48 protein-coding genes and 1 tRNA gene (1 of these 49 cut by a window edge) are annotated in these 56,890 nt (G+C 64.2%); 18 read left to right on the forward strand and 31 right to left on the reverse strand.

Going from position 1 to position 56,890, the window contains the following annotated elements; translation table 11 throughout:
- Window positions 1-824: tyrosine-type recombinase/integrase (locus tag AC0V2Y_RS20915; RefSeq protein ID WP_475418363.1), on the forward strand; the 824-nt coding region annotated here is incomplete at its 5' end.
- 94 nt (window positions 825-918) lie between these two features.
- On the opposite strand, the gene AC0V2Y_RS20920 is transcribed toward AC0V2Y_RS20915, so the two are convergent.
- The 7 genes from AC0V2Y_RS20920 to AC0V2Y_RS20950 form a co-directional block, all read right to left on the reverse strand.
- Window positions 919-1,005: transfer RNA gene (locus AC0V2Y_RS20920), tRNA-Leu, on the reverse strand.
- A 95-nt stretch (window positions 1,006-1,100) separates the two neighbouring features.
- On the reverse strand, window positions 1,101-3,386 hold the full coding sequence (locus AC0V2Y_RS20925) for a TonB-dependent receptor (protein ID WP_475414487.1): 2,286 nt from the start codon (window positions 3,384-3,386) through the stop codon (window positions 1,101-1,103).
- A gap of 434 nt (window positions 3,387-3,820) precedes the next feature.
- On the reverse strand, window positions 3,821-5,545 hold the full coding sequence (locus AC0V2Y_RS20930; RefSeq protein WP_475414427.1) for a methyl-accepting chemotaxis protein: 1,725 nt from the start codon (window positions 5,543-5,545) through the stop codon (window positions 3,821-3,823).
- A gap of 316 nt (window positions 5,546-5,861) precedes the next feature.
- Entirely contained in the window at window positions 5,862-6,257 is a 396-nt protein-coding gene (locus AC0V2Y_RS20935) for a nuclear transport factor 2 family protein (protein ID WP_475414428.1), read from the reverse strand.
- A gap of 5 nt (window positions 6,258-6,262) precedes the next feature.
- Complete coding sequence (locus AC0V2Y_RS20940) at window positions 6,263-6,475, reverse strand: hypothetical protein (RefSeq protein WP_010399127.1); 213 nt, start codon at window positions 6,473-6,475, stop codon at window positions 6,263-6,265.
- A gap of 85 nt (window positions 6,476-6,560) precedes the next feature.
- A complete protein-coding gene (locus AC0V2Y_RS20945) occupies window positions 6,561-7,064 on the reverse strand; it encodes a DUF2939 domain-containing protein (protein ID WP_475414429.1) in 504 nt (167 codons plus the stop codon).
- A 125-nt stretch (window positions 7,065-7,189) separates the two neighbouring features.
- Window positions 7,190-7,636 carry a DUF2939 domain-containing protein gene (locus tag AC0V2Y_RS20950; RefSeq protein ID WP_475414430.1) on the reverse strand — a complete coding sequence of 149 codons (447 nt, stop codon included), beginning with the start codon at window positions 7,634-7,636 and terminating at the stop codon, window positions 7,190-7,192.
- A 112-nt stretch (window positions 7,637-7,748) separates the two neighbouring features.
- Here AC0V2Y_RS20950 and AC0V2Y_RS20955 point away from each other — a divergent pair, with 112 nt between their 5' ends.
- Window positions 7,749-8,588: a hypothetical protein gene (locus AC0V2Y_RS20955; RefSeq protein WP_475414431.1), complete on the forward strand. Its 840-nt coding sequence runs from the start codon at window positions 7,749-7,751 to the stop codon at window positions 8,586-8,588.
- Between the two features lie 15 nt (window positions 8,589-8,603).
- On the forward strand, window positions 8,604-10,811 hold the full coding sequence (locus AC0V2Y_RS20960; RefSeq protein ID WP_475414432.1) for a penicillin acylase family protein: 2,208 nt from the start codon (window positions 8,604-8,606) through the stop codon (window positions 10,809-10,811).
- 102 nt (window positions 10,812-10,913) lie between these two features.
- On the opposite strand, the gene AC0V2Y_RS20965 is transcribed toward AC0V2Y_RS20960, so the two are convergent.
- Entirely contained in the window at window positions 10,914-12,095 is a 1,182-nt protein-coding gene (locus AC0V2Y_RS20965) for a trans-sulfuration enzyme family protein (RefSeq protein WP_475414433.1), read from the reverse strand.
- Window positions 12,092-13,483: a pyridoxal-phosphate dependent enzyme gene (locus tag AC0V2Y_RS20970; RefSeq protein WP_475414434.1), complete on the reverse strand. Its 1,392-nt coding sequence runs from the start codon at window positions 13,481-13,483 to the stop codon at window positions 12,092-12,094. Before AC0V2Y_RS20970 ends, AC0V2Y_RS20965 begins: the two co-directional genes overlap by 4 nt.
- A gap of 295 nt (window positions 13,484-13,778) precedes the next feature.
- Between AC0V2Y_RS20970 and AC0V2Y_RS20975 the strand changes: the two genes are divergently transcribed.
- Window positions 13,779-14,327 (forward strand): thymidine kinase, encoded by a 549-nt coding sequence (locus AC0V2Y_RS20975; protein WP_475414435.1) that lies wholly within the window; start codon window positions 13,779-13,781, stop codon window positions 14,325-14,327.
- 9 nt (window positions 14,328-14,336) lie between these two features.
- Here AC0V2Y_RS20975 and AC0V2Y_RS20980 read toward each other — a convergent pair whose 3' ends face one another.
- Both AC0V2Y_RS20980 and AC0V2Y_RS20985 read right to left on the reverse strand, forming a co-directional pair.
- Window positions 14,337-14,609, reverse strand: coding sequence for a putative signal transducing protein (locus AC0V2Y_RS20980; RefSeq protein WP_092709723.1), 273 nt, complete (start codon window positions 14,607-14,609; stop codon window positions 14,337-14,339).
- 63 nt (window positions 14,610-14,672) lie between these two features.
- Window positions 14,673-16,643 (reverse strand): methyl-accepting chemotaxis protein, encoded by a 1,971-nt coding sequence (locus AC0V2Y_RS20985; RefSeq protein ID WP_475414436.1) that lies wholly within the window; start codon window positions 16,641-16,643, stop codon window positions 14,673-14,675.
- Between the two features lie 522 nt (window positions 16,644-17,165).
- Between AC0V2Y_RS20985 and AC0V2Y_RS20990 the strand changes: the two genes are divergently transcribed.
- Window positions 17,166-19,433, forward strand: a complete 2,268-nt coding sequence (locus tag AC0V2Y_RS20990) for a carboxy terminal-processing peptidase (RefSeq protein ID WP_475414437.1) — start codon at window positions 17,166-17,168, stop codon at window positions 19,431-19,433.
- Window positions 19,434-19,632: 199 nt separating this feature from the next.
- Here AC0V2Y_RS20990 and AC0V2Y_RS20995 read toward each other — a convergent pair whose 3' ends face one another.
- A complete protein-coding gene (locus AC0V2Y_RS20995; RefSeq protein WP_475414438.1) occupies window positions 19,633-20,559 on the reverse strand; it encodes a LysR family transcriptional regulator in 927 nt (308 codons plus the stop codon).
- Between the two features lie 120 nt (window positions 20,560-20,679).
- Here AC0V2Y_RS20995 and AC0V2Y_RS21000 point away from each other — a divergent pair, with 120 nt between their 5' ends.
- Window positions 20,680-21,894 (forward strand): MFS transporter, encoded by a 1,215-nt coding sequence (locus AC0V2Y_RS21000; RefSeq protein ID WP_475414439.1) that lies wholly within the window; start codon window positions 20,680-20,682, stop codon window positions 21,892-21,894.
- A 163-nt stretch (window positions 21,895-22,057) separates the two neighbouring features.
- On the opposite strand, the gene AC0V2Y_RS21005 is transcribed toward AC0V2Y_RS21000, so the two are convergent.
- On the reverse strand, window positions 22,058-22,741 hold the full coding sequence (locus AC0V2Y_RS21005; protein ID WP_475414440.1) for a pentapeptide repeat-containing protein: 684 nt from the start codon (window positions 22,739-22,741) through the stop codon (window positions 22,058-22,060).
- Between the two features lie 310 nt (window positions 22,742-23,051).
- On the opposite strand from AC0V2Y_RS21005, the gene alaC reads away from it, so the two are divergent.
- The 4 genes from alaC to AC0V2Y_RS21025 all read left to right on the forward strand — a co-directional run bounded on the left by alaC (window position 23,052) and on the right by AC0V2Y_RS21025 (window position 29,501).
- Window positions 23,052-24,269 (forward strand): alanine transaminase, encoded by a 1,218-nt coding sequence (gene alaC, locus AC0V2Y_RS21010; protein WP_475414441.1) that lies wholly within the window; start codon window positions 23,052-23,054, stop codon window positions 24,267-24,269.
- Between the two features lie 362 nt (window positions 24,270-24,631).
- Complete coding sequence (metE, locus tag AC0V2Y_RS21015) at window positions 24,632-26,920, forward strand: 5-methyltetrahydropteroyltriglutamate--homocysteine S-methyltransferase (protein ID WP_475414442.1); 2,289 nt, start codon at window positions 24,632-24,634, stop codon at window positions 26,918-26,920.
- A 238-nt stretch (window positions 26,921-27,158) separates the two neighbouring features.
- Window positions 27,159-27,668 (forward strand): hypothetical protein, encoded by a 510-nt coding sequence (locus AC0V2Y_RS21020; protein WP_475414443.1) that lies wholly within the window; start codon window positions 27,159-27,161, stop codon window positions 27,666-27,668.
- A 243-nt stretch (window positions 27,669-27,911) separates the two neighbouring features.
- A complete protein-coding gene (locus tag AC0V2Y_RS21025; RefSeq protein WP_475414444.1) occupies window positions 27,912-29,501 on the forward strand; it encodes an aspartate:alanine exchanger family transporter in 1,590 nt (529 codons plus the stop codon).
- 12 nt (window positions 29,502-29,513) lie between these two features.
- On the opposite strand, the gene AC0V2Y_RS21030 is transcribed toward AC0V2Y_RS21025, so the two are convergent.
- Window positions 29,514-30,722 carry an MFS transporter gene (locus AC0V2Y_RS21030; protein WP_475414445.1) on the reverse strand — a complete coding sequence of 403 codons (1,209 nt, stop codon included), beginning with the start codon at window positions 30,720-30,722 and terminating at the stop codon, window positions 29,514-29,516.
- A gap of 226 nt (window positions 30,723-30,948) precedes the next feature.
- On the opposite strand from AC0V2Y_RS21030, the gene AC0V2Y_RS21035 reads away from it, so the two are divergent.
- From AC0V2Y_RS21035 to AC0V2Y_RS21065, 7 genes are all read left to right on the forward strand, one after another.
- Window positions 30,949-31,536 carry a TetR/AcrR family transcriptional regulator gene (locus AC0V2Y_RS21035; protein ID WP_475414446.1) on the forward strand — a complete coding sequence of 196 codons (588 nt, stop codon included), beginning with the start codon at window positions 30,949-30,951 and terminating at the stop codon, window positions 31,534-31,536.
- Between the two features lie 85 nt (window positions 31,537-31,621).
- Window positions 31,622-31,936: a hypothetical protein gene (locus AC0V2Y_RS21040; protein WP_475414447.1), complete on the forward strand. Its 315-nt coding sequence runs from the start codon at window positions 31,622-31,624 to the stop codon at window positions 31,934-31,936.
- 30 nt (window positions 31,937-31,966) lie between these two features.
- Window positions 31,967-32,317, forward strand: coding sequence for a VOC family protein (locus tag AC0V2Y_RS21045; RefSeq protein ID WP_475414448.1), 351 nt, complete (start codon window positions 31,967-31,969; stop codon window positions 32,315-32,317).
- Window positions 32,318-32,500: 183 nt separating this feature from the next.
- The gene (locus AC0V2Y_RS21050; RefSeq protein WP_475414449.1) at window positions 32,501-33,691 is read left to right on the forward strand and encodes an acyl-CoA dehydrogenase family protein; all 1,191 of its coding nucleotides are present in this window, start codon (window positions 32,501-32,503) and stop codon (window positions 33,689-33,691) included.
- 16 nt (window positions 33,692-33,707) lie between these two features.
- A complete protein-coding gene (locus tag AC0V2Y_RS21055) occupies window positions 33,708-34,853 on the forward strand; it encodes an acyl-CoA dehydrogenase family protein (protein ID WP_475414450.1) in 1,146 nt (381 codons plus the stop codon).
- Window positions 34,850-35,338: a MaoC family dehydratase gene (locus tag AC0V2Y_RS21060; RefSeq protein WP_475414451.1), complete on the forward strand. Its 489-nt coding sequence runs from the start codon at window positions 34,850-34,852 to the stop codon at window positions 35,336-35,338. Before AC0V2Y_RS21055 ends, AC0V2Y_RS21060 begins: the two co-directional genes overlap by 4 nt.
- A complete protein-coding gene (locus AC0V2Y_RS21065; RefSeq protein ID WP_475414452.1) occupies window positions 35,331-35,786 on the forward strand; it encodes a MaoC family dehydratase in 456 nt (151 codons plus the stop codon). Before AC0V2Y_RS21060 ends, AC0V2Y_RS21065 begins: the two co-directional genes overlap by 8 nt.
- An 86-nt stretch (window positions 35,787-35,872) precedes the next feature.
- On the opposite strand, the gene AC0V2Y_RS21070 is transcribed toward AC0V2Y_RS21065, so the two are convergent.
- From AC0V2Y_RS21070 to AC0V2Y_RS21150, 17 genes are all read right to left on the reverse strand, one after another.
- On the reverse strand, window positions 35,873-36,796 hold the full coding sequence (locus tag AC0V2Y_RS21070) for a diguanylate cyclase domain-containing protein (RefSeq protein ID WP_475414453.1): 924 nt from the start codon (window positions 36,794-36,796) through the stop codon (window positions 35,873-35,875).
- Window positions 36,793-41,244: a PAS domain-containing protein gene (locus tag AC0V2Y_RS21075; protein WP_475414454.1), complete on the reverse strand. Its 4,452-nt coding sequence runs from the start codon at window positions 41,242-41,244 to the stop codon at window positions 36,793-36,795. Before AC0V2Y_RS21075 ends, AC0V2Y_RS21070 begins: the two co-directional genes overlap by 4 nt.
- Window positions 41,245-41,506: 262 nt before the next feature.
- Window positions 41,507-41,872 (reverse strand): YgiW/YdeI family stress tolerance OB fold protein, encoded by a 366-nt coding sequence (locus AC0V2Y_RS21080; protein ID WP_475414455.1) that lies wholly within the window; start codon window positions 41,870-41,872, stop codon window positions 41,507-41,509.
- Between the two features lie 27 nt (window positions 41,873-41,899).
- Window positions 41,900-42,472 carry a prepilin-type N-terminal cleavage/methylation domain-containing protein gene (locus tag AC0V2Y_RS21085; protein ID WP_475414456.1) on the reverse strand — a complete coding sequence of 191 codons (573 nt, stop codon included), beginning with the start codon at window positions 42,470-42,472 and terminating at the stop codon, window positions 41,900-41,902.
- Between the two features lie 86 nt (window positions 42,473-42,558).
- On the reverse strand, window positions 42,559-43,278 hold the full coding sequence (locus tag AC0V2Y_RS21090; RefSeq protein WP_475414457.1) for a hypothetical protein: 720 nt from the start codon (window positions 43,276-43,278) through the stop codon (window positions 42,559-42,561).
- The gene (locus AC0V2Y_RS21095; RefSeq protein WP_475414458.1) at window positions 43,278-44,051 is read right to left on the reverse strand and encodes an ABC transporter permease subunit; all 774 of its coding nucleotides are present in this window, start codon (window positions 44,049-44,051) and stop codon (window positions 43,278-43,280) included. Before AC0V2Y_RS21095 ends, AC0V2Y_RS21090 begins: the two co-directional genes overlap by 1 nt.
- The gene (locus AC0V2Y_RS21100) at window positions 44,051-44,761 is read right to left on the reverse strand and encodes a type II secretion system protein (RefSeq protein ID WP_475414459.1); all 711 of its coding nucleotides are present in this window, start codon (window positions 44,759-44,761) and stop codon (window positions 44,051-44,053) included. The genes AC0V2Y_RS21095 and AC0V2Y_RS21100 overlap by 1 nt, the downstream gene beginning before the upstream one ends.
- On the reverse strand, window positions 44,758-45,480 hold the full coding sequence (locus AC0V2Y_RS21105; protein WP_475414460.1) for a hypothetical protein: 723 nt from the start codon (window positions 45,478-45,480) through the stop codon (window positions 44,758-44,760). The genes AC0V2Y_RS21100 and AC0V2Y_RS21105 overlap by 4 nt, the downstream gene beginning before the upstream one ends.
- The gene (locus tag AC0V2Y_RS21110; protein WP_475414461.1) at window positions 45,477-45,887 is read right to left on the reverse strand and encodes a hypothetical protein; all 411 of its coding nucleotides are present in this window, start codon (window positions 45,885-45,887) and stop codon (window positions 45,477-45,479) included. The genes AC0V2Y_RS21105 and AC0V2Y_RS21110 overlap by 4 nt, the downstream gene beginning before the upstream one ends.
- On the reverse strand, window positions 45,884-46,588 hold the full coding sequence (locus tag AC0V2Y_RS21115) for a hypothetical protein (protein ID WP_475414462.1): 705 nt from the start codon (window positions 46,586-46,588) through the stop codon (window positions 45,884-45,886). The genes AC0V2Y_RS21110 and AC0V2Y_RS21115 overlap by 4 nt, the downstream gene beginning before the upstream one ends.
- Window positions 46,585-48,138 carry a hypothetical protein gene (locus tag AC0V2Y_RS21120; protein WP_475414463.1) on the reverse strand — a complete coding sequence of 518 codons (1,554 nt, stop codon included), beginning with the start codon at window positions 48,136-48,138 and terminating at the stop codon, window positions 46,585-46,587. The genes AC0V2Y_RS21115 and AC0V2Y_RS21120 overlap by 4 nt, the downstream gene beginning before the upstream one ends.
- Before the next feature lie 21 nt (window positions 48,139-48,159).
- Window positions 48,160-49,365 carry a type II secretion system F family protein gene (locus AC0V2Y_RS21125; protein WP_475414464.1) on the reverse strand — a complete coding sequence of 402 codons (1,206 nt, stop codon included), beginning with the start codon at window positions 49,363-49,365 and terminating at the stop codon, window positions 48,160-48,162.
- A complete protein-coding gene (locus AC0V2Y_RS21130) occupies window positions 49,365-51,068 on the reverse strand; it encodes a GspE/PulE family protein (protein ID WP_475414465.1) in 1,704 nt (567 codons plus the stop codon). The genes AC0V2Y_RS21125 and AC0V2Y_RS21130 overlap by 1 nt, the downstream gene beginning before the upstream one ends.
- A gap of 7 nt (window positions 51,069-51,075) precedes the next feature.
- Window positions 51,076-52,512: a tetratricopeptide repeat protein gene (locus AC0V2Y_RS21135; RefSeq protein WP_475414466.1), complete on the reverse strand. Its 1,437-nt coding sequence runs from the start codon at window positions 52,510-52,512 to the stop codon at window positions 51,076-51,078.
- On the reverse strand, window positions 52,509-54,464 hold the full coding sequence (locus AC0V2Y_RS21140) for a secretin N-terminal domain-containing protein (protein ID WP_475414467.1): 1,956 nt from the start codon (window positions 54,462-54,464) through the stop codon (window positions 52,509-52,511). Before AC0V2Y_RS21140 ends, AC0V2Y_RS21135 begins: the two co-directional genes overlap by 4 nt.
- A gap of 107 nt (window positions 54,465-54,571) precedes the next feature.
- The gene (locus tag AC0V2Y_RS21145; protein ID WP_475414468.1) at window positions 54,572-55,951 is read right to left on the reverse strand and encodes an ExeA family protein; all 1,380 of its coding nucleotides are present in this window, start codon (window positions 55,949-55,951) and stop codon (window positions 54,572-54,574) included.
- Entirely contained in the window at window positions 55,948-56,676 is a 729-nt protein-coding gene (locus tag AC0V2Y_RS21150) for an ABC transporter ATP-binding protein (protein WP_475414469.1), read from the reverse strand. The genes AC0V2Y_RS21145 and AC0V2Y_RS21150 overlap by 4 nt, the downstream gene beginning before the upstream one ends.
- Window positions 56,677-56,884: 208 nt before the next feature.
- Between AC0V2Y_RS21150 and AC0V2Y_RS21155 the strand changes: the two genes are divergently transcribed.
- On the forward strand, window positions 56,885-56,890 hold the beginning of the coding sequence (locus tag AC0V2Y_RS21155; protein WP_475414470.1) for a GspE/PulE family protein. The gene runs 1,698 nt beyond the window's last position; 6 of the gene's 1,704 nt are visible here — the first part of the coding sequence; its start codon is at window positions 56,885-56,887; the stop codon falls past the right edge of the window.

Raw genomic sequence — 56,890 nt, forward strand, 5'->3', positions numbered from 1 at the left:
ACCTGTACCAGTTCTTCGATGATCGTCAAGAGCCGATGGATTCCATTCTGCCGGTAATGGTGCGCCAATACCTGACGTGGAGGTCGACCAGCATAGCCGAAGAGCAACGGAAAAAGAACGCCAGCTTGGCGGCGCGCGGCAAACCCGTGCCCGACTGGACCGGTAAGGAAGGGCAAGTTGCGGCCAATCGGGATAAGGCGCTGCTGTCGCATATCTGGAATTTTGCACGTGGCGCTGGCTTGACCAATCAAGCCAACCCGTGTGCCGGGATCAAGGGCTTCAAGGAGGAGGGGCGGGACGTGTACGTCGACAATGAAGTGTTTTCAGCCGTATATGCCGCGGCAGCGCCAGGCCTGCGAGACGCACTCGACCTGGCTTACCTTACTGGCCAGCGACCGGCCGACATGCTGAAGATCACGCGCGCCAATTTGAAAGATGGCGCAATCGAAATAAACCAGAATAAAACACGCAAAAAATTACGCATCGAGATCGTAGGTGAGCTGGCGGCGTTGTTAGAGCAGCTCGACAAGCGCCCGGTCGTCGGCATAGGACTGATCAATAACGACGATGGCCAGCAGATGACGAAATACATGCTGCGATATGCATTTGAAGCGGCGCGCGCGAAAGCGGCCGCCGACAATCCAGGAATAGCCAAGGACATTAAGAATTTTCAGTTCCGGGATTTGCGAGCCAAGGCCGGCACGGATACGGAGGAAATTAGCGGAATTGCAGCGGCACAAGCGCAGCTGGGGCACACCACAACGGCCATGACAGCCAGGTATGTGCGACATCGGCGAGGCAAGCTCGTCAAGCCTACAAAATAGCTACGGGAGACTTTTTGCGGAACAAAACCAGTTTTGCGGAACTGGTAGAGAGGATAAAAATAGTGGTCACTATCTCTGTAAAATGCATGTGCGCTGGTGCCCGGAGCCGGAGTCGAACCGGCACGCCCTTACAGGCGGGAGATTTTAAGTCTCCAGTGTCTACCAGTTTCACCATCCGGGCAGCGCGGCGAGATTCTAGCACAGGTGATGCTTGTTACGCCATCTTGTGCCTGAGCGAAGGGGCCGCAGACACAGCCAGGTATCCGCTACCCGCCATCAAAACGTCGCCTTGAACTGCACCCCATACGTGCGCGGTTCGTTGATGATGCCCGTCAGGTTGTCGAAATCGATCGCGCCCAGCGATTGGATCTGGTTGGTGATGTTGCGGCCGTACGCGGAGAGTTCGTATTTGTCCCATTTGTAGCCGACGCGCAAGCCGCCTTCGAGCAGTTCCTTGGCCTTGTATTCCTTCGCTTCATACAGGAAGAAGTTGTAGCTGGTGCGGTAGGCCCAGTCCGTGTAGGCATAGAACTCGCCATTGGCGAGGGGAATGCTGTACTTCAATGTGAAGTTGGTTTGCCATTCCGGTGCGCGCGGCAGCGGGTTGCCGTCGATGTAGGCCGTGCCCTTGAACGGACCCAGCGGATCGGTGACGGTACAGCCGCTGGCCGGGTTGTTTTGCGCATTGCCGCAACTTTGCACGAACAGCTTCTTGTCCTGGATTTCCGTGTGGTTGTAGCTGCCGCCCAGGGTCATGCTGAGCGAATCGCTGAGGTTCGCCTGGAAGTCGAGTTCCACGCCGCGGCCCGTGGCCTTGTCGGCGTTGATCAATTGGTTCATGTTGACGGCGCCGCTGCCGGCTGTCAGCTGCTTATCCTTCACGCGGTACTGGAACACGGCCAGGCTCAGGCGCGCGCGCTTGTCGAACAGGTCTTGCTTGATGCCCGCCTCGACGGATAGCGCTTTCTCGGCACCCGCAAACGAGGGGCGGTCGGCCAGGCCGTTCAGGCGGCCCTGCATCGACGGCGCGCGGTAGCCGGTGGCGATGCGCGCGTAGGCATTCGTTGCCGGCGTCAGCACATAGGTGCCGCTCAGGTCCCAGCTGACGTTGTGCGAGGTGTCGTGCAAGTCGAAGGGTCCGGCCGTGATCGCTTCCACGCGCTTGGCGGAGAAATCCTTCTTGTCTGTCGTGTAGCGCAGGCCGGCGCGCAGTTTCAGGGCGTCCGAGACCGTGTAGTTGAGCGAGCCGAAGGCCGCGTACGACTTCGAGCTCTGGTTTTGCGTGGCGTAGTTCGGGCTTTGCGGGTTGCCGGGCGCCAGGCTGTCAAAGCCGAAGCTGTCGATCTGGATATCTTCCTTGAAGTAGAACAGGCCGGCTATCCATTGCAGCGGGCCGCGGGCAGACGATTCGGCGCGGAATTCCTGCGAAATCTGCTTGTGGTTGGGGATCGCGTCGGCCGTTTCCACGACAAACGGAATAAACCCGGGACCCATCGGCGGCGCGTACACGGCGCCATAGCCGCCGTCGACGTCGGCGCGGCTGTAGAAATCGAGTTTTTCGTAGCCGGTGATCGAATGCAGGGTCACGCCGGGCAAGTCCCATTTCAGGCGCATGCTGGCGCCCTTGGTTTTCAGGTGCTGGCGGTTGATGCCGTCGGTCGGGTAGTTGTCGTAATCAAAGCCGTCGACCAGGTCGTTCGTGCCCTGTTTCAGGATGTTCGCGCGGAACAGGGTGGCCGTGCCGTCGAGGTTGCGCGCGTGCACGTTGAACAGGGCCGTGAAGTCGCGCGTGGGCTTGACCAGCACCTGCAGGCGGGCGGCGCTGTCTTCATAGCCTTCGAAGTCGCGCGTGCCGGTGGGCCGCGGGTTGTGCACGCGGTCGTCGCGGCGCTGCGTCTGGCCGGAAAAGCGCAGGGCGACCGTGTCGCTGACGGGCACGTTGAAGGCGCCTTCCAGGCTCTTCATGCCATCCTTGCCGAAGCCGCCGCTCAGGTAGCCTTCCGTCTTGAAGACGGGCTTGGCGGAATCGAACTTGATCACGCCGGCCGGCGAGTTACGGCCGAACAGGGTGCCTTGCGGGCCGCGCAGTACCTCGACCTGGTCGACGTCGAACACGGGAAAACCTTTCAGCATGGCGTTTTCCTGCACCACGTCGTCCATCACCAGGCCCACCGGCTGCGAGGCGTTCAGGTCGAAGTCGGTATTGCCCAGGCCGCGAATGTAGAAGCGGGGGAAGGTGCGGCCGTAATCCGATTCGACGGACACGCTGGGTGAGCGGCTGTTGAGGAAGCGGATGTCGGCGCCGCCGGCCGTCAGGGTGTCGAGCTTGTCGCCCTTCAGGGTGGCGATGGACATGGGCACGTCCTTGATGTTTTCCGCGCGCCGCTGCGCCGTCACGATCACCGTTTCCAGCTGGCCAGGACCGGCCTGCGCCGCCGGTGCGGCCGGCGCGTCGGAGGCGGGCGCCGGGACGCTGTCCTGGGCCTGCGCCTGCAGGGGAAAGGCGGCGGCGATCGCCAGGGCAATCAGGGTATGGCGTACGGTGCTGGCGTGCGGTGTCATCATGAAACGGCTCCTGTCGGTCGAGGTTGTGCGAAAGGTCCAGGCAGGCGCTAGTCCGCTAGACGAAAAATCATGCTAGCACGGGAAGTTTTAGTATTCATGCCATTTTCCAGCTGCCGCCATTCATATCTGTTTCGACTCAATACGCGAATAAAATCGTATTTGTCGTCAATATCCGGCGGGTGCATAGTGAGGTGCCGGCAGGCCTGTGCGGGAGCAAAAGAGGTGGGGCAGGACGCTGGGTTTTCCTGCGGCTGCGCAAAAAAACGTGCGCCGTTTTGGCGTAGTACCGGGATCCGGAGGCCAGAAATACAACAGTTGCCGCGGATTTTTTATGCGAGCGGTGTGTTGTTGCAACGCGACAGGGGAGGCCGGCTGCGGCTCTCCCCTGCGCGGTTGAAGCGGGGCATGCGTGGCTGCATGCCTCTATCTGCTTAAAACTCTTCCCAATCGCCGGCCGTCACGGCTTCCGCTTGCACCGCGCGCTGTTTCGCGGGCGCGGCCTGGCGCTTGGCGGGGCTGCTGGCGGGCGCCGGTACCAGGCGCAGCGGCTTGGCGCTGGCGCGTGCGGGGGCTGGCGCGTGCGCCGCCACATGGCTGTCGTGCGTCTTGAAGATGCTCACGGTTTGCACCAGGTGGCTGGCCTGGTCGCGCAGAGATTCGGCCGCCGCCGCCGCTTCTTCCACCAGCGAGGCGTTCTGCTGCGTGACGCTGTCCATCTGGGCCACCGCCTGATTAATCTGCTCGATGCCGGTGGACTGTTCCTGGCTGGCCATCGTGATGTCAGCGATGATGTTGCTGACGCGGGCGACGCTGGCGACCACTTCCGACATCGTCGTGCCCGCCTGCGCCGCCAGCCTGGCGCCCGCATCGACGCGGCTGACGGAGTCGTCGATCAGGGTCTTGATTTCCTTGGCCGCGCTGGCGCTGCGCTGCGCCAGGCCGCGCACTTCGGTCGCCACGACGGCGAAGCCGCGGCCCTGTTCGCCGGCACGCGCCGCTTCCACGGCGGCATTCAGGGCCAGGATATTGGTCTGGAAGGCGATGCCGTCGATGACGCTGATGATGTCGACAATCTTGCGCGACGATTCGCTGATCAGGTCCATGGTGCCCATCACTTGCCCCACCACGGCGCCGCCCTTGCTGGCGACGTCCGATGCCGTTGTGGCCAGCACATTGGCTTCGCGGGCGTTTTCCGCATTCTTGCGCACGGTGCTGGTGAGTTCTTCCATCGAGGAAGCAGTTTCTTCCAGTGAACTGGCTTGCTGTTCCGTGCGCAAGGACAGGTCGCTGTTGCCGGTGGAAATTTCCTCGGCGGCAAGGGCGACCGTGTCGGAATCCTGGCGCACGGAGGACACCACCGAGGTGAGCGACACCTGCATGCGCTGCAGCGCCGACAGCACGCTGGCGGTATCGTGCGGTGCAACGCTGAGTTTGCCGGTCAGGTCGCCGCCGGCCAGCAGGCTGACGGCGTCGCACAGCTGCTTCGGTTCGGCGCCCAGCGCCTTGAGCAGGCTGCGCGTGATGAGCCAGCCCGCCAGGGCCGCCAGCACGATGGACAGCAAGCTGGCGCCGATGAGGATATTGCGGTTGAGCAGGTACTGCGCATTGTCTTCCTGCAGGATGACGGCGGAACGCTGGTCCGTCAGGGCGAAATATTCATCGCTGGCGGCGACGAGGGCGGCCAGCAGCGGACGGCATTCCTCGTTCATCTTGGCGATGGCCTGCTCGGTTTTCTTTTGCAGCGCCAGGTCCACGATGGCCAGCGCCACGGGGGCATAGCGTTTCTCGATGCCGTCGATCTTGTTGATGACGCCGCGCACCTCGTCCGATACTTCCGGCTGCTGTGCCAGCTGCAGCAGATGCTGCATGTTCTTGACGACATCGGCGTGGGCCTGCAAGACGTGTTTGCGTTCGATCTCCAGGTCTTCCGGCTTGGTGACGAGCACCAGGTTCCTGGCCGCCACGGCACGCATGTCGATCGCGTCACGCACGCGGTGCGCCATATTGGCGCGGGCGGTGATGCCGTTGACATACTGGTCAAAACTGGCGTTGAAGTTGGAAAAGGTCCGCACGGACAGAACCGATATGCCGATGAGGAAAAAGACCAGCAGGCCGAAAGCCAGAGTCAGCTGGGTGCGAACGGTGAATTTATCCATGATGTCTCTCCCAAGATACGTGGTGACGATTAGAAAGGGGGCTTGCGTGGACAGGTGACAGGAGTTTGCCTGACAGCGGGCCGTGCCCTACGCAGTGCTTCTCTATCCAAAACACGGATTCGTGGTGTGAGGATCGTTTTACTTTAAAAACCGATTTCAATAATTTATTTGTTTTATTTATTAAAATCATTGTGGCACAGAAAATTCAGTAAATCAATCAGATTTTGCGTGCCAAAAAACAACTTTTCTGCACGGACGCTTGTTTCCGCGCCGCGCCGCAGGATGGGGCGCGGGAACAAGCGTCCGGGGGAGGGGATCAGCCGGGAATCGGCGTGCCCTGGTGAAAAAACATTTGCCAGCGGCTATCGCGCCATTTCCACAGCGAACTGCGCAAGCTGGCGCTGGCGGGCAGGGCGCCGCTGGCGTGGCGCTGTGAGCGGTAGGTAACCAAGGCAACATCGTCGGCCAGCAGGCGGGCCTGGAAATCGCAGATGCTGCGTGGGCAAAAGTCTTCCGCCGGCAAGTCCGCCAGGGTTGCCGCGCGCGTCCAGAGATTGCCCGAACTGCCGAACTCGACGAAGTCGTCGGCCAGCAGGGCCGCCAGCCTGGCCCTGTCGGCGCGCACCGCCTGGCTTTGCAGCGCCGCTTCCAGCGCCTGCAGCTGCGCCGCCAGGCTATCTTGCGCGCTGTCCTGCGCGTCGTCCATTGCCATGGCCGTCAGATGGGAAATGCGCCCGCGCCCGAGACGTTCAGGCAGGCGACCTTGTCGCTGGAAAAGTACTTGATTTGTCCCAGGCCGATGGCGTAGCAGCCGTCGCTGAGCGGGGAAATGGGGCCGGTGAGCTTTTCACCGCTGATCAGGGTCACCACCCACGGCGTGGTGGCCGGTTTGCCCGCGTGGGCCAGTGCGTGTTGTACCAGGTCCGACATGCTGCCTCCGATGGAAATCAAAACCCGATGATAGCAGTGTCCAGTGCCGGATAGCCGCTGGTTTGCCGATACGATGGCCGGCGTGTTACGCGTCGGCCAGCAGGTTCTTCGGCAGGGCAACCGACACCAGTTTCCAGCGCCACAGGCCGTCGCGCGTCAGGGTCAGTTCGCCGATATGGCTCTTGCTGTGGGCGCGCTGGACCACGACGCTGTTCCAGGAGGTGTAACGCAGTTTGTAGTCGGGCTTGGGGTTGCGTTTGCGGCCGCTGATGTCGCTGACCTTGGCGATCGGTTTTTCGTAGCGGTCATTGAGCTTCATTAAGGCGACGATGCCTTCGGGCATCAGCATGGTGTCGAGCAAGGGATCGATGACGTCGGGGCTGATGTCGTCGGCCACTTCCGGCGCCGAGAACAGGGTATGCAGCTGCTGCCCCAGGCTGCCGCGCAACTGGGCCAGGTCGATCTGCGCGGCCAGCGCCTGCGTATCCTCGTCCATGGTGGCCGTGCGGATCTTGTTCATCGTGAAATACGGGCTGCCATAGAAGACGCCGGCCAGCGCGACCAGTGCCATTACAGCGAGAAGCATCATTTTTTTCATCGTGCAATCTCTCGGATGCCTGGCGACCCGGTGCGCCTGAAGCGTTGGTATTCTACATAATATTTCCAAAAATCAATATAGCGGTTTAGGTAAGTGTTGTTTTAGATCAAGTTTCTTTAGAGTAATTCCGGCGGCAGGGTAATGTCCATCAGTTTCCAGTCCCAGATGCCGTGGCGGCGCAGCAGAAACTGGCTGGCGGCGGGGCCGGCGCCGGCGCGCCGCAGCACCACCTCATTCCACGAGCGGTACGCCATGCCGAAGTCGTGGCGCTTGCCGTCCGTCCCCTGCTTGCCGTGCAGGATCAATACCGTGATGCCGGGCGGCGAGACGATGGTATCGAGCATTTCCTTGAAATCGTCTGCGCTGGCCGTTTCGCCGGCCCCCCGCAGCTGGCGCGCCACGCTGGCGCGGATGGCGGGCAGGTCGGCCTGCTGCGCCAGGGTTTCCAGGCGCACGGATTTCGCCGCGATGCTGATGCGGTACATGGCGATGTAGGGGCTGACCCAGGTAAAGCCGACGGCGGCAACGGCAAAAATGATCGCGGTGGCGTACTTTCTTTTCATGGTCCGTGTTTTTGTATGAGCTGTGCCACCGTGATTTTACCCGGCCACGGGTGGCGGATGGTGTAGCATTCGTGCCGGCGCGGACCATCGCGCCGCAATATTGAGGACAACCATGAATATCACTATCAATCAGGTGCTGCAGTCGTATATCGACCCGCTCACCGCCAGCGAGTACGCGGCGCTCGAGCGCAGCCTGCTGGCCGAGGGCTGCCGCGACGCGCTGGTGCTGTGGAACGACGTGCTGATCGACGGGCATAACCGTTACGCCATCTGCCGCCAGCACGGCATCGAATTCAAGACCATCCAGAACACCAGCTTTACCTCGCTCGACGACGTCATGCTGTGGATGATCGACAATCACCTGGCGCGCCGCAGCGTGTCGGACTTCCAGCGCGGCGTGCTGGCCTTGCGCAAGAAGGAGATCGTCGCCGCGCGCAGCCCGGCGCCCGTCAACGCCCAAGACGCGCCGGAAGGCGAAAACGCGCCCAAGCCCCCCATGAGCACGCGCGAAGAGGTGGCCAAGGCGGCCAGATTGAGCAGCAACCAGATCAGCCAGATCGAGAAGATCCAGAAGGCGGCCTCGCCGGAACTGGTGGAAGCCGTCCGTTCGGGCACGATCTCCATCAATGCGGCGGCCACCGTGGCATCCTTGCCGCCGGAAGAGCAGGTGGCAGCCGTCGCCGGCGGCAAAAAATTATTACGCCAGGCGGCCAAGGAAATCCGCGAACAGCGCGCCGCCACGCGCACGCCGCGCGAGCCGAAGGCGCCGCACGTGTCGCAGGATACGCCCGAGACGGGCAACGAGCCGTGGGCGGAAAACGCGGCCCAGGCGCCGTCCGAAACGGAACGCCTGCGCGGCGAGATCGCCAGTTTGAAGCAGAAAGTGGCGCTGCTGCAGGCGGAAAATGTGGAACTCAACCAGCGTATCGCCACGCTGATCGACGCATCCTGACTATTGGAGTAGTTCATGCCAGCTCGCCGTGCCCTGTTCGCCGCCATCGCCTGCGGCGCCGTTGCCGTACCTCCCGTGTTGGCGGCGCCGGCCGTTTCCGCTGCCGACATGGCCCGCTGGCAGGCGCAGGCCGCCCATGTCAGCATCGCGCGCGACACGTGGGGCGTGCCCCACGTGACGGGCAAGAGCGATGCGGATGCCGTCTTCGGCTTGATGTATGCGCAGGCCGAGGACGATTTCCCCCGCGTGGAATTGAACTATATCAATGCCATGGGGCGGCTGGCGGAGGTGGAGGGCGAGCGGGAGCTGTACCGCGACCTGCGCATGAAGCTTTTTATCGATCCGCTTGAGCTGCAGGCGCAGTACCGTGCCAGCCCGCCGTGGCTGCGCAAGCTGATGGATGCCTTTGCCGATGGCCTGAATTTTTACCTGGCCACGCATCCGCACGTGAAACCGCGGCTGATCGCGCATTTCGAGCCGTGGATGGCCCTCAGTTTCAGCGAGGGCAGCATCGGCGGCGATATCGAATCGGTCAACCTGACGCAGCTCGAAGCGTTCTACGGCCAGCAGGCCAGGCCCGCCGCCGTAGCGCTGGCCAGCGTGGAGACCGGATTGGACCCCGAACCGAGCGGTTCGAACGGCTTCGCCATCGCGCCCGCGATTACCAAAAACGGCCATGCGCTGCTGATGATCAACCCGCATACCTCATTCTACTTCCGTCCCGAAGTGCAGATGACCAGCGGCGAAGGCCTGAACGCGTACGGTGCCGTCACCTGGGGCCAGTTCTTCGTCTACCAGGGTTTCAATGAGCGCCTGGGCTGGATGCATACCTCGGGCGGCGGCGACGTCATCGACGAATACCTGGAAAGCATCGTCGACCACGATGGCGCGTGGTACTACCGCTATGACGGCGGGCTGCGGCCCCTGAAAGCCGTGCCGATCACCTTGCCCTATAAACTGGCCGATGGCCGCATGGGATCGACAACCATCACCGTCTACTACAGCCACCATGGCCCCATCGTGCGCGCGCAGGATGGTAAATGGGTGGCCGTGCGTTTGATGCACTCGCCCTTGAAGGCGCTCATGCAGTCGTACACGCGCACCAAGGCGCGCGATTACGCGGCCTTCTACAAGACGATGGAACTGCGCACGAATTCGTCGAACAACACGGTGTACGCGGATGCGGACGGCAATATCGCCTACTTTCACGGCAATTTCATCCCCGTGCGCGACCCGCGCTTCAACTGGAAGCAGCCCGTCGACGGCAGCGATCCGGCCACGGAATGGAAAGGGCTCCACACGGTGGCGCAAACCATTACCCTGTTCAATCCGAAGAATGGCTGGATCCAGAATACGAACAACTGGCCGTATTCGGCGGCCGGCGCCAACAGCCCGCGCCGGCAGGATTATCCCGCCTACATGTCCGTGTATGGTGAAAACGCGCGCGGCCTGCATGCCGTCAAGGTCTTCCAGAACAAGACCGGTTTCACGCTCGACAGCCTGATCGCCGCGTCCTACGACAGCGAACTGACGGCGTTCGAGGCGCTGCTGCCACCGTTGTTCACGGCCTACGATGCGCTGCCGGCCGGCGCCGCGCAACAGCGGGCGCTGGCCGACAAGATCGCCTTGCTGCGGGCCTGGGACTGGCGCTATTCGCTGACATCCACGGCTACGTCCCTGGCCGTGTTCTGGGGCCAGGAACTGGCGGAATTGACGGGCAAGCAGGCGCGCGAGCAGGGCGTGCCCGTGGTCGACTTCATGGCGACGGACAAGGTGCATGGCGAACAGCGCCTGGCGGCGCTGGCGACGGCGGCGGACAAACTGCAGCGCGATTTCGGCCACTGGCAAACGCCGTGGGGCGAGATCAACCGCTTCCAGCGCCTGACGGGCGACGTGGTGCAGCCGTTCGACGATGCGCAAGCCAGCTTGCCCGTGCCTTACGCGTCGGGCAACTGGGGCGCGCTGGCCGCGTATGGACAGAGCAGCAAGAGCACGACCCGCAGGATATACGGCGAACGCGGCAACAGCTTTGTCGCGGCCGTGGAATTCGGTCCGCGCATCAGGGCGAAGAGCATCCTCGCGGGCGGCCAGAGCGGCGACCCGAAGTCGCCGCATTTCCAGGACCAGGCGGCCATGTATGCGCGGGGCGAGTTCAAGGAAGTGCTGTTTTATCCGGATCAGGTGGAACAGCACCTGGAGCGCCGGTACCGGCCGGGGGAGTAAGGTTTGTGGTATGTCGGATTACGCCCTTGCGGGCTAATCCGACCTACCGTCCTCAGTATGCCGTAGGTCGGATTAGCGCAGCGTAATCCGACACCTCTTCCCTCAAATCGCGTCGAGCGCCGTGCGCAAATCGTGGCGCAAATCCTCGATATCCTCGATCCCCACCGACAGGCGGATCAAGCCGTCGCCGATGCCCAGTTTTGCCCGCTGTTCGGCGGGAATGCTGGCATGCGTCATCAGGGCGGGATGCTCGATCAGGCTTTCCACGCCGCCCAGGCTTTCGGCCAGGGCGAACACTTCGCAGCGCTCCAGGAAGCGCCGCGCGCCTGCCAGGTCGGTGTCGAGGTCGATCGAGATGATGCCGCCGAAACCATCCATCTGGCGCTGCGCCAGCGCGTGCTGCGGGTGCGATGCCAGGCCCGGATAAAACACGGTTTTCACTTCCTTTTGCTGCTCCAGCCACTGCGCCAGGGCCAGGGCGCTTGCGCAATGGCGCTGCATGCGGATGGCCAGCGTTTTCACGCCGCGCAAGGCGAGGAAGCTGTCGAACGGCCCGGCAATTGCCCCCACCGAGTTTTGCAAAAAGCCCAGCTGCTCGCGCCATTCGGCCTGGCGTTCCTCCGCGCCGACGATGGCGATGCCGCCGATGATGTCCGAGTGGCCGTTCAAATACTTGGTGGTCGAGTGCACGACGATGTCGAAACCGTGTTCCAGGGGGCGCTGCACCAGCGGACTGGCAAAGGTATTGTCGGCCACGGCGATGATGCCCCGCTCGCGGCAGATGTCGGCGATCGCCCGCAAATCGGCCAGTTTCAGCATCGGGTTGGTCGGCGTCTCGACCCACACCATCTTCGTTTCCGGGCGCAGCGCGGCCAGCAGGTTTTCCGGATTCGTCAGGTCGACGTACGTGAATGCGTGGCCGGCGGAGCGGCGGCGCACGCGCTCAAACAGTCGATACGTGCCGCCGTACATGTCGTCGCCGGCGACGATGTGGCTGCCCGCGTCCAGCAATTCCAGCACGGACGAGATGGCGGCCAGGCCCGAGGCGAACGCGAACGCGGCGCTGCCGCCTTCCAGGTCGGCCACGCAGCGCTCGAGCGCCCAGCGCGTGGGATTGTGCGAGCGGCCGTAATCGAGGCCCTTGTGCACGCCGGGGCTGGCCTGCACGAAGGTGGAGGTGGCGTAAATGGGCGGCATGATGGCGCCCGTCGACGGGTCGGGCGACTGGCCGGCGTGGATGACGCGGGTGGCCAGATGGCTCTTGCGGGGGATGTCTTGGCTCAAGATAAAGTCCTGCGTAAGTGGTTGAGAAGGTCGAAGCGGGTGATCAGGCCATAGAAGCCGCTATCGTCGGCGACGACGGCCGTCAGGCCCCGGTCCAGCGTGGCGCGCAGGGCGGGCAAGCCGCTCGATGGCGCCAGGGTTTCGATCTGCGTCGTCATGGTGGCGCCCACCAGCGATGCGAAATGCGCGGCGTCGCCCGAGACGTGCAGCAGCAAGTCCGATTCGTCGAGAATGCCGACCAGTTTGCCGCCGTCGATGACGGGCAGCTGCGCCAGGTCGCTGGCGCGCATGCGGTTGAAAGCGGTCAGCAGGGTGTCGCCCGGCGCCACGCTGACGACGTCGCCTTCGTCGTAGCGGCGCCCGATCAGGTCGCGCAAGTCGCCCGAGCGCGCGCGCTGCAGCAAACCCTGGTCGCGCATCCAGCCATCGTTGTACACCTTCGACAGGTAGCGCGTGCCCGTATCGCAGACAAAGGTGACGACGCGCTTCGGCGTCGTCTGTTCGCGGCAGTATTTGAGGGCGGCGGACAGCAGGGTGCCCGTGGACGAACCGCCTAAAATACCTTCGGCGCGCAGCAGGGCGCGCGCGGAATCAAAACTTTCCTGGTCCGTGATGGTGTAGGCTTTCGTGACGCTGTCCATGTCGGCGATGGCCGGGATGAAATCTTCGCCGATGCCTTCGACGGCCCACGAGCCGCTCGTGTCGCTGACTTTGCCCGTGTCGATGTATTGCGTGAGGATGGAGCCTTGCGGGTCGGCCAGCACGAATTCGAGCTTAGGCTGCGCCTTGCGGAAGTAGCGCGTCAGGCCCGTCAAGGTGCCCGACGAGCCGACGCCGACGACGATGGCGTCGACGTCATGGCCAGTTTGCTCCCAGATTTCGGGAGCCGTCGTCGTTTCGTGGGCCAGCGGGTTGGCGGGATTGTTGAACTGGTCGGCGAAGAAGGCGCCCGGCAGTTCGCGCGCCAGGCGTGCCGCGTAATCCTGGTAGTACTCGGGATGGCCCTTGCCCACGTCCGAGCGCGTGGTGTGCACTTCGGCGCCCAGCGCCTTCAAATGCAGCACTTTTTCCGTCGACATCTTGTCGGGCACGACGAGAATCACGCGATAGCCCTTGATGCGGCCCACCAGGGCCAGGCCGATGCCGGTATTGCCGGCGGTGGCCTCGACGATGGTGCCGCCCGGCCGCAGGCGGCCGTCCGCTTCGGCCGCTTCGATGATGGACAGGCCGATGCGGTCCTTGATGGAACCGCCGGGATTTTGCGACTCCAGTTTCAGGAACAGCTGGCACGGTCCGGTGTCCAGTCTGGTCACTTCGACCAGCGGGGTGTTGCCGATCAGCTTGTATAGCGCCGGCGGCTGGGAGGGGGATGGCATTCGATCATTCATGGTGGCTCCTGTCAAAGAAACAGCCGCTCAGGATTGTGTCCCGAGCCGCCTTCCGTGCCGCGCAGTGTAGGCGGGTGGACGAGTGCGGCGAACGAATGTTTATATGTTTGCATATGCGCGCTGCGCATATCGGCGGCAAGGTGTGCGATGCGAGTATGCGCCGTTTTTTGCCCGCTTGCCGCGCCAATGGCATGCTTATTAAGCTGCCGCAAGCCCGCCATTGCGATTTATAATCACGCCTCGAAAAGGTACTGAACAGTATCTTTGAAAAACCAGACGAACAGGGCAGGCGGCAGTGGCAAAACTTTATTTCCGGTATTCCGCGATGAACGCGGGCAAGTCGACGGCCTTGTTGCAGGTCGCGCACAACTACGAAGAGCAGGGCCAGCAGGTGCGCCTGTACACGGCCGCCATCGACAGCCGCTACGGCGTGGGCCGGGTCACCTCGCGCCTGGGCCCGCAGCGCCAGGTTGATATCTTCCATGCGGACACGAATTTCCTCGACGATATTCCCCGGGTGGCCTGTTTGCTGGTGGATGAGGCGCAATTTCTCAGCACGGCCCAGGTGCAGCAGCTGCACCAGCTGGCGCAAGTGAAGGGCGTGCCCGTCATCTGCTACGGCTTGCGCACGGATTTCAAGGGCGAACCGTTCCCCGGCTCGGCCTACCTGCTGGCGCTGGCCGACGATATTGAAGAGTTAAAAAATATTTGTACTTGCGGCAAGAAGGCCACGATGAACATCCGCGTGGACGAGCAGGGCCGCCGCATCAAGGAAGGCGAGCAGATCAGCATAGGCGGCAACGAGAGTTACCGCCAGGCTTGCGGGCGCTGTTTCTACTCGTAAGTTAATTCCTTATTCGGCGACGGGCGCGCCCACGTCCGCATCGTCGGACAGCGCCAGGTCGCCCCGTTCGAAGGCGGCCAGGATGTCATTGGCGCGCGCCACGTCGTGTTCGCGCACCATGACGCGGGCGCCGCCGATGGCAGCTGCCAGCAGCATGTCGGCCTGCATGTGCTGGTCGTCCGTCAGCAGCACGTCGATGCCGGCGGCGGCCAGGCAGCCGCGGATGACGTGCGCATCCGTGGGGATCATCAGCCGGGCAATTAAAACATAGTCGTCGTGCATCGTGTCTCCTGGCAAGGTGGATTCGTCCCCATCTTAGCACCAGGCTGTTGTTTGTCGTTTGAATTACAGCTTGAACACGCCCACCACCTGGTTCAGCTCCTGCGCCTGCTCCTGCAAGGCGTCGGCGGCCGCGGCCGCCTCTTCCACCAGGGCCGCATTCTGCTGGGTCACCTGGTCCATCTGGGCGATGGCCTGGTTGACTTGCTCGATGCCGCTGCGCTGCTCGTCGCTCGCCTGCGCAATTTCCGCCACGATGGTGCTTACTTGACGCACGCTGGCCACCACGGTGTCCATGGTGGCGCTGGCCTGGCTCACCTGGGCGTGGCCCAGGTCCACCGTGCCGGCGGATGCCTGGATCAGGTCCTTGATGTCTTTCGCGGCGGCCGTCGAACGCTGCGCCAGGGTGCGCACCTCGGTGGCGACGACGGCGAAGCCCCGTCCCTGCTCGCCGGCCCTGGCCGCTTCCACGGCCGCGTTCAAGGCCAGGATATTCGTCTGGAAGGCGATGCCGTCGATGACGCCGATGATGTCGGCAATCTTGCCAGACGAGCTGCGGATGGCGTCCATGGTGCTGGCCACCTGCGCCACGGCCGCGCCGCCTTCGGCTGCCAGGCTGGACGAATCGTGCGCCAGCTTGCTCGCTTGCTGCGCATGATCGACGTTCTGCCGCACGGTGGAGCTCAGTTCCTCCATCGAGGCTGCCGTTTCTTCCAGCGAACTGGCTTGCTGCTCCGTGCGGCTCGATAAATCCAGGTTGCCGCTGGCGATTTCCCCGGAGGCCGTGGCGATCTGTCCGGCGCTGCCGCGTACCTTGCCGACCACTTGCGAGAGGTTGTCGCTGATGCGGTTCATGGCGCGCAGCAGGCGGCCGATTTCGTCCAGGCTGGTCGTATCGAGGTGCACCGTCAGGTCGCCGGCAGCGATTTGCGCGGCGGCCGTTTCGGCGGCGGCCAGCGGGCGCGAGACGAGGGTGCGCACCAGCCAGTACAGCAGCAGGGCGAACACGAGCAGGGCGATGAAGCCGGAAATGGCCAGCTGGTTGCGCAGCTGGCGCGCTTCCAAGGTGATTTCGTCCGTGAACGTGCCGCCCGCGATGATCCATTGCCAATCCTTGAATTGACGGTAATACAGCTGCTTTTCGCGCGCGCTGGCACTCGTTTCGCCGGGCGCCGTCCACGTGTAGCGCATGGCGCCGTTTTTTTGCGCCAGCATTTCCTGGATGAACAGGCGGCCGTCGCTGGCCTTGAACTCGAGCGCGCTCTTGCCTTCGCTGTTCGGGTGCAGCACCATGTGGCCGTAGTTGGCGCCGGGGGCCGTATCGAGGATGTAGATGTAGCCCGTCTGGCCGATCTTGACCTGGCGAATCTTGTCTTTCAGCATGGCCAGATTCTTGCTGATATCGAGGCCGATGAACAGCACGCCTACCACCTTGCCAGCCGCATCGCGCACGGGGTCGTACTGCGTGATGTATTGCTTGCCAAATAAGGTTGCCATGCCGACGAAACGCTGGCCCGCGCGCAGCGGCGCGTAGCTGGGGTGGTTGTGGTCGAGCTGGGTGCCGATGGCGCGTTCGCCGTCCTGTTTTTTCAGCGATGTGCTGATACGGACGAATTCATCGCCGTTGGCGGCAAAGATGGTGGCGATCACGCCCGTCTGCGCCGTGTAGCGGTCGACCACGGCCGTGTCGAGGTTGAGCACCTTGCCGCCATTGGCCAGGGCCGGCGTGGCCTTGCCGGCCACGGCCACCATGGCGCCCGTGTCGACCGTGAACGGGCCGGGAAACTCGGCCGCGAACAGGCGCGCAAAGCTGGCCGCTTCGTTGACCATGGCCGTATGGAAGACTTGCGTGGTCGTCATGACGCTGTTGAGCTCGCTGGTGACGGCCGCTTCGGCGCGCTGTTCCAGGGCATTTGAGGTGCGGATGCTGATCAAGGTCGTCAGGCTGGCGAGGATCAGGCTGACCAGGGCAAAGGTAAAAATGGTGATCTTGCCGCCGACACTACAGTGGCGGGGGGAGAAGGAAATTGTAGGCATAGTGTGAGTCTGGCAAAGGGTAATCAGCTCGGCCATTCCTGGTCATGACATGACACGCGGGGAGGGGATCTGGTGGGGAGTACTGTTGAAACGGAGGCGCGCCGGCTGTGGGAGCGGCGCGCAGGCAAGCTGTATTTCAGGGCGCGATGATAGCATGTCGCTTGCTATTTGTTACTAAGTGTTTCCCGCAGGAATCATTTTTTTCGCATAAAAACATCATCGAGATCAAGGATTGCCGCTTTCACCTATTGACTTTTTGTATTCCAATGGATCATGTTGATATTCATCGCTGCTGAATGATGCGATTTTTCTCACGAATGTTTCACTTTGTAATGAATGAGACGCAGCCTTTAATCCGCGTTTAAGCTTCCAGGAAGAAACTGATCTTCCATGGGAGACTGCCAGGCCGTATCCTGTAGAATAATATGCAGACCAGTCGCGTATTCCCCTTACTGTCTTGCTGGCTGGCGCATGAGTAGCTGCGCCGCCTGGAATTGATTTAACTAATTTTCGGAGAAGCCGATGAAGAAGCAAATGATGCTGGTCACCCTGGTGCTTGCCCTGTCAGCCCATGCTGGCGCAGCCCAGACGGACAAGAGCGCCGCTCCTCCGCTCACCATGAAGCCCCTGGCCCAGCAAACGCAGGCCGCCTTGTGGGCATCGCGCGTATTGACGCGCGTCCATTACAAGGCCATGCCGCTCGACGACGCCATGTCGGAGAAAATCTTCGACCGCTATTTCAAGTCCCTGGACGCGGAGAAACTGTTCTTCGTGCAAGCCGACATCGACCGTTTCGCTCCGCTGCGCACCAAGCTCGACGACGCCATCGTCAATGAAGACCTGACGGCGCCGTTCGCCATCTACAACCTGTACCAGCAGCGTTTCGACGAGCGCATGGCGTATGCGCGTGAATTGCTGAAAACCAAGTTCGACTTTACCGCTGACGAGAGCTACCAGATCGACCGCGAAAAGGCCGCCTGGCCGAAGAACGACGAGGAAGTGCGCGACCTGTGGCGCAAGCGCGTCAAGAACGACTGGCTGCGCCTGAAACTGGCGGGCAAGGAAGACAAGGCCATCCGCGAGACGCTGGACAAGCGCTATGAAAGCTACACGACCCGTTCGCGCAAGCTCAACAGCGAAGACGTGTTCCAGATCTTCATGAACGCCTACGCCATGTCGATCGAGCCGCACACCAATTACCTGGGCCCGCGCGCCTCGGACAACTTCGACATCGCCATGCGCCTGTCGCTCGAAGGCATCGGTGCCGTGCTGCAGACGCGCGACGAATACACGGTGGTGCGCGAAGTCGTGCCGGGTAGCCCGGCCGGCCTGTCGGGCAAGCTGAAAGTGGGCGACCGCATCGTCGGCGTGGGGCAGGGCGAAAGCGGCCCCATCACCGAAGTGCTGGGCATGCGCATCGACGACGTGGTGCAGCTGATCCGCGGCGCCAAGGATTCCGTCGTGCGCCTCGACATCCTGCCGGCCGACGCCGGTCCGGACGCCAAGCACGTGGTCTTGCCGCTGGTGCGCAAGAAAATCAGCATGGAAGAGCAGGCGGCGAAGAAATCGGTCATCGAAGTGCGCGACAACGGCGTCAAGCGCCGCATCGGCGTCATTTCCCTGCCGACGTTCTACCAGGACTTCGAAGCGCGCCGCCGTGGCGACAAGGACTTTAAAAGCGCCACGCGCGACGTCAGCCGTTTGCTGGCCGAGTTGAAGAAGGACAAGGTCGACAACGTCCTGATCGACTTGCGCAACAACGGCGGCGGTTCGCTGAACGAAGCCGTCGAACTGACGGGCCTGTTCATCGACAAGGGCCCGGTCGTGATGCAGCGCAATGCCGAAGGCAAGGTCGACGTGGAAAGCGACACCAACGCGGGCCTGGCCTGGGATGGTCCGATGGGCGTGCTGATCAACCGTGGTTCCGCTTCCGCGTCCGAGATTTTCGCCGCCGCCGTGCAAGATTACGGCCGTGGCGTCATCATCGGCGAAGGCAGCTTCGGCAAGGGCACCGTGCAAACCTTGTTCAACCTCGACCGTTTCGGCGGCAGCGAGAAAGCCCGCTTCGGCGAGCTGAAGATGACCATCGCCCAGTTCTTCCGCATCAACGGCGGCACCACGCAGTTGCGCGGCGTCACGCCCGACATCAAGTTGCCTGCCATGTCGGACACGGAAAACTTCGGCGAATCGAGCTATGACAATGCCTTGCCATGGGTGGCCATCAAGCCGGCACCGTACATGCCGACGGGCGACCTGAAGGATATCGTGCCGCTGCTGGACAAGAAACATGAAGCGCGCGTGGCCAAGGACAAGGATTTCCAGTACTTGCTCGATGACATAGCCCTGGTCGTCAAGCAGCGCAAGGAAAACCAGATTTCGCTCAATGAAACCGTGCGCCGCAAGGAGCGCGATGCCCAGGAGGCGCGCGCCAAGGCTCGTGAAAAACGCCTGATCGCGCAGATTTCGAATCCGGCCGACGACCTGGTGGTGATTCCCGATCCGAAAGACGTGCTGAAGGGCGCGAAGGCGGCCAACAAGACGGCCAAGCAGATCGCCGCCGTGAAGGGCGCCTTGCGCACCGACGATGGCTTGCAGGGCGACGAGCGCGCGCTGAGTGCCGAACTGGACGCCGAAACGGCCGCCAAGAGCGCCAAGGACGTGCTGCTGAACGAAGCGGCGCGCATCCTGGCCGACGAAGTGGCGCTGATCAAGGCCGATACCCGCATGGCGGCCAAGGTCTTGCCGTATGGCGCGGATGGCAAGGCGACGCCGGTGACGGCAGCGAAGTAAGGCTTTCATGCACTAGAAAACCGGTTCCTTGCGGAGCCGGTTTTTTTTCGCCCCGATCAGTTATCTGTTTGGCGTATTTCTATCATTCCAACAATCAATTGGATGGATATGCCGCGATGCAGCATAATGCACTTGTCTCCTCTATTCTCCTCCAAGAAAATAGATTCGGCCCGCTCTCGCAGCGGGCTTTTTTTTTGCCTCAGATTCTGTGCGTGCTCGCTTGTACGTCGGGTTGAGCGGCCAGCAGGGCCGTGAGCCAGCCGGCAAACGCCTGCAGCTTGGGCGTGGCCAGCCGCCCTTGCGGCGTCAGCAGCGACATGGGCATCGGCGTCGGCGGATAATCCAGCAGCACGGCCACCAGCGCGCCGCTGTCGAGGTGTTCGCGCACCTGGTACTGGGCCGCCTGCGCCAGTCCCAGCCCCTGCAAGGCGCAATCGACGCTGGCGTCGGCATCGTTGACGGCGATGGGGCCGGCCATCTGCACGCGCAGCACTTCCTTGCCTTGTTGAAAATCCCAGTCGAAAGCGCGGCCCGTGCGGCCCGAGTAATGCATGATGCCCTGGTGCGCGGCCAGGTCGGCCAGGGTGTGCGGCGTGCCGTGCCGCGCCAGGTAGGCGGGCGAGGCGCACGTGACGAAGCGCATCAGGCCGACCTGCTTGCCGATGAAGGCGGAATCCTGCAAGGTGCCCACGCGCAAGGCGCAATCGATGCCTTCCTGCGTCAGGTCGACCAGGCGGTCCGTCAGGCTCAGCTGCAATTGCACGTCCGGCCAGGCGGCGTGGAAGTGCGCGATATGCGGCACGACCAACCTGCGGCCCACCGTATTGGGCAGGTTGATGCGCAGCAAGCCGCGCGGTTTTGTCGCGTCGGGGCCGCGAAACGCCAGTTCCGCCGTATCGACGGCCTTCAGGATATCTATGCAATGGCGAAAGTACTCGGCCCCTTCCGGCGTCAGCGACAAACGGCGCGTGGTTCGCTGCAGCAATTGCGTGCCCAGGTAGGCTTCCAGCTTTTGCAGGGTGGCCGTCAGCGCGGCGCGCGGCAAATTCAAGGTTTCGGCCGCCTTGGAAAAACTGTTGGCTTCGACGATGCGCACGAAGGTCTGCATGGCCTTGATCTTGTCCATGGGATAGCTTCCATTCTCATTGTTCATTTTATGTGAAAAGTATAAGTGGATTATGCCCTAATTATCTTTGCCCCGGTTTTGCCTAGAATGGCGACATCCCTATCGAACCGAGGAAACAACATGAACAAGGCCTCATCTTCCGCTCCCCACGACATCGCACCGGCCATGGTGCTGCTGCTGGCCATCGCTTCCGGCCTGATCGTGGCCAATCTGTACTACGCGCAAACCCTCGTCGGGCCCATCAGCGCCTCGACGGGCTTGTCGGCCAAGGCGGCCGGGCTGATCGTCACCCTGACGCAAGTGGGCTATACCCTGGGCCTGCTGTTTGTCGTGCCGCTGGGCGACTTGCTGGAAAACCGGCGCCTGATCGTCACGGCCTTGCTGGTGACGGCCACGGCCCTGGTGGTGGCGGCCCTGAGTACGGGCGCCATCGTCTTCCTCGCCGCCGCGCTGGCCATCGGCCTCGGTTCCGTGGCGGCGCAAGTGATCGTGCCGTTTGCCGCCCACCTGTCGCAGGAAGCGACGCGGGGGCAGACGGTGGGCAAGGTCGTCAGCGGCTTGTTGCTGGGCATCATGCTGGCCCGTCCCGTGGCGTCATTGGTGGCCGCGCACGCCAGCTGGCACGTGGTGTTCGGCGGCGCCGCCGTGCTGATGCTGGCGCTGGCTGCCGTGCTGCGCCGTGCCTTGCCCGTGCGCCAGCCCGTGTCGAGCATGCGCTATCCTGCCCTGATGGCGTCGCTGTGGCATTTGCTGCTGGGCACGCCCGTGCTGCGCCGCCGCGCCGCCTATCACGCAGGCTTGTTTGGCGCCTTCAGCCTGTTCTGGACCGTCACGCCGCTGGTGCTGGCCAGCCCCGCGCTCGGCCTGTCGCAAACGGGCATCGCCATCTTTGCCCTGGTGGGCATGGCGGGCGCCGTCGCCTCGCCCATCGCGGGCCGCCTGGCGGACGCCGGCCACACCTTGCCGGCCACGGCCGCCGCGCTGGCGCTGGGCATCGCCGCGTTTGCCTTGCCCATGTTCGCCCCGGAATCGAAGCATGTGGCGCTGGGCTTGCTGGTGGTGGCGTCCATCGTGCTCGACATGGGCGTGGCGGCCAACCTGGTATTGGGCCAGCGCGCCATCTTCAGCCTGGGCGCGGAAGTGCGGGGCCGTTTGAACGGCCTGTATTTCGCGCTGTTCTTTGCCGGCGGTGCGGCTGGCTCGGCCATCGGTGCCTGGGTGTACGCCAGCTACGGCTGGCAGGCAACCTTGCTGGCCGGCATGGCGTTTCCGGGCCTCGCCCTGCTGGTGTGGCTGGGCGAATTTTTACCGCTGGCCACGCGCCGCACGGCTTGAAACCCTGATGGAGCCTCATTATCACGAATTGAAATTTCTATCATCATGAAGATAAAGTGGCGTGATATGCCGCGATGCCGCAAGATGCACTTGTCTCCTCTATCTCCTCCAAGGAAATAGATTCAGCCCGCTTCCATAGCGGGCTTTTTTTTGCCTGTGTTTTTTAAATGACCACCAGGTCCAGCGCCCGCATGAAGTTGGCCGCCTGCGCATGCGTGATGACGGCGCCTTTCAGCAGCGCTGCTTCGCTCAATTTGAAACCGTCGATATCGGCGCCGCGCAGGTCCGCGCCCTGGAACTTCGCCAGTTTGATGGTGGCATTGCGCAGGCTGCCACCTTCGAAGACGGCCTCGCGGAAGTCGCAGCCGGCCAGGTAGGCATCGGAAAAATCCAGCTGTTTGAGTATTGCCTTGCGGAACGAGAAGCCGCGCAGGTCGGCGCCCACCAGCAGGCTGTCTTCGAACGTCAAGCCCAGGTGGGCCGCTTCCTCGAACGAGGCGCCCGTCAGCTTGCAGCCCCGGTAGGTGAGCGAGGCCAGCTTGGCGCGCCGCCATTTCGTGTTGTTCAGGTCGCAGCCTTCGAAGCTGGCGTCGACGGCGTCGACGGATTCGAAGTCGGCGCTGCCCGCGCGGCAGCGGCGCCAGGTGCTGCGCGCAAGCTTGCTGGCAAACAAGTTGGTGTCGGCAAAGGTGCAGCGCTCGAAGGTGCAGCCCTGCAAGTCGAGGCGCGACAGGTCTTCACCGTCGAAGGCGCAATCGATGAAGTGGCGCATTGGCAGGGCCAGTTGCTGCTCCATGCCGGCGCGGTCCAGGGTCATGCCAGTTACTGCGGTGTCGTGTGTTGCCATCCGTTTTTTATTCCTCATCAAAGCAGGGGAGGGATGGCGCGGCGGGAAGATGCACGAACCAGAACACCTCCCCGGCTGGTGTAACAGCCAAGGGTCAGCGCCGTGGGTCCGCGTGGGCGGGAGCATGACTGGACGGTGCCAGGCACTTACCGGGTTACCAACCGGTGCGCTCATTTTCGATCTGGGCGTATTGTAGCGTGTCCGAATCGGCCTTGCCAGTTCTTGCGAAGCCGGGTTAGTATCGTTGCAGGTGCAGCCACTGCGCCAACGTCGCTCGGACGGATCCGGGCGCTTACGTACAGAGATAACCATGACCGACAGCCAAGCTCCGCGCAGCTTTTCGCGCATCAATCGCCTTCCCCCCTACGTTTTCAACATCACCGCCGAACTCAAGATGGCCGCGCGCCGCCGTGGCGAGGACATCATCGACATGTCGATGGGCAATCCCGATGGCGCCACCCCGGCCCACATCGTGGACAAGCTGGTCGAGACGGTGAAACGGCCCGACACGCACGGCTATTCCGCATCAAAAGGTATTCCGCGCCTGCGCCGCGCGATTGCGCACTGGTACAAGAAGCGCTACGAGGTCGACATCGACCCGGACAGCGAAGCCATCGTCACCATCGGCTCGAAAGAGGGTCTGGCGCATTTGATGCTGGCGACGCTCGACCGGGGCGACACGGTGCTGGTGCCGAACCCCAGCTACCCGATCCATATCTGGGGCGCCGTCATCGCGGGCGCCGATATCCGCTCCGTGCGCATGGGGCCGGGCGTGGATTTCTTTGCGGAACTGGAACGGGCCATCCGCGAAAGCTACCCGAAACCGAAGATGATGGTGCTGGGTTTTCCATCGAACCCCACGGCGCAATGCGTGGAACTGGAATTTTTTGAAAGAGTCGTGGCGCTGGCGAAACAGCACAATATCCTGGTGGTGCACGACCTGGCGTATGCCGACATCACCTTCGATGGCTGGAAGGCGCCGTCCATCATGCAGGTGCCGGGCGCGCGCGACGTCGCCGTGGAATTTTTCACCATGTCGAAAAGCTACAACATGGCGGGCTGGCGCATCGGTTTCATGGTCGGCAACGCGGAACTGGTGGCGGCCCTGGCGCGCATCAAGAGCTACCACGACTACGGCAGTTTTACCCCGGTGCAAGTGGCGGCCATTGCCGCGCTGGAAGGCGATCAGAGTTGCGTGACAGAAATCTGCGCGCAATACCAGCGCCGCCGCGACGTGCTGGTGAAAGGCTTGCATGAAGCGGGCTGGATGGTGGAAAAACCGAAGGCGTCGATGTATATCTGGGCGCATATCCCCGAGGCTTATCGTCACCTGGGCTCGCTGGAATTTGCCAAGCTGCTGTTGCAAAAGGCCAAGGTGAGCGTGTCGCCCGGCATCGGCTTCGGCGAGTACGGCGATGAATACGTGCGCTTCGCCCTGATCGAAAACGAGGCGAGGGTGCGGCAAGCCTTGCGTGGCATCAAGAATATGTTGCGTTCCGGCGACGGGAAAGCGGCAGCGGCAGCATAAAAGTTGCCGCATGGAATTCTTCGTTGCCCTTAATATCACCGCTGCGTATTTCTGACATCACGAATATAAAGTGGTTTTATATGCTGCAACGCGGCATCATTCATCTGTCTCCTCTATCTTCCTCCAAGGAAATAGATTCAGCCCGCTCCCGCAGCGGGCTTTTTTTTGCCTGTCGTTTTGGCCCTCGCTTTCCGGCCGGCACGCTCGGCGAACGGGGCGGCCGGCTTCGCGCAGCATGGCCCGATGGATTGTTCGGCTACGGTTTCGCATGAATATTAATAATGGATGCATGAAGTTTTACCATTATTTTTCATGGATGAAAGCCTCTATGATGTCTCCATACTTCACTGGGAGGCACTACCATGACCGTCACGACACACAATCTGGGCTACCCGCGCATCGGCGCCAAACGCGAACTGAAATTCGCCCTGGAAGACTACTGGAAGGGCAAGAGCAGCCTGGCCGCGCTGGAAGGCCAGGGCGCCGAACTGCGCCAGCGCCACTGGCAAGACCAGCATGCGCTGGACCTGGTGCCCGTGGGCGACTTTTCCTTCTACGACCAGGTGCTGGATCTGAGTTTTACCTTGGGCAACTTGCCTCAGCGCGTGCGCGGCCTGGAAGGCGCCGCGCTCGACAACTATTTCCGCGTGGCCCGCGGCCGCTCGGCCAGCGACAGCGATTGCAGCTGCGTCCATGCCGGCGAAATGACGAAATGGTTCGACACCAACTATCACTACATTGTGCCGGAATTCGCGGCCGAGACACAATTCAAGCTCGACAGCAGCCGCCTGCTGCGGCAACTGGCGCAAGCGCGCCAGCTCGGCGTGAACGCCAAACCCGTGCTGATCGGCCCCGTCACCTATTTGTGGCTGGGCAAGGCCAAGGATGATTCCGACAAGCTGGCGCTGCTGCAAGGCTTGCTGCCCGTCTACGTGCAACTGCTGCAGGAACTGGCGGCCCAAGGCGTGGAGTGGGTGCAGATCGATGAGCCGATACTCGTCACGGAACTCGACGGCGCCTGGCAGCAGGCGCTCGTCACGGCCTACGATGCCTTGAGCAAGGTCAATCACGTCAAACTGCTGCTGGCCACGTATTTCGGCAAGCTGCAAGACAACCTGGCGCTGGCGTGCAAGCTGCCCGTGCAAGGCTTGCACCTCGATGCCGTCAACGCCCGCGATGAAGTGGAGCAAGTGATCGCCCAATTGCCCGCCACCAGCGTGCTGTCGCTGGGTGTGGTGAATGGCCGCAATATCTGGAAGACGGATTTGACGCAAGTGCTGGCGTGGCTGGAACCCGTGCACGCCAGCCTGCAAGACCGTTTGTGGATCGCCCCGTCGTGCTCGCTCCTGCACGTGCCCGTCGACCTGGACAGCGAACAAAAGCTCGACGCCGACATCCACTCCTGGCTGGCCTTCGCCCGCCAGAAACTCGATGAAGTGCACGCCATCGCCGGCGCCCTGAACCATGGCCGCGCCTCCGTGCAGGCGGCGCTGGACGCCAATCATGCAGCCGTGCAAGCGCGCCGCCAGTCGGGCCGCGTGCACAATCCGCACGTGAAAGCGGCCGTGGCGTGCATAGCCGCCAGCATGGGCCGGCGCGTGAGCGGCTATGCGGAGCGTGCCGCCAAGCAAGCGGCACTGCTGCAACTGCCCCTGTATCCGACGACGACCATCGGCTCCTTCCCCCAGACGGCGGAAATCCGCCAGGCGCGCAGCCAGTTCCGCAGCGGCCAGCTGAATGAGGCCAGTTACAAAAAACTGATGCAGGCGGAAATCGCGCATTGCGTGCAGGAACAGGAAACGCTGGGCCTGGACGTCTTCGTGCACGGCGAGGCGGAACGCAACGACATGGTGGAATATTTCGGTGAACAGCTCGACGGCTACGCCTTCAGCCAGTTCGGCTGGGTGCAATCGTACGGTTCGCGCTGCGTCAAGCCGCCCATCCTGTTCGGCGACATCAGCCGCCCGCGCGCCATGACGGTCGAGTGGAGTACCTACGCCCAGTCGCTGACGGACAAGCCGATGAAAGGAATGCTGACGGGGCCCGTCACCATCCTGAACTGGTCCTTCGTGCGCGACGACCAGCCCCGCAGCGTGTCGTGCCACCAGCTGGCGCTGGCCATGCGCGCCGAGGTGCAGGACCTGGAGCGGGCCGGCATCCGCGTGATCCAGATCGACGAGGCGGCACTGCGCGAAGGCCTGCCACTGCGTCAATCCCAGTGGACCGAGTACCTGCGCTGGGCCGTGGAATCGTTCCGCATCACGGCCAATGGCGTGGCCGATGAGACGCAGATCCACACGCATATGTGCTATTCGGAATTCAACGACATCATCGCGCAGATCGCGGACATGGATGCGGACGTCATCACGATCGAAACGTCGCGCTCCGACATGGAATTGCTGGACGCCTTCGACGATTTCAATTATCCGAATGACATCGGCCCCGGCGTCTACGACATTCACTCGCCCAACATTCCGAGCCAGGAACAGATGGTGGCATTGATGCGCAAGGCAGCCGAACGCATTCCCGCGCGGCGCCTGTGGGTCAACCCCGATTGCGGCCTGAAGACGCGCGGCTGGAAGGAAGTGATTCCCGCGCTCGCCAACATGGTGGCGGCCGCGAAAACCTTGCGTGCCGATAACGTCGCCTGAGGACGGCAGGGGAGAGGGCAGATATAGGGAATGGCTATTTCTGTCATCACAACATGCAATTGGATTTATATGTTGCGACGCGGCATCATGCACCTGTCTCCTCTACTTCCTCACAGGAATTAGATTCAGCCCGCTCCCGCAGCGGGCTTTTTTTTTGCCGTTGCACCTTATCGCGCGGGTCGCCACGGCTGCATCGCTTAAGATACCCTTGCTAAACCATGCACAAGGAGACAAGTTGATGACACCTTTGTTGATGACACCTTTGTTTTACGCAGCCGGCATGCTGGCGCTGATGGCGCTCGGCGCATGCTCGGAGGAGCGGCATCCGCTTGATCGCCACTTGGGCCAGTTGCGTCCGGAGACGGTCGCCGCGCTGCCCGATATGGGGTGGCCGCCCGGCACGCTGCTGTGCCCGCTGACCATGTATCAGAGCGAGCTGCCCGGTTCGGCGCCTCCTGCGGACAGGGTCAACGCCTTCCTGAAGCAAAAGCAATTCCTGGGGGATGAAGGCCTTTGGTCGCTCATCGTTGTCAAACCGATGCCCGAAGGGGACGCCGGCATCGAACAGTTGCTTTTCAAGCGCGCGGACTATGACGTGTTCAATGAGCCGGAAATGCTCAAGCGCGATGGAGGGACATTGCCGACGGGGTTTGTGCCGCAGACTTGCGTATCGGTGGAACGCGCCCGCGTGCTGGTCACTCGCCCGCAAAGATCGGATCGAACGCTGATCGTTTTTGGCGCGGCCTGAACGAGATATTGATAGACGCTATTTCTGTCATCACAACATGCAATTGGATTTGTATGTTGCGACGCGGCATCATGCACCTGTCTCCTCTACTTCCTCACAGGAATTAGATTCAGCCCGCTCCCGCAGCGGGCTTTTTTTTGCCCGTTTTTAAGGCGCAAACCTGCGCACGCTTGCTTGTCATCATCGCCATCGTGTTGCTTTTGTGCATGCTAAACTGGGCCTTCCCCAGACCAAGGTTGCCCGATGCTTCAATTATTTCGCCACACGCTGGAGTCCACGCCCATCCTCGCCCTGTTTCTCGTCATCGGCGCCGGTTATGCGCTGGGGCGCATCAGCGTGTTCGGCTTTTCGCTGGGCGTGGGCGGCGTGCTGTTCGCGGGGCTGGCGCTGGGCGCCTTTGCGCCCGGTTCCGTGCCGCCGCCGATGGTCGGCTCCATCGGTCTGCTGCTGTTCCTGTATGGCATAGGCGTGCAGTACGGCGTGCAGTTCTTCGCCGGCTTGCGCGGGGCGGGGCAAAAACACAATCTGATCGCCTTTGCCGCCGTCATGGGCGGCCTGGCCGTGTCCGTCTGGGGCGGGCAGTGGATCGATATCTCGCTGCGCATGGCCAGCGGCGTGTTTGCCGGCGCCATGACCAGCACGGCGGCCCTGCAGGCGGCGCTGGAAGCGTCGCACGGCAATGGCGACGCGGCGGTCGGCTATGCGGTGGCGTATCCGTTCGGCGTCGTCGGTCCCATGCTGGGCCTGTACCTGGCCGGGCGCATCCTGAAACCCGTGCTGACGCCGCCGCCGGCGCCCATCGTCGTGTCCGAAATTACCATTGACGAAGCGAAACTGGCGGGCGCGGCCCTGTCCGAACTGGCCGACGGCCCACTGGCCGGCGTGCAAGTGATCGGCGTGCGCCAGGGCCACCAGAACCGCTTGCCCGATCCTGGCCTGGTGCTCGGCGTGGGCGACGCGCTGATGGTATCGGGCACGGTGGCGGGTGTGGAAGCGGCGCGCACGGCGCTGGGCCACCTCGACCCGGGGCGGCTGATGAAGGACCGCAGCACGTTCGACGGCACGGAAGTGTTCGTGTCGGACGCGGAAATCGTCGGCGTGCCCCTGGGCGAGCTGAACCTGTCGAAAGACTTTCCGCTGCAGATCGCTTTCATCCGGCGTGGCGACGCCATGATCCTGCCGCACCCGTTCCTGACCCTGGAATTCGGCGACCGCGTGATGGCTATTGCGCCAGCGAAACATGCGGCCGACGTGCGCAAGCTGTTCGGCAATTCCATCACGGCCACGGCCGAGTTCAGCTATGTGTCGCTGGGCATGGGCATGGTGCTGGGCGTGCTGCTGGGCCTGGTGCCCATCCCCTTGCCGTGGATAGGCTCGTTCAGCCTGGGCCTGGCCGGCGGTCCGCTGGTGATGGCGCTGATCCTGGGACGGCTGGGCAGGGTGGGCAAGATCAGCTGGCGCCTGCCCCTGTCGGCCAACCTGGTCATGCGCAACTACGGCTTGACGATTTTCCTCGCCTCCGTCGGCATGGCCTCCGGCTTGCCGTTCGTGCAGCAGGTGGGCGCCGACGGCTTGCCCATGCTGGCGCTGGGGGCCGTCACGGTGCTGGTGGTGGTGGCCCTCGCGGTGATTTTGGGCAAGGTCTTCCTGCGCCTGCCGTTTCCCGAGTTGCTCGGTATCGCGGCGGGCGCCACGGGCAACCCGGCCGTGCTGGTGTTCGCCAACCGCCTGGCCAAATCGGACCGCCCGAACCTCGGCTACGCGATGATTTTCCCCAGCATGACCATCGTCAAGATCGTCGCCGTGCAGGTGTTGCTGCATTTGTATGGCTGATGGCGGCAAGAGTCAATCTCGTGCAGGGCCAAGTTGTTTGTTGGCATTAACAAAGTTGATGCCAAAAGCCAGCAGCAAAGCCGCAGCGGCGAAACCTGCGGCAAGCCAGAGGTTGGCCGAGAGGCCCAGCCTGTCCACGGCTTGACCGCCGGCCCACGCTCCGAGCGCAATGCCGATATTGAAGACTCCCACATACAGCGCGGCGACGATCTCCACGGCCCCGGGCGCCGCCTTCAGCATCAAGGTCATCAGGCCGACCGATACGCCGCCGTAGGCCAGTCCCCACGCCAGCAACACCACGCCGCCAGCGATGCTGGAGTCGCCGACAGCCAGAAACAGCAGTGGCGTGAGCAGCAGGCCGCCCGCGATGGCGACGATGGTTGGCGCTGCGCGCCGCGCCGCAACGCCGCCGGCCAGGAAGTTGCCAATGATGCCCGCGAAGCCATAGGAAAACAGCAGTGTGCCCAGCCATTGCGCATCAAACCCCGACATCGACAGCAGCAGCGGGCGCACGAAGGTAAAGGCCGTGAAATGGCTGCTTACAAGCAACAGGGTCAGGAGCAGCCCCGCCTGCAACTGCCGGTTGTGCAGCTGTTTGCCGAATTGGCGCAAGGTCGTCGAACCGGCAGCGGGCAGGGCGGGAATGACAGCCAGATGCAGCACAAGTACCAGGCCGCTGAACAGCGCCATGGCGCCGAAAGCCCAGCGCCATCCTGCAACGTCGCCGATTTGTGCGCCTAGCGGCACACCCAGCACGGAAGCGGCCGCCACGCCACCGAAGATAATCGACGTTGCGAGGCCGATCGAGCGGGCAGGAACAAGCCGGGACGCCAGACCGCCGGCGATGGCCCAGATTCCGCCCATGCAAAAACCGACGAGAACACGTGCCGCCAGCATCCACGCCATGTTCTGCGCCAGAGCCGAGGCTATGTTTGCCAGCAACAATAGAGTGAGCAAGCCACAGAGAATTGTGCGCCGGTCCAGGTTTCCCGAGACGATCACGACCAGCGGCGCGAACAAGGCCGCCAGCAATGCTGGCAGCGAGATCATCAGCCCGGCGGTTCCGGTGGAGGTACCCAGGGTGTCAGCGATCGGCGTCAGCAGGCCGACCGGCAGCATTTCCGTCGTCACGACCGAAAAGGTGGCCATGCCGACAGCGCTGACCGCCAGCCACGGGTGGCGGACAGCCGTTTCTGCGGCAGCATAGGGGGACGTACTCATGGTGCATATCCTTCATTTGATCATTCGATAAACGGCTTGTGCCGGCGGCGTCGGACCGCTGCTATGCAGTGGCAGCGCATGCCAAAGGGGATCGATATTGCTCCCTGCATGCGATGCTTGCAGCGGAGACGCGTCCCAGTGATAATACATACATCGCGTATGAATAGTATATATTCATACGCACTGCATGTAAACAATCATACGTTATGTATGTAAGGAGAAAGCAATGGTTCGCCGCACGCGTGTGGAGATGGAAGAAACCCGAGCATCGTTGCTGGCTACCGCCCGCACAGTGTTCAGCGAGCGCGGTTATGCCGATACGTCAATGGACGACCTCACCGCGCAGGCAGGACTGACGCGGGGTGCGCTGTATCATCACTTCGGCGATAAGAAGGGCTTGCTGCTGGCGGTGGTAGAGCAGATCGACGCGGAAATGGATGGTCGCCTGCAAAGCATCTCCGACAGCGCTGGCGATCTGTGGGAAGGCTTTCGCCATCGCTGCCGTGCCTATCTGGAGATGGCCCTGGAACCGGAAATTCAGCGCATCGTTTTACGCGATGCCAGGGCGGTGCTGGGGGGCGCTTCACCGGACTCGCAGCGTCATTGCCTCGAGTCGATGCAAGGGCTTATCCGCGAACTGATTCATCAAGGCATCGTGGTCGACACTTGCCCAGAGGCACTGGCTTCGATGATCTACGGCAGTCTGGCAGAAGCGGCGTTCTGGATCGCCGACGGTGACGAAGGCAATGCGCGCTTGATAAAAGGAGTTGCGGCATTGGAATTGCTTCTACGTGGGCTGTTACTAAAGAGGTAATCGTGAAAAGTGGCAATCTCGTCAGAAGTGGACATTTCCGTAGTACCCTTGAGGTTAATTTTATTGCAATCATATGAAACCTTGGATGACTGAAGCCAAACCAGTTTCGTTGCTGAATGTAGAGCTTTGCTTTCTCTTGAAGAAAGAGTTCTATTTCGGTCCGGACAGACATGCAGGCGTGGACACGTCAACATGTACACAGTGCCTTCAGCTGCCTTCATTTCCACGGTCTGAACCATCCATGGTGCTTACGTCCGAACTTGGCGGACGAGAGGGCGAGTTGGCTGCCTACTACCGGCAGGTGGTGGAATTGGCCATCCGCCATGGAATGAATTTCAATTCGATTCGCCACCACTTCTGGGTGCGGTTGTGGATGTGGAATGGCAGGGGTGAGCTTTGAAGGGTTCAATCATTAACACGGAGGAAAAATATGCAAGTCAAGCGTATCGTTGCCAATGTCCCCGTGTCGGATCCGGGCCTGGCGCGGAGGTTTTACCAGGAGGTGCTGGGCCTGAGCCTGCTGATGGACCACGGCTGGATCATGACGTATGGTGCGCAAACCGAGATGAGTGTTCAAGTGAGCTTCGCCACGCAAGGGGGCTCGAACACGGCCGTGCCAGACCTGTCGATTGAAGTCGATGACGTCGATGCCGCATTTGCACGCATGGTTGCTGCAGGGTTTGCCATCGAGTATGGGCTGAGCGATGAACCCTGGGGCGTCAGGCGCTTTTTCGTGCGCGACCCTTTTGGCAAACTCATCAATATTCTGTCGCACGCATAAGCGAGATGCCAACGGCGGCTTCGGGCCGCTAGCCGGCCAATGCCACCCGGCGCCGGCCTGCGTAAAAGGGCTGGCGCCGCTCCCAATCTGTTGTACAATCCTTGAGAACGGTCGTGCTTTTTTGTGCGCTGAGCTTCCTTGCGTGCAGTCATCACGGCAACCGACAAGAACAAGGAGACAGACATGGACCTGCATTACACGGCCGGGGAGACGGCGTTCCGCGACACGGTGCGCGCCTTCCTCGACACCCATCTGCCGGCGGACTTGCAGCGCAAGGTGCGCCAGCATCTGCGCCTGAACCGCGATGACTATGTGCGCTGGCACAAGATTGTCGCGCAGCAAGGCTGGGCCGCGCCAGCCTGGCCCGTCGAATACGGCGGCACGGGCTGGACGTCCGTGCAGCGCCATATCTGGGAAGAGGAGTGCGCGCGCGCCGCCACGCCCCCGATTTTGCCTTTCGGCATCAACATGGTGGCGCCCGTCATCATGGCCTTCGCCAACGCCGAACAAAAGGCATATTACTTACCGCGCATCTTGAATTGCGACGACTGGTGGTGCCAGGGCTACTCCGAGCCCGGCGCCGGTTCCGACCTCGCGTCCCTGAAAACCACGGCCGAGCGCGACGGCGACCACTACATTGTCAATGGCCAGAAAACCTGGACGACGCTGGGCCAGCACGCGGACATGATCTTTTGCCTGGTGCGCACGGATAGCACGGTGCGCAAGCAGGAAGGCATCAGTTTCTTGCTGATCGACATGAAAACGCCGGGCATCACCGTGCGCCCCATCATCATGCTCGATGAAGAACACGAAGTGAACGAAGTCTTTTTTGATAATGTGCGCGTGCCCGTCAGCAATCTGGTCGGCCAGGAAAACAAGGGCTGGACCTACGCCAAGTATCTGCTGGGGCACGAGCGCACGGGCATCGCCGCCGTGGGCCGCTCCAAGCGCGAGCTGACTTTTCTCAAGCAGCTTGCCATGCAGCAGACCAAGCGCGGCGCGCCGCTGCTGCACGATGCCGCGTTTGCGGCCAAGGTCGCCACCCTGGAAATCGAATTGATGGCGCTGGAAATGACGGTCTTGCGCGTCATCAGCGAAGAGGGCAAGGGGCCGGGGCCGCAGGCGTCGATGCTGAAGGTGCGCGGTTCGGAACTGCAGCAGCAACTGACGGAACTGATGGTGGAAGCCATCGGCCCGCAAGCCTTGCCATTCGACCCGGCATTTCTCGAAGGCAGCGCGCCGCACAGCAGCGCTGGCGACGACCTGGCCGCGCCGCTGGCCGCGTATTACTTCAATTACCGCAAGACATCGATCTATGGCGGCTCGAATGAAATCCAGAAAAACATCATCACGCAGATGATCCTGGGCCTGTAAGCCAGAAGGAGACGACATGGACTTCCAATTCAATCAGGAACAGCAGCAATTCGCCGACGCGCTCCGGCGCTGGGTCGACAAGGATTACCCGTTTGAGATGCGGCAAACCATCATCCATTCCGCCACCGGCACGTCCGATGCGGCCTGGGCCACCCTGGCCGAGCTGGGCATGACGGCCTTGCCTCTGCCGGCCGGCGTGGGCGGTTTCGACGGCACGGCCGTCGATATGCTGCTGGTGATGCAGGAACTGGGGCGCGGCCTGGTGGTCGAACCATACCTGGCTACCGTGCTGGGCGCGCGTTTTTTGACCCTGGCGGGCGGCCACGACGCCGTGCTGGAACAGGTCGCCAGCGGCAGCCTGAAGCTCGCGTGCGCGCTGGGTGAACGCCAGTCGCGCCACGACCTGCACGATATCGCCACCACGGCCATCGCCAGCGGCGACGGTTTCGTGCTCGACGGCGAGAAGACCGTCGTCATCCATGGCGCCCAGGCGGGCGCGCTGATCGTCTCGGCGCGCAGCGGCGGCGGCCAGATGGACACGGACGGCATTTCGCTGTTCCTCGTGCCCGTTGACGCGCCCGGCGTTTCCGTGCGCGACTACCGCACCATCGATGGCCAGCGCGCCGCCACCGTGACCTTCGTGCAAGTGGTGCTGGGGCACGATGCGCTGGTCGGACAAAAGGGGCAGGGCTGGCCCGTGCTCGATGCCGCACTCGACTATGGCACCGCCTTGCTGTGCGCGGAAGCCGTGGGCGCCATGGATGCCATCTTTGCCGCCACGCTCGACTACTTGAAGACGCGCCAGCAGTTCGGCGCGCCGATCGGCAAGTTCCAGGCCTTGCAGCATCGCATGGCCGACATGTTCATCCACCTGGAGCAAGCCCGTTCGATGGCCATGCTGGCCGCCGCCAAGGCCGATAGCGAGGACGCGGCGGAGCGGCGCCGCACGGTCTCCGCCGCCAAGGCGCGGGTGGGCCTGGCCGCCACCTTTGTCGGCCAGCAAGCCGTGCAATTACATGGCGGCATGGGCGTGACCGACGAATTGCCGGCCGCCCATCATTTCAAGCGCCTCTCCATGATCGCCCTGACCCTGGGCGACGTGGAGCACCACATCGAGCGCTTTATCGCCCAGCCGGGCTTCTTGCCGACGGAGACCGCATGACCGCATTGACCGGAATCAGCCCCAAACACTGGTATTTCGAAGACTTTACGCAGGGCCTGGAAATCGACCTGGGCCAGCGCCACGTGACGGAGGCGGAAATCATCGCCTTCGCCACGGATTTCGACCCGCAGCCGTTCCACGTCGATCATGCGGCGGCGGAAAAAACCATCTTCAAGGGCGTCATCGCCAGCGGCTGGCATACCTGCGGCATGATGATGCGCCTGGTGGTAGATAACCTGCTCAAGCATTCATCCAGCATGGGCTCGCCCGGCCTGGACAGCATCCGCTGGCTCAAGCCCGTGCGCGCGGGCGACACCCTGCAGCTGACCTACCAGGTCAAGGAAGTGCGCCCGTCCACGTCGAAGCCGGATCGCGGCATCGTCATTTCCGTATGGAGCGTGCGCAACCAGCATGGCGACGTGGTGACCACCGTCGAAGGCATGGGCATGTTCGGGCGCCGTCCGGCGGGAGAGCAGCATGCGTGACATCGCCGGCATCGCCGGTTTCCAGGCCTTGTCGGGCCAGCACGTGGCCGTTTCCGACTGGCTCACCATCACGCAGCAGCGCATCGACACCTTTGCCGACGCCACGGACGACCATCAGTGGATCCACGTGGACGCCGAGCGCTGCGCGCGCGAGTCGCCGTACGGCTGCACCGTGGCGCACGGCTTTCTGACCTTGTCCCTGTTGCCCGCCATGCTGCAGGGTGCGCTGCACATGGCCGGCATCCGCATGGCCATCAATTACGGCCTGAACAAGGTGCGCTTCCCCGCGCCCGTGCCCGTCGGCAGCCGCCTGCGCGCGCGGCTCGACATCCTGTCCGTCGAGGACCTGCCGGAAGGGGCGCAAGTGAACTGGGCCGTCACCATGGAGAGGGAAGGCGACACGAAACCCGTGTGCGTGGCGGAATTTCTGATGCGCTGCTATCCCTGAGCTGCAAGCTGAGCCCACATCGTAGGTCGGCGTAGGTCGGTTTACCCCGCAGGGCGTAAGCCGACGCAGGTGCGCGCGCCTCCTCTTTACTCCCCCTCCGACGCGCAATACCTGTCCCGCCCCGTCTGCTTGGCGCGGTACAGCAGGGCGTCGGCGGCGCGGATCAGGGCGCTGGGATCCATGCCTTCGGTGGGCATGACGCTGGCCATGCCCAGGCTGACGCTGACGTGCGGGCCGACGCTGGACCTGGCGTGGGGAATTTCCAGCGTGCGCACTTCGTCGAGGATGCGCTGGGCCACCACTTCGGCGCCGTCGCGCGTTTCCTGCGGCAGCAGGATGATGAATTCCTCGCCGCCGTAGCGCGCCAGCAGGTCGGGCGGGCGCACGGCGCAGCGGCGCAGGGCGGCGCTCACCTGCTGCAGGCACAGGTCGCCCGCCTGGTGGCCATACGTGTCGTTGTAATCCTTGAAGTGATCGATATCGGCCATGATGAGGGCCATCGGCACGCCGTCGCGCGCGCAGCGCCGCCATTCGCTGTCCATCGTGTCGTTGAAGCTGCGCCGGTTGGCCACGCCCGTCAACGAGTCCGTCAGCGACAGTTCGCGCATGGCGTCGGCCTGCCGCTTGATGGTCAGCTGGCTGCGCACGCGGGCCCGCACGACGGCCGCGTTGAACGGTTTCGTGATGAAATCGACGGCGCCCGCTTCCAGCGCCCGCGTCTCATCCTCGGGCTGGTTCAGGGCCGTGACGAAAATGACGGGAATGGCGCTCAGGATGGCCGATTCGCGCAGCGCATTGCAGACGGCATAGCCATCCATGCCGGGCATGACGGCGTCGAGCAGGATCAGGTCCGGCAGCTGATTATGCGCAATCTCCAGCGCCTTTTCTCCGCTCAGGGCGAACAGCACATCGTGTTCCTCGCGCAGCAGCTGGTGCAGGATCTGGATGTTTTCCATGGCGTCATCGACGATGAGGATGCGCCCGTTCATGGCAAGATTGGTCCAGCTCACTTGTTTTCCTCTCGTTTCAGCTGGTCGAGCACGAGTTTTTCCGCTTCGGAAAAATCCAGTGTTTCGACCGCGTTGGCCAGCGCCAGGGCCGCTTCCCGGTCTGACTGTTGTAGCGCGGCGTGCAGGGCGTGGAATTGCGCCAGCGCCCTCAGATTATTGTTGCGGATCAGGACGAGCAGCTCGGTCAGGCCGGCGCGCAGGTCGAGCGGTGCGCTGCCGGGCGCTGCCGCTGCCGGCTGTCCGCGCCGCAGGGGCGAGGGCAGGGTGCGCGCCGCTTCGATGACTTCCGCCATCGCCAGTTCCAGCTGTCCCAGCAAGGCGGCAGCGGCGTGCGATTGCCCCGTTTTCAGCGTCTTTTCCGCCTCGCCGGCCAGGCTGGCGACGTGGGCGGCGCCCAAGTTGGCCGCCACGCCGCAGACGCGGTGCAGCAGTTGCGCCGCCTGCCGCGTCTGGCCGGCGGCCAGCAGGCGCCGGGTGTCCACGACGGCGTCGCCTTGCGAATTCTCAAAGCGTTTGAGCAGGGCCAGGAAGGCGCCGTAATCGCCGCCGAAGCGGTGCAGGGCCGCTGCCAGGTCGATGCCGGGCACCGCGGCCGGCAGGTCCGGCGTCTGCGTGGCGGCATCGCCCGCCCGGACGTCGCCGTCGCCGCCGCCCCCGGGTGCCGGCACCAGCCGGGTCAGGGTCAGGATCATCTCGTCGACATCGATGGGCTTGGCCACGTGCGCATTCATGCCGCTGGCGACGGCGCGCAGGCGGTCCTCGTCCATGGCGTTGGCCGTCATGGCGACGATGGGCAGGTCCGGCAAGCCCAGCGCGCGGATGGCCAGGGTGGCGTCATAGCCATTCATGACGGGCATCTGCAAATCCATCAGCACCACGTCCCAGGCTTGCGGGGTTTGCGCCAGCAGGTCGACGGCCAGCTGGCCGTTGGCGGCCACGGCCACGCGCGCGCCCGAGTGCAGCAGGATGTACTGCGCCACTTCCTGGTTGATTTCATTGTCTTCCACCAGCAGTACGCGCATGCCTTCCAGCAATCCCGACAGGGGCGTGGAAACGGGCAGCGCGGACGGTGCGTTGCGCCCGTTGCGCCCGTCGCGCACGGCCGTCACGGCCGCCAGCAGGCGCGCCGGGGTGGCCGGTTTCGAGACGATGCCGGACAGCATCAGGCTGTCGGCCAGGCGCTCGAGGTTTTCGCTGTCCTGGTCGGCCACCAGCATGATCACGGGCGGCAGCGCCAGGTGCGCATCGGCGCGCGCCTCGGTGAGCATGGAAATGCCGTCCATGCCCGGCATGGCCGCGTCCAGCAATACGATGTCTGCCGCTGGCCCGCCGCCGGCATGGGCCCGCAGCAGGGCCAGGCCGGCCGCGCCGCTGTCGGCGCTGCGGCTGTGCCAGCCTTGCGCCGCACACCAGCCTTCCAGCATGGCGCGCACGCTGGCGTTGTCGTCGATGATCAGCAGCGACAGATCCCTGGGCGCGGCCTTGCCCGGCGGCTCGGGCGGCGGCGCCACCTTGCCGAAGCGGCAGCGGAAGCGGAAGTCGGAACCCTGGCCCAGCGCGCTTTTCACGCTGAGCTGGCCGCCCATCAATTCCACCATGCGCCGGCAGATGGCCAGCCCCAGTCCCGTGCCGCCGTATTTGCGGCTGGTGCCGCTGTCGCCCTGGGAAAACGCGTCGAAGATGCGCTCCTGCTCGGCCGCGCCGATGCCGATGCCCGTGTCGCGCACGGAAAACTCGAGCGTCGCGCTGGCCGCATCCTCGGCCACCATGGCGATGGCCAGCACCACTTCGCCATGCGCGGTGAATTTGACGGCGTTGCCCACCAGGTTGATCAGGATCTGTTCCACGCGCAGGGCGTCGCCGATCAGTTCATCGGGCACGCCCGGGTCGAGCACGAACACGGGCTCCACGCCGCGCGCCCAGGCGCTGCTGGCCAGCAAGACGCCGACGCTGCCCAGCATGCGTTCGAGCTGGAAGCGGCGCTGTTCCAGCACCATCTGTCCCGCCTCGATCTTGGAAAAATCGAGCACGTCGTTGACGATGTGGAGCAGCGACTGCGTGGCCATCTGGATCTTGCCGACGTAGCTGCGCTCGCGCCGTTCCAGCGGCGACTCTTCCAGCAGGCGCGCCAGGCCGATGATGGCGTTCATCGGCGTGCGGATTTCATGGCTCATGTTGGCGACGAATTCGCTCTTCGCCGTGCTGGCCGCCTCGGCCTTGTCGCGCGCGCGCACCATTTGCTCGTTGAGTTCGTGCAGGCGCAATTCCGTGCGCTTGAGCTCGGAGACGTCAGAGGCCAGCACGAAGAAGCCGCGCACGCCGCCGCCGTCGTCGACGTCGGGGATGTAGTTGGTCCACGTGTGGCAGACCTGGCCCGTGGGGTCGAGCAGGTCGCGCTCGAAGCTTTGCGGCCGGCCCGCCAGCACGCCCTCGACGTGGGGCGCATACACATCGAACAGTTCCTGCCCCAGCAATTCGCGCATGTGGATGCCGGCCAGCTCGGCGCTGCTGCGGCCAAACCATTCATTGTAGAAATTATTTGCGAATCGGCAACGCAAGTCGGCGCCCCAGTACGACACCATGCCGGGCAGGTTGTCAGTGACGGTGCGGATGAAGCGCTCGCTCTGTTCCAGGCGCAAGGTGGTGGCATGCAGCACCTCGGTGGCGCGCTTGCGCTCCGTGATGTCGATCGATACCCCCAGCACGTGGCTGGCGCGCCCCGCGTCGTCGCGCAGCACCACCTTGCGCGTGGTGAAGTGGCGCGTGGTGCCGTCGGCCGTGTTGATCGGCTCCTGCTCGATTTCCACCATCTGCCCCGTGGCCAGCAGCTTGCGGTCGGCGCTGACGAAGGCGGCGGCCTGCTGCGGCGGGAAGAAGTCATGGTCCGTCTTGCCCAGCAATTGCTCGCGCGAGCGTCCCAGGGTCAGTTCCGCGTGGCGGTTGATCATTTCAAAGCTCAGCTTGTCGGCGCGCTTGACGAAGACCATGGCCGGGATGTTTTCGATGATGGTGCCGAACAGGTGTTTCGAGCGGCGGAATTCCGCTTCGCTGCGCTTGCGTTCGCTAATGTCCAGCCACAGGCCCGACACGCCCAGCAATTGCTGCTCGGGGCCGAAAATCGGGTGATACGAGACGACCCAGTGGCTCAGCTGCTCGCGCTGTCGCCCGCAATGGCCCTGCAATTCGAGGTCGACGATGGGCGATCCCGTCTCGAGCACCTGGCGCACGCAGCGTTCCACCTCCTTGCGCACGGCGTCGTCGAACAGCATGGCGCCCACGGGACGGCCCAGATGCTGGGCCACGCTGGCCCCGTTGATGGCGGCCAGGTACTGGTTGACCATGACGATGCGCAAGTCCAGGTCCACGAACAGCATGCCGATGGGCGCCGTCGCGTAGACGGTTTCCAGCAGGCGCGTGGATTTTTCCAGGGCCAGGGTGCGTTCGTCCACCAGGCTTTCAAGCTGCGTGCGGTGGCGCCGCAAGTCGCGTTCCAGCGCGCCCAGGGCGTTGGCCATGTCGGCCGATTCGCGGTCCGTGTGCTTGTTCGAAAGCAAGGGTTTGCCTTGCGCCAGCGCATGGATCTGCAGGGTCAGTTCCTGCAGGGTGCGGGCCAGGCGGCCGCCCACGCGCCAGGCCAGGGCAAAGCCGGCGCCCAGCAGCAGGGCCAGGATGAGGGAACCCGTGACGACGGAGCGCAGCAGGGCTTCGGCCACCGTGCTGGTGCGTATGGTGACGGCCACCGTCCAGGCGTCGTCCGGCGCGCGGCGAAAGCCCGTATACACGTCGATGCCTTCCAGGGTGGCATGGCGCAGCACGCCTTCGCGCGCCTGGCGTATCTGCTCCAGCAGGGGCGCCGGGCTGCGCTGGCCCACATAGCGCTGCGGCGCCAGGGTGCGCGCCACGTTGATGCCGTCGGCATTGATGATGGTCGCGCCCAGGTAGGCCGGCAGGTGCAGCTCGCGCAGCAGCAAGGGCAGGTAGTCGGGACGGTACAGCGCCGTCAGCACATAGGCGGGACCTGTATCGCGCGGCAAGGGTTGGTTCAGGGCCAGCCGCGGCACCTCGTCCGGCTCCATGAGCAGGCTGGTCAGCCGAGGCTTGCCGTAGTCGCGCGCGCGCTCCATGCTGGCCGCCCATTTTTGCGGCAAGGGGGGCGGCGCCTGGCCGGCGGGCAAGGCTGTATTGACCAGCTGGCGTCCCTTGGCGTCGGAGATGATGTAGGCGCTCACGGCCCGGCCCGGCTGCAGCAGGCTGCCGGCCAGCGCGCGCAGGGCACCGATATCGTCATCTTGCAGGGCGGGCGAGGCGGCCAGGATGCGCGCGGCCATCTGCGCGCCGCTCAGGTCGCGTTCGATGGCGGCGGCGACCGCCCGTGCCGCCTGCGCCGTTTCGCTGACGACATGGCCGCGTTCGCGCGTGTAGCTTTGCGCCATGAGCAGCAGAAACACGAGTGCCGTCGGAATGACCCAGGCGAACACCAGCCATGAAATTCTTGAGCGTATCGAAGGCAAATCTTGCACCCGGAAAGCTCCCAGAATGGATGAGTCGACAGGCAGGCTCACGCTGGCGCTGGCTGACCTTGAATGAAAAGATGCTAGACGAAATTGATTGTTCTGACAAGCCTAGTTTCTGGGGTGGAAAAAAGGTTGCGCAAGGCATACAGAGGAGGGGGATGCCCCTCCCGCCGTGGCGGCGGGAGGGCAAGGCAGCTTACGGGACCACGGTCAGCACGTCGACATCGATTTCCGGGCTTTCCATGAAATCTTTTTCCACTTCGCCGCGGATTTCCACCCGGGTCCTGGCGTCGATCTTGCGGTTCATGAAGACCTTGTCGTCGATGTCCACGCGGATTTCCGCCGTGCCGTCGGAGAAGGTGTATTTCTCGTTGCCCACTTTGCGCAGCAGGTGGCCGCGCAGCACGACGGCCTGGTCGTCGACGGGATTTTTCAGGATGGCGGCCACATTGCCGGGCGCGGCCGGGCCGGCCGACGGCCCCACGTATTGGGCGTGTGCGCCGCCGGCCAGCAAGGCGCAGGCGGCGGCCAGGGAGACGATGAGTTGGCGGTGCAGGGACATGGTACTCCTTCGATAGTGACTGTTGGCTTAGAAAAACACGGCGGTGCGGGGAATGATAGCACCGGTATTTCCATATGGCATATTCGCGCGGACGCTGCCCGTGCCGGCCACGCCATCGTCGAGTTTGCTGTCGATCTGCTCCGCGTAGCTTTCGGGCAGGTTGTCGAAGCGGATGCCGTTGCCGGCCCGTCCACCCACTTCGTCGTTGTACAGGTACACGGCGCCGCCCTGGGCGCTGGTCATGAATTGCGAGGTGCCGTTGAACGAGCCGGTAATGAAGCCGCCCAGCGCCAGGTGCTGCGGCGCCAGCGTGAATTCGCGCGGCTGGCCGTCGCCGATCTGGCCGTCGCCATTGCCGTTGCCTGCCGAATTGGGCACGTGCACGGTGCCCTGGATATCGTCGCCGGGCAGGGCGCGGAACTTGTCCTGGTAGGCGTTGACGGCGGCCGTCAGCGCATTCGACTGCTGGATGATGTTCTTCACCTTGGCGCTGTCGATCAAGCCTTGCCCCTTGAGCACGCCGCCGAGCAGCAAGCCGATGATGACCAGGACGATGGCGATTTCTACGAGCGTGAAGCCGTGCTGGCGGCGTGGGAGCATGGGATGTCCTTGGAAAAAGTACTGGTGCTTGGGATGGCAGTTTACTGCAAATGGCGCCGTGCGCGCACGGCATGTCGGACGGCGGCTCATGGCGCCGCCTTTTTCTTGTCGGCCAGTTCGTCGAGCCGGCGCGCGAGGAAGGCCAGCTCGTGCGGGTCGGTGATCTGGCCGCTGGCGATCAGGCCGCCGATCACCAGGCGCGCGCTGTCGAGCTGGTCCATGTCTTCCAGGATGAACGCTTCCATCTCGCGCACCCAGGCTGGCACGTGCGGCCCCGTCGCCAGCCGGCGCAGTGCGCGGGCATAGGCGAGCGCCAGCGGCAGGTCGTGCAACTGGTGCTTGGCCACCAGCGCCGCCTGCGCCATCGCGGGCCAGCGGTGCTGCGGGTCGGCGGCGAAGCTGGCGGCGACAAAATCGAGCATGCGCCGCGCCCGCTGCGGATCGGCCACGCCCGCGTACACTTCGCTGGCGGCCACCAGCGCATACCGGCTGCGCGGGTCCAGCGTTTGCGCCGTCTCCAGCCAGCCGGCCAGGCGGTCATAGTCGAGCTCGCGCCACGGCAAGCTGACGCCGGGCTGGTCCTCGAACGATTGCAGGTACAGCAGCATGGCCTTGGCCATGGCCAGCGGCTCGCCCAGGCTGGCCAGGCGCGCCACAGCTGCCGGCGGCGCGGCGGGCAGGGGCCGCGCTTGTGGCGGTGCGTGCTGCTGCGCCATGCGCCAGCCCAGCTGCAGCAGCACGCAGGCCGCCAGCAGCCAGCACAGGGGGCGCGGTACGCTCGACCACGGACGCTGGGCGGCGGCCATCAGATGTTCCTGCGGTAAAAGTCGCACAGCGCGCAGCTGGCCAGCAAGCCGACATAGATGGCCGTTTGCGCCGCCACGCTGCCCAGGGCTTGCCAGTCGCCGGTCGCATACAGCAGCCACTCCGTGCGCGCAAAGGCGTCGAGGCGGGGTAGCAGCAGGGCCAGCACGTCGATGGCGCCGGCCGTGGCGCGCTGCACCAGGGAGTCGCCCGCCTGCGGGCCGTGCGCGAGTAACTGCAGGCTGCCCAGCATGCGCGCCAGCACATAGAAGCCACCCGTGGCGGCCAGCGCGGGCAGGGCCTGCTGCAGGCTGGCCGCGCACAGCAGGCTGAAGGCGGCGACGATCCATAATTCCCCCAGCAAGGACAGCGCCCACAGCGCGCTTTGCGCGGGCGCGGCGAACAGCGCCATCAGCAGGCCGAACAGCATGGCGGGCACGGTCGCCAGCGCTGCATAGCCCAGCAGTTTGCCCAGCAGGTAGGCTGCGCGCGGCATGGGCAAGGCCAGCAGCAATTCGAGGCCCCGGTCGGCCCCCTCGCGCGCCATGCTGGTGATAATGAAGGTGGCCAGCAGGAAGACGCCGGCCAGGCGCAGGGTGGCCGCCAGCAGCGCCGCCTGCACGGCGCCGCTTTCCGTCAGCGCCAGTTGCTGCAGGAAGCCGGCCAGGCCGGCGCCGGCGCAGGCGGCCAGCAGGAACAGCCACGGCAGGCGGCTGCGCAGCGCTTCGAGCAGCGTGTAGCGGGCGATGATGAGGGCGGGCGAGAGCATCGGCATCAGCGGGGCAGCCTCTGCGCCGCCACCATGCGGTTGAACAGGATGTTCGGCGACAGCCAGACGACGATATCGTCGAACTCGCCGCCGGGCTGCTGCGCGCCGCTGGCGGCGCGGCTGATGAAGGTGGTGGCGTTCGATGCATTGTTGCGCTCGTCGACATTGTTGCCGAAAGGCACAGCCTGGCGCTGGCCCTGCACGTTCGTGGCGCCAAAGCCGTTCTTGCCGTGCGACATGATCATGGCGGGAATGTCCTGCAAGGCCGTCGCCTGCAGCAGCGCGCCGCCACTGCGCGTGACGATGCTGATGTCGCGCGGCGTGCCCAGGTTGAACTGCTGTTCGCTGTCGCTGAAGGCCGGCGTCACGCTGTAGCGGAACAGATGGTTCCAGCTGTCGCCCTGACGCAGCCCTAGTGTAGCCCACGGCAGGAAGCCGGCGCGCTTGTCGCCCGTGCAGCGGGCGCCGCGCCGGTCTTCCAGGCCATTGCCGGCGGAAATGGCGGGACACGGCAGGTAGCCGTAGCGCAGCGCGTAGCCCGTCAGCGCTTCTTTCGCTTCATTCAGCGCCTGTTGCGTCTCGGCCACCTTGCGCTGTTCCAGCTGCACGGTCAAGGGCGTGACCAGGCCGCCGATCATCAGGCCGACGATGACGAGCACGATGGCGATCTCGATCAGGGAAAAGCCGCCCTGGCGGCGCGCATGGCGGGCGCTCATGGCAGGTTGCGCGCGGCGCGCATGCGTTGGTACAGGGTGGGCAAGGTAATCCAGGTCAGCATGTCGTCAAAGGCGCCACCGGGCAGCGTGGCAAGTTCGGTGGCGGGGCGGGCGATGAAGCGGCGGCTGGCGCTGTCGTTGGCGGCTTCGTCGATATTGCCGCGTGCTATATTGATCTGCGGCACGCCGTTGGCGGCCGTGCCGTAGCGATCCTTGCCTTGCGAGAACAGCACGACGGGCAGGCATTGCGCGCTGACGTCGCACTGCTCCTGCCCCGCCACGTAGGCGAATTCGCCACGCCCGTCGCGGCGCAGCACGGCTCGGTTGGCGACGGCGGAAAACGAGACGATGGGGGCGCGCGCCATTTCCGGCGTGACGCTGTAGCGCAGCAGCTTGCCCCAGGCGTCGACGCCGTCCACGCCCAGCGCCACCCACGGCAAGAAGCCGCTGCACTCGGCGTCGCCGGCGCAGTCGGCGGGCCGTTCGCGCCCGTCGAGGGCGGAGGCGGCAGGGCGGGGCAGGCGGCCGTTGACGGCCGCAAAGCCCAGCAAGGCGTCGCGCGCCTGCGCCAGGGTGGCCAGGGTGCGCTGCTGGCGTTCGGCCTCGCCCGTGTTGCGCCCGAAGGCGCCGATCAGCAGGCTGGCCGCGCCCAGGCCCAGCACGGCCACCAGCAGCAGCAGGGCGGCGCCGCGCTGGCGATGCGCCTGGCGCGGCGTCATGGCGGCGCCTCGGTGACCGTGCCGCTGGCCGGGTCGTAGCGCTGGCCGGGTTTCAGCAGCACCACCTGGCCCGTCGACAGGCGCAGGGTCAGGCTGCCGGGCTGCTCACGCGCAAGATGGTTGTGCGGCTCGTTCTGCGCTTCCTGATTCAGCCAGACGGTGGAGCGGCCGCTGCTGCGCTGTACCACGCCATTCAATTCCACGGGCGGGGCGGGTGGCGGCGGTGGCTGAGGCGGCGCAGGCGTCAGGGCGGGATCGGCCGGCGGCGGCCCGTAGCGCTGCGCGTCGAGCTGGGTGCGCTGCTCGGGCGACAGGAACAATCGCCCCAGCTGCGGCGACTGTGCCTGTGCCTGGGCCGTCAGCGCGGCGCCAGCCAGCAGCGCACACAGGACGAGGGGGATCCTCATGGCCGCCCCGGCACGGGCGCGCTGCCCAGGGTCAGCCACAGCAGCTCGCATTCGGCGCCCAGAGTGGGCGCCATGGCGCCCGTGGCGATTGCGTTGCCTGTGCCTGGCCCGGCCCCGGCCGCCGCGTGGCGCTTGAGCGTGCAATCCTGCACGGCGAAATAGCCGGCCTGGCGCAAATCGCCGAGCAGGTTCAGCAAATCCATCTCGTGCAGCAAATCCATCTGCAGGCGCATGCGGCTGCCGTGCAGCTGATATTGCCCCATCACCATGGGCAGCGGCACTTGCAGCCCCTGCTGCGGGCTGATGTCATAGCTGACCGGCAGCAGCTTGCGCTGTTCCTGGCTGCGGCGGATGGCATCGATCCAGGCCAGGCGGTTTTCCTCGCCGATCAGGCCGCGCTGGCGCAAGGCCAGGAATTGCGGTTCGTAGGCGCGGATTTCCTGCTTTTCCGCTTCCGCATGGTTGAACAGGAGGGCGGCCGCCGAACGCGTGCGCTGGGCCAGGTCCAGCTGCTGCGCTTCGCGCGCGCGGTAGGCGATGCTCAGGCTCAGCAGCACCAGGCTGGCCAGCATGGTCAGCGCAAAGCACAGCAGGGCGCGGCGTATCAGGTGCAGTTCGCCCAGCCAGGCGGGCAGGGTGCGCGCGGGCGCGCCTGCGCGCTGCATGCCGGGCAGGGGCGGCTGCTTGACGGGGCCGCTCATGGCTGCCACGCGAGCAAAAGGGTGAAGCGGGCCTGGCTGTCCGGAGCCGGGGCGGCGCTCTTGCCGGACAGGGCCGCGCTGGGGCGCAGGTCGAGCGGCGTTTCCTCGATCGTCACCTGCATGCCCGGCTGGCGCGCCAGCGTTTGCGCGAAGGCCGTGATGGCGGCCAGGGCCGCGCGGTAATCGTTGTTCGGCATGGCCACGTCCGCTTCCAGGCGCAGCGCCTGCGGCGGCGCGACGGGAATGCCGGCCAGGGTGCTGCCGGTCGTGCCGCCTTGCTGCTGCGGCTGGCCGCTGGCCGTGCGCGCGGGCGCCTGGCCCGCATGCCAGTGCAGCTGGCCCAGCGCGACTTGCGGCGCCTGGTCCAGCGCGGCGCTCAGCATGCCCAGCAGCCGGCCCGGCTCCGGCGCCTGACTGGCGATCATGTGGCCCAGGGTCACGGCCACTTTCATATTCTGCGTCTTGGCCGGCGCCGGCGCCTGGGTCGACATGACGTTGCGGTAGCGCTCCTGGTAGGACGCCGTTTCCTGCGCCAGGCGCTGCGTGGCGGCGCCGTCGGCTATGCCGCCAAGCAAGTTAATCGCGCACCACAGGGCAGCCGACGCGCCGATCAGCGTGCTGGCGCCATACAGCGTCTTGCGCGCGCGCTGGAAGTGGTAGTAGCGGGCCAGCGCCCCGGGCGGATAGTGGCTGGACGGCGGATGCTTGCCCAGCAAAGTCAGCAGTAATTCGTCGGCCAGCGCCGGGGTCCGGCGCAAGCCCACCCGTGCGCCCGCCAGCTGCAGGTCGATGAAATGGTAGGCCACTTCGACGCCGTTGTCGCACAGCAGTTCGAGCTTGGCGATTTGCGCGGCCGGCGCCAGGATGACGGTATTCAAGACGTCGCCGCGCGCCAGCATGCGTGTGCTGGTGAGAAATTGCCGCGTCTTTTCCGTTTCCAGCGCGATATTCACGGCCACGCCGTCGAGCGCGATGGTGGCCGTCTGGCGCGAAAAGCGCAGCTGGCCCTTTTCGTAGTAGCTTTGCCGCAATCCGCCCGATTGCTGCGTCACCAGCAGCAGGTGTTCGTGCGCGATCGCCAGTTTTCTGACCAGCGCGATACTGAGCAGGCTGGTCGAGTAAATGCCGGCCACGGGCACGCGCAGGTGTTCGAGCGCCTCCGTCCACGGCTGCAGCAGCGATGGATTGGTCAGCGCAAAGAACAGCACCTGGTCATCGTGGCGGCCCGTGCTTTCGCGGCCCAGCAGGGTACTGCCGCGGTAGGGCGTGTCGCGGTGCAATTGCTGCTTGCGCCGCTCCAGCAAGGCCCGGCCCGCCTTGCCGCGCACGTGGGGCAGCAGCTGGCGCTGGAAATCTTCCTCGATCAGGTCCGTCAGCAGGTAGGCGGGCACGTCGAGCCGCTGCGCCTGCGGATCTTCCAGCCACGCGGCGAAACCGTCCAGCCCGGCCGCGCTGGCGGGGAAGACGTGGCCCTGGCCCAGCACGCCGTGGTCCCAGTCGTAGGCGCACAGCGCGTCGCTGGTAATGTAGAGTAATTGTTTGCGGAACACGGCGGTCTCAGGCCTCGGGTCTCAAGTTTTCATCGTGCTGATGGTGTCGTAGATCGGCCCCAGCACCGACAGCATGATCCAGCCCAGCAGCAAGCCCAGGATGACGGTCATGGCGGGCTCGATCATGGCTTGCACTTTTTCAATCAATTCCTTCACTTCGCGGTTGTAAAAGTAACTGACATTGCGCAAGGCCGTGTCCAGCGAGCCCGTGGCCTCGCCCACCTTCAGCATGCGGATCACCAGCGGCGGGAAGATGCCCGTGTGCTGGAAGGCGGCCGTCACGCCATGGCCTTCGCTGATCAGCTGGGCGGCGCGGCGCAGGCCGGCCGCCACCACCTGGTTGCCGGCGATGCCTTCGGACAGGCGGATGCATTCGAGTATCGTGATGCCGGAAGCATACATCAGGGCAAAAAACGTGGCGAAGCGGGCCAGGATGATCTTGTGCAGCACGGGGCCGACCAGCCACAGCCGCAGTTTCAAGCCATCCCAGGCATAGCGGGCCGCCTCGCTGCGGCGGATCAGCGCGCGCAGGCCGAAAAACAGCAGCGCGGGCAAGGCCAGCAGCACATACCAGTAATCGATGAACACATTCGATACAAAGATCAACACGCGCGTGTGCAGCGGCAGCTCGCCGCCCATGTTGCGGATGAAGGCCGTCAGCTGGGGCACCAGATAAATCATCAGGAAAAACGTCACGCCCGCCACCACCAGCGCGACGATGATCGGGTACATGACGATCTTGCGCGTCTGCGAGGCCAGCTCGTCCTGCCATTTCAGGCTTTCCGACAGGTTCTTGAACACTTCGGCGATCTTGCCGCTCTGTTCGCCCGCCAGTATCAGGCTGGTAAACGTGGCGTCGAAGATGTCGCCATGCTGGGCCAGCGCGCCCGACAGCGGCAAGCCGCCCTCGATGCTTTCGATCAGATCCGTGACGACTTCGCGCAGGCGCGGGTGGTCCGTGCTTTCACGCAAGTCGTTCAAGCCTTCCAGGATGGGTACGCCCGCGCCCGTCAACTGTTCCATGTGGAAACAGAAATTGATGAGGTCGCGGCGGTGGATGATCCGCTTGCCCAGCAGCACCAGATACTGGCCCGTGATCTTGCAGTCGATCAAGTCGAGCTGCATGCGGTGCAAACGCGCTTCCAGGTCCGGCACGTTGGCCGCCTCCATGCTGCCGGGAATCAAAGTGCCGGCGGCATCCATGGCGCGGTAGACATATTGCGCCATCAGGCCAGCCTTTCCGTCAGATCGACCACGCGGCCCACTTCTTCCAGTGTGGTGGCGCCTTCCATCACGCGGCGCATGCCGTCGTCGACGATGCCCTTGAAGCCGGCCGCGCGCGCCGCGTTCTTCAATTCGCGCGAACTGGCGCGGCGCGCCGTCAATTCATCGAGTTCGGGCGTCATCTTGAGGATTTCCATGATGGCCAGGCGGCCCTTGTAGCCCTGGTGCGCGCAGCGCTCGCAGCCCACGGCGCGGCAGATGGACACGGGCGCATCGCTTGCTGCCAGGCCCAGCAGGCGGCGCTCGACGTCGTCGGCGATCACGGTTTCCTTGCAATGCGGACACAAGCGGCGTACCAGGCGCTGCGCCACGATGCCGATGATGTTGCCGGCCATGATGTCGGGCAGGATGCCGATGTCGAGCAGGCGCGAGATGGAGCCGATGGACGAGTTCGTATGCAGGGTGGAATACACCTGGTGGCCCGTCATGGCGGCGGCAAACGCCATTTCCGCTGTTTCGCGGTCGCGGATCTCGCCCACCAGGATGATGTCCGGGTCTTGCCGCATCATCGAGCGGATGCCGTCGGCAAAGCCCAGCTTGACGGATTCGTTGACGGAAGTCTGGCGTATCATGTTCATCGGATACTCGACCGGATCTTCCAGGGTCATGATGTTGACGCTTTCCGTGTTGATGTGGTTGATGATCGAATACAAGGTGGTGGTCTTGCCGCTGCCCGTCGGGCCCGTCACGAGGATGACGCCGTCAGGGCGCGCGATCATCAGTTTCAGCAGGTTCAGTTCCGCTTCGGCCAGGCCCAGCGCATCGAGCGGGACGATGCCTTTTTGCCGGTCCAGCACGCGCAGCACGACGTTTTCGCCATGCGTGGTGGGCTGCGCCGAGGCGCGGAAGTCGATTTGCCGCCCGGAAAACTTGATGCTGATGCGCCCATCCTGCGGCGCACGTGCCTCGGCGATATTCATGTTCGACATCACCTTCAGGCGCACGGCCATGGCCGGCCAGTAGGATTTGTGCAGGCTGCGGATTTGCCGCAGGATGCCGTCGATGCGGTAGCGGATGCGCAGGAACGACTGTTCCGGCTCGAAATGGATGTCCGAGGCACCGTTCTGCACGGCGTCGGCCAGCAGCGCGTCGATCAGGCGCACCATGGGCTGGCTGTATTCGTCCGAGGGCGAGGCCATGCTCTGGTAGCTGACTTCGCCCGTTTCGATTTCGTGCAGGATGCCGTCGATCGACAATTCAAAACCATAGTACTGGTCGATGGCGCGCGAAATGTCCGATTCATTGACGAGCACGGTGGAAATCGTGATGCCCTTGACCAGCATGGCGCTGATCTGGTCAAGCGCGACGATGTTGCTGGTGTCGGCCATGGCCAGGATCAGATTGTCCGCCTGCCGTTCATATACGATGGGAAAGACGCGGTAGCGCTTGGCCACGTCCTTCGGGATCAGTTTCAGGGCGATGGCATCGACCACCAGGCTCGACAGGTCCGCGCTGACCTGTTTCAGGTTTTCGCTGAGCGCTTCGCGCACGGTTGCTTCCGTGACGAAGCCCAGGGTGATCAGCAGCTTGCCCAGCGGTTCGCTGCTGCGCCGCTGCTCGATCAGGGCGATGCGCAGCTGGTCTTCGCTGATCACGCCTTTCTGGATCAGCAATTTGCCCAGCGGAAGTTTTGCCTGTTCTGCCATGTAGTGCTTATTCCTGACGGGGTGGGGTGATGAGCGGTTCGGCCGGGGCCGCCGGCGCGGGGGCCGCCAGTTCGCGCAAACGCGTTTGCACGACGGCCTGGTCGAAGGCGGCTGGCGTGGTGCGCGCCAGGGTCAAGGCGCGCTGGTAATACGTGGCGGCCAGCCGGGGCTGGTTCAGCCGGTCCAGGCCCACGGCCAGGTTGAAGGCGTAATCGGGATTGCCGGGCGCGGCGCCGTAGGCGCGGAAGAACTGCTGCTGCGCTTCGTTCCAGCGGCGCTGCTTGGCGTACAGATTACCCAGTGCAAACAGCACGGGGCCGCTGTCGGGGGTACGGGCCAGGATGGCTTTCAGCCTGGCTTCGCTCTGCACCACGTCGCCCTGGCGCAGGCCGATCAGGCCGGCCAGCGCCTCGCCATCGTCGGGATTGATTTCCAGCAAACGCACGTACAAGGCCGCCGCCTGCGCGCCCTGGTTCTCGCGCAGGGCCACTGCCGCCAGGCCCAGCAGCGCATCGCGGTTGTTGGCATCCTGCCGCAGCACCGTTTCATATTGCTGGCGAGCAAGGCCCAGCTGGCCCCCGTTGAAGGCCTGGTAGGCTTGCTGCACGCCGGGGTTGATTTGCGGCGCCGTCTCGTTGCGCAGCACCTGGATCTGGCTATTGTCGGGCGCCATGACCGGCGGCAGGCTGGGCGGCGCAGGCGGCGGCAGTTGCGCCAGCTGGGCGGCCACGGCCGCTTGCGCTGCCGCCTGGATCATCGCCTGCTGTTCCGCCGCGCCGGCTGGCGGGCGCTGTTCGCGCGGCACGTCCTGCGGCAGCGGTGCGGGCGCGTCCGGCGTGGCGCCGCCCGCCGCAGGCAGCACCACGATGGGACCGGCAACGCCGGCCGTGCCCGGGGCGTCCGTCAGCGGCATGGGCACGCCGGGCAGGTTGGCGCCCGCGCCGGGGCTGGTGCTGGCGCGCCAGTACCAGTACGCCATGGCGCCGGCCACCAGCAGCAGCAGTGCCAGCAGCACGGCCAGACGCACGGTGGCCGGATCGACACTGATGGGACCGGCGGGGCCTTTCGGCGGCGGGTTGCTGCGGCTGGCGCGTGGCTTGGCGGGCGGCGGTTCCGGACGGGCGCGCGGCGGCTCGGGGGGCGGGCCGGGCTGCGCGCCTTGCTGTGTACCTTGCGGTGAACCTGGCTGCGGACCTGGCTGCGGACCTGGCCGGGCTGCGCTGGGCGATGGCGCGGGGGCGTCCGGCAGCGGTTCCAGGCTCAAGGTGCTTGCCGGCTGCACGGGCGGTGGCGCGGCAGGCACGGGACGGGGCGGCAGGGCGTCGGCCGGCGCCAGTTCCAGCACCTGGTCGTAGGCTTCCGACGGCTTTTCCAGTTCCTCGTCGGAAAGGCTGTTCTGCTTGGCGCGTTCGGCCTTCTTGAGCGCCTGCATCAGCAAGCTCATGGGACGTCTCCCTGCAGGCGTGCCTGCGGCTGGACGGCGGGCGCCGGCGGGCCATCCGTGTACGGCTGGCTGTTCAGCGGCGCCTGGCCGGGCAGCAGGTAGCGGTAGTCGCGGTAATCGCCGTCGATGCTGGCATCCTTGACCACCACGGGGCGCATGAAGATCACCAGCTCCGTCTTGCTGCTTGCCTCGTTACGATAGGTAAACAAATTGCCCACCAGGGGCAGGCTGGACAGGCCCGGCACGCCATCCTTGGCATTGTCGATGGAATCCTGCATCAGGCCGCCCATCACGGCGATCTGGCCGTTGCTCACTTTCATGATCGATTCCAGTTCGCGCGCCTGGATCACGGGTACGCGGCTCTGCACGCTGGCCGAGGTCAGGGCGGGATTCGGGTCTTGCACGTAGCCGACGATGCGCGTGATGGTGGGGCGCACATTGAGCGTGACTTCATCGCTGTCGGAAATCTGCGGCGTGACGCTCATGACGAAGCCGACGGGCACCGTTTCCAGTTTCGATTCATAGGTGGCCGGCGTGGTGATGGAGCCCGTCGAGCTGATCACGGCGGGTGTCACCTTGATGGTAAAGAAGACATTGTTGTCGACCACTTTCAGCATGGCCGTCTGATTGTTCAGCACGCTGATCTTGGGACTGGACAGCACTTTTACCTTGCCGAACGATTCGAGCAGCTGGATGGTCGTGGCGAAACTGTCCTTCATGTAGTTGAGCACGAAGATGCCGGGCGAGGTACCCGGCAGCACGCCGCTGGGCAGGGGCAGGGAGCCGACACGGCCCTGGTTCAGGCTCAGGCTGCCAGTCAGGCGCGACCAGTTGATGCCTTGCTGATATTCATTGCTCAGGCGCACCTCGATGATGGTCGCCTCGATCAGCACTTGCCGCTTGGCGCTATGCAACACGGCGTCGAGGAATTCGGCGATCTTTTCGTGCTGGCGGCCCGTGGCGCGCACGGCGATCAAGCCGCCTTCCACGTTGACGACGACGGACGAGGGGCTGCCCTTGTTGGCCAGTTTCAGCAGCGGCATGCCGTTCGCGTCGAGCGGCTGGGACGGGTTCGCGTTGGCGTTGCCCTGCTGCTGGCCTGGCGCAGGCTGGCCGCCATTCGGATTGCCATACTGCATCGGCGGCTGGCTGCCGTATGGATTGCCGCCCTGATTCTGCGGCTGGCCTGGCTGGCCCGCTTGTCCCTGCTGGCCTTGCGTATTGCCCTGGGCCGCCGTCAATTGCTGGTTCAGCTGCGCCAGCGGGTCCACCTGCACGTCGTTGAGCGTGGTCTCGCGCAGCAGGTCGCGGATATTCTTTTCCAGGCTGTACCAGAAGTTATTTTCCGAACGATTCACGACCAGGGTGGTCGAATTGTTATTGCCATTGCCGCCGCTGCCCTGGGTGCTGCCAACGGGGTTGCTGGCGTTGCTCGATCCGCCGCCCGCCGTGGAAATTTGTGTGGCGATATTCACGCTGCTGTTGGTGCTGCGCGCCATGTTGACGTAATCGACCTTGTAATTGCGCCAGACGGGCGCGTCGGGCAGCACCGTCAGGTTCTTGCCATCGATTTCGTAGCGCATATCGACTTGCTTGCCGATACGCGTCAGCAATTGCGGCAGAGTCTGGTTCAGCGCATTCAGGGTGACGCTGCCTTCGATCTGCGGGTGAATGTCGATATTCATGCCCGCGTCGCGCGCCAGCGCAAACAGCAGCGATTGCACGGGCACCTTGTGCACGGTGACGCTGTAGGTTTCCACCTTGGGCGCGGGCAAGGGCGCGGCCAGCGCGCTGCTTTGCTGCACCGGTTCGGGAATGGCGCCGCCGGGGACGGGCGCGGTATTGAGGTGGGCAGGCGACAGCGGCATTTGATGCGTGGCGCAGCCGGACAGCATGCTGCCGCAGGCGAGGGCGACCCAGGATGCCAGCACAGGAATAGGGTGTTGATTCATGAAAAGTTCGCCCTTGAAGTCATGTTGTGCTTTTGTAATTTTACCCAGCATGATCGCCTAAAAGCAATCGGCTGTGCGGGCCCTGGAGGCAATATACCGAAATAAAGTCAGGGGGTGCCACGCGCCGTTTGTGCCGGCGCCGTGGCATTCATTTCCATGCGGATACTCTCTATGTCGCTCAGCAATATTTTCCGTGGCGACGTGGGGGCGATCCTGGTCCAGACGGCTTCGGCGCTGGCCCGGTCGGCAAAGCTGCCATAGACGATGTCCAGGCGCGCGGCGGCGCTCGCGGGCGCTGCGCCGGGCAGGCGAAACACGTGGATGTCGCGCAGGCCGATGGCTTGCTGCGCTTGTCGCAGGAAAGTTTCCGCGGTGACCGTTTCGGTGGCGGGCAGGCTGGCGATCTGCAGCAGCAGCTGCTGCGGCCCTTGCCGTGTCAGCCAGTCGCGCGATTCGGCCAGCTTGCTGTCGAGCAGCGTCGATGGCGCTGGCGGCGGTGTGCGCGGCACTGCGATGCCCGATGTTTGGACCGGCGTCAGCCATTGCCACAGGAGCGCGGCGGCCAGCAGCAGCATCAGCACGCACAAGGCGCCCGCCAGCAGCTTGCCCGCATGCCAGGGCGGACGGTGGAAAGGGCTGTCGGCGATGGCCAGGCGCACGTGGCGCGCGCGGATTGCCTGCGCATCGTCCGCAAACGCGGCCAGCAAGGCCTTGTCGGCCAGGATATTGACCCTGCGCACGATGCCCTGCGCCGCGCGCGCCAGCCGGCGCAGGGCGGCCGGCGTAAACATCAGCGGCGCCGTGCGGCCGGCGGCGGCCAGGCGGCACGCCAGATAGTCGTTCAGCAAGGCTTGCGGCAGGCGCGGCACGGTGAAACTGTGGGTGATGCGCTCCTTCAATTGGCGGAACTGGGGCATATCCAGGGTGTGCTGCAATTCCGGCTGGCCAAACAGGACGATCTGCAGCAGCTTGTGGCTGGCCGTTTCCAGGTTCGTCAGCAGGCGCAGCGCTTCCAGCGTGGCGCCCGGCATGGCTTGCGCTTCCTCGGCCAGCAGCACCACCTGGCGCCCCGCCGCATGCCGGGCGATCAGCTCGCCGTGCAGGGCGCGCAGCACGGCATCGGCGCGGCATCCGTCCAGTTCCAGGCCCAGTTCGGCGGCGATGGCGTGCAGGACGTCGTCCGGCTCCAGGCGGGGATTGAGCAGGTACAGCACGTCGACCTGGGGCGGCAGGCGTTCGGCCAGCATGCGGCACAGCATGGTCTTGCCGCTGCCCACCTCGCCCGTCAGCTTGATGATGCCTTCGCCTTGCATGACGGCATACAGCAGCGCGTCCAGCAGTTCGCCCCGCGTATTGCCGGGATAGAAGAAGGCGGGGTCCGGCGTGATGCCGAACGGAGCCGTGCGCAAGCCGAAATGGCGCAGATACATGCCGTGCGGGGAAGGTGCGTAGGGCCGCCCGGCAGGCGCCTGTTCGGGACCGTTCATGTCGCGATGCAATTGAGGAAAGCCTGTTCCAGGCTGGCGTCTTCCGCGCCGCCATGGCGCGCGCGGCATTCGGCGGGCGTGCCCGTAAACACGATGCGGCCCCCATGCAGGATGGCCATGCGGTCGCACAATTCCTCCACATCGGCCAGCGCATGCGAGGTGAGCAGGGCGCCGCGGCCCTGTGCGCGCGCTTGCCGCAGCACTTGCTTGAACTGCGCGCGCGCCTTCGGGTCGAGTCCGCTCATGGGTTCGTCCAGCACCAGTTGCGGCTTGCCCGACAGCATGCAGGCGGCCAGCCCCAGTTTCTGCATCATGCCTTTCGAATACGCGCGCGCGGGGCGCTGCAGGACGTCCGGCGCCAGGTCCAGCGCGTCCAGCGCCTGCTGCACGGCTTGCGCATCGGGCCGCACATGGTGCAGGCGCGCCAGGTAGCGCAGGAAGTCGCCGCCCGTCAGGTAATAGGGCGCCTGGAAGCGTTCCGGCAGAAACGACAGGGGCTGGCGCGCCGCGCCGCGCCTGTGCGGCTGGCCGAAGATGGCGATGTCTCCCCGCTCGGGCGTGCAGAAGTCCAGCAGGCATTTGAGCAGGGAAGTCTTGCCCGCGCCATTCACGCCGACGAGGCCGAACAGTTCCCCCGCGCGCACCTGCAAGTCGATGCCGCGCAGCACGGCGCTGCCGGCCAGCTGCAGATGCACGTTGTGGAATTCGATGGCGCAGGCGTTCATAGGGGCAATGGGCGGCAGGCAAGACGGTGAACGACCGCCATTATTGCCATGGGCGCAGGTGGGCGGCAAGTGTTTCCTTGCAGAGTGTTGAAATGCGCAAAAATCAAACGATGGAATGTATTTTCTTTAAGAAACAACAGGTTCTGGAATAAAATACCTGCGCACGCCGCTGGCGCGCATCGTCTGAAGAATTTGTCGAGGAGCAAGCATGGCA

It is taken from the genome of Janthinobacterium sp. BHSEK (genome assembly GCF_056174685.1).

What these genes read in the sequence shown, in the direction of transcription:
- AC0V2Y_RS20925 (WP_475414487.1), bottom strand. Translation starts at nt 3,386, where the DNA reads ATGACACCGCACGCCAGCACCGTACGCCATACCCTGATTGCCCTGGCG.
- AC0V2Y_RS20930 (WP_475414427.1), bottom strand. Translation starts at nt 5,545, where the DNA reads ATGGATAAATTCACCGTTCGCACCCAGCTGACTCTGGCTTTCGGCCTG.
- AC0V2Y_RS20935 (WP_475414428.1), bottom strand. Translation starts at nt 6,257, where the DNA reads ATGGCAATGGACGACGCGCAGGACAGCGCGCAAGATAGCCTGGCGGCG.
- AC0V2Y_RS20940 (WP_010399127.1), bottom strand. Translation starts at nt 6,475, where the DNA reads ATGTCGGACCTGGTACAACACGCACTGGCCCACGCGGGCAAACCGGCC.
- AC0V2Y_RS20945 (WP_475414429.1), bottom strand. Translation starts at nt 7,064, where the DNA reads ATGATGCTTCTCGCTGTAATGGCACTGGTCGCGCTGGCCGGCGTCTTC.
- AC0V2Y_RS20950 (WP_475414430.1), bottom strand. Translation starts at nt 7,636, where the DNA reads ATGAAAAGAAAGTACGCCACCGCGATCATTTTTGCCGTTGCCGCCGTC.
- AC0V2Y_RS20955 (WP_475414431.1), top strand. Translation starts at nt 7,749, where the DNA reads ATGAATATCACTATCAATCAGGTGCTGCAGTCGTATATCGACCCGCTC.
- AC0V2Y_RS20960 (WP_475414432.1), top strand. Translation starts at nt 8,604, where the DNA reads ATGCCAGCTCGCCGTGCCCTGTTCGCCGCCATCGCCTGCGGCGCCGTT.
- AC0V2Y_RS20970 (WP_475414434.1), bottom strand. Translation starts at nt 13,483, where the DNA reads ATGAATGATCGAATGCCATCCCCCTCCCAGCCGCCGGCGCTATACAAG.
- AC0V2Y_RS20980 (WP_092709723.1), bottom strand. Translation starts at nt 14,609, where the DNA reads ATGCACGACGACTATGTTTTAATTGCCCGGCTGATGATCCCCACGGAT.
- AC0V2Y_RS20985 (WP_475414436.1), bottom strand. Translation starts at nt 16,643, where the DNA reads ATGCCTACAATTTCCTTCTCCCCCCGCCACTGTAGTGTCGGCGGCAAG.
- AC0V2Y_RS20990 (WP_475414437.1), top strand. Translation starts at nt 17,166, where the DNA reads ATGAAGAAGCAAATGATGCTGGTCACCCTGGTGCTTGCCCTGTCAGCC.
- AC0V2Y_RS20995 (WP_475414438.1), bottom strand. Translation starts at nt 20,559, where the DNA reads ATGGACAAGATCAAGGCCATGCAGACCTTCGTGCGCATCGTCGAAGCC.
- AC0V2Y_RS21000 (WP_475414439.1), top strand. Translation starts at nt 20,680, where the DNA reads ATGAACAAGGCCTCATCTTCCGCTCCCCACGACATCGCACCGGCCATG.
- AC0V2Y_RS21005 (WP_475414440.1), bottom strand. Translation starts at nt 22,741, where the DNA reads ATGGCAACACACGACACCGCAGTAACTGGCATGACCCTGGACCGCGCC.
- alaC (WP_475414441.1), top strand. Translation starts at nt 23,052, where the DNA reads ATGACCGACAGCCAAGCTCCGCGCAGCTTTTCGCGCATCAATCGCCTT.
- metE (WP_475414442.1), top strand. Translation starts at nt 24,632, where the DNA reads ATGACCGTCACGACACACAATCTGGGCTACCCGCGCATCGGCGCCAAA.
- AC0V2Y_RS21020 (WP_475414443.1), top strand. Translation starts at nt 27,159, where the DNA reads ATGACACCTTTGTTGATGACACCTTTGTTTTACGCAGCCGGCATGCTG.
- AC0V2Y_RS21025 (WP_475414444.1), top strand. Translation starts at nt 27,912, where the DNA reads ATGCTTCAATTATTTCGCCACACGCTGGAGTCCACGCCCATCCTCGCC.
- AC0V2Y_RS21030 (WP_475414445.1), bottom strand. Translation starts at nt 30,722, where the DNA reads ATGAGTACGTCCCCCTATGCTGCCGCAGAAACGGCTGTCCGCCACCCG.
- AC0V2Y_RS21035 (WP_475414446.1), top strand. Translation starts at nt 30,949, where the DNA reads ATGGTTCGCCGCACGCGTGTGGAGATGGAAGAAACCCGAGCATCGTTG.
- AC0V2Y_RS21040 (WP_475414447.1), top strand. Translation starts at nt 31,622, where the DNA reads ATGACTGAAGCCAAACCAGTTTCGTTGCTGAATGTAGAGCTTTGCTTT.
- AC0V2Y_RS21045 (WP_475414448.1), top strand. Translation starts at nt 31,967, where the DNA reads ATGCAAGTCAAGCGTATCGTTGCCAATGTCCCCGTGTCGGATCCGGGC.
- AC0V2Y_RS21050 (WP_475414449.1), top strand. Translation starts at nt 32,501, where the DNA reads ATGGACCTGCATTACACGGCCGGGGAGACGGCGTTCCGCGACACGGTG.
- AC0V2Y_RS21055 (WP_475414450.1), top strand. Translation starts at nt 33,708, where the DNA reads ATGGACTTCCAATTCAATCAGGAACAGCAGCAATTCGCCGACGCGCTC.
- AC0V2Y_RS21060 (WP_475414451.1), top strand. Translation starts at nt 34,850, where the DNA reads ATGACCGCATTGACCGGAATCAGCCCCAAACACTGGTATTTCGAAGAC.
- AC0V2Y_RS21065 (WP_475414452.1), top strand. Translation starts at nt 35,331, where the DNA reads ATGCGTGACATCGCCGGCATCGCCGGTTTCCAGGCCTTGTCGGGCCAG.
- AC0V2Y_RS21080 (WP_475414455.1), bottom strand. Translation starts at nt 41,872, where the DNA reads ATGTCCCTGCACCGCCAACTCATCGTCTCCCTGGCCGCCGCCTGCGCC.
- AC0V2Y_RS21085 (WP_475414456.1), bottom strand. Translation starts at nt 42,472, where the DNA reads ATGCTCCCACGCCGCCAGCACGGCTTCACGCTCGTAGAAATCGCCATC.
- AC0V2Y_RS21090 (WP_475414457.1), bottom strand. Translation starts at nt 43,278, where the DNA reads ATGGCCGCCGCCCAGCGTCCGTGGTCGAGCGTACCGCGCCCCCTGTGC.
- AC0V2Y_RS21095 (WP_475414458.1), bottom strand. Translation starts at nt 44,051, where the DNA reads ATGCCGATGCTCTCGCCCGCCCTCATCATCGCCCGCTACACGCTGCTC.
- AC0V2Y_RS21100 (WP_475414459.1), bottom strand. Translation starts at nt 44,761, where the DNA reads ATGAGCGCCCGCCATGCGCGCCGCCAGGGCGGCTTTTCCCTGATCGAG.
- AC0V2Y_RS21105 (WP_475414460.1), bottom strand. Translation starts at nt 45,480, where the DNA reads ATGACGCCGCGCCAGGCGCATCGCCAGCGCGGCGCCGCCCTGCTGCTG.
- AC0V2Y_RS21110 (WP_475414461.1), bottom strand. Translation starts at nt 45,887, where the DNA reads ATGAGGATCCCCCTCGTCCTGTGTGCGCTGCTGGCTGGCGCCGCGCTG.
- AC0V2Y_RS21115 (WP_475414462.1), bottom strand. Translation starts at nt 46,588, where the DNA reads ATGAGCGGCCCCGTCAAGCAGCCGCCCCTGCCCGGCATGCAGCGCGCA.
- AC0V2Y_RS21125 (WP_475414464.1), bottom strand. Translation starts at nt 49,365, where the DNA reads ATGGCGCAATATGTCTACCGCGCCATGGATGCCGCCGGCACTTTGATT.
- AC0V2Y_RS21130 (WP_475414465.1), bottom strand. Translation starts at nt 51,068, where the DNA reads ATGGCAGAACAGGCAAAACTTCCGCTGGGCAAATTGCTGATCCAGAAA.
- AC0V2Y_RS21135 (WP_475414466.1), bottom strand. Translation starts at nt 52,512, where the DNA reads ATGAGCTTGCTGATGCAGGCGCTCAAGAAGGCCGAACGCGCCAAGCAG.
- AC0V2Y_RS21140 (WP_475414467.1), bottom strand. Translation starts at nt 54,464, where the DNA reads ATGAATCAACACCCTATTCCTGTGCTGGCATCCTGGGTCGCCCTCGCC.
- AC0V2Y_RS21145 (WP_475414468.1), bottom strand. Translation starts at nt 55,951, where the DNA reads ATGAACGGTCCCGAACAGGCGCCTGCCGGGCGGCCCTACGCACCTTCC.
- AC0V2Y_RS21150 (WP_475414469.1), bottom strand. Translation starts at nt 56,676, where the DNA reads ATGAACGCCTGCGCCATCGAATTCCACAACGTGCATCTGCAGCTGGCC.